Source organism: Olivibacter sp. XZL3, assembly GCF_004368405.1.
Taxonomy (GTDB): Bacteria; Bacteroidota; Bacteroidia; order Sphingobacteriales; family Sphingobacteriaceae; genus Olivibacter.
Genome location: NZ_SBJH01000056.1, coordinates 1 through 55,972, shown reverse-complemented (window position 1 = coordinate 55,972; position 55,972 = coordinate 1). Strand labels below are relative to the sequence as shown.

Genomic DNA, 55,972 nt, shown 5'->3' with positions numbered 1-55,972 from the left:
GCTATTTATGCCAAAGTAACACTTCTTAACATGATGCTTTTCCTTGTATTCATTTTTAAAGTTTCAAACTAACGATCTGTACATAATTTGTTTTTAAATGGTAATAAAGCCCTGCCTACCGTAGGCAGGTATCAGATTTATTCATCCCTCTGTGTGGTTTGAATAAACGATGATGGTTTCATTTCTTGATTTTCTTATTGTAAACCAATATTTTCCTTTTTTTCTGATCTAAAACTGTACATTAACTCCGGCCGTAAATGTTCGCGTCAGCGGGTAGGAATTATAATCCACTCGTAAAATATCATCACCAATGGCGTTTACGGCGGGGTCAACACCGCTATATTTTGTAAAGGTGTGCAAGTTCTGCCCGTTAACGAATACGGTGATATTCTGAAGAAATAGGCTTTCCGGTAAAGAAAACTGGTAGGATAAACGTACCGACTGTAGTCGCAGGTAAGAAGCATCCTCAACCGTTTTGCTGGTTACCGGCCTAGTCCCCTGTACATCACCGGGAATAAAAGAAGGGTACTCCGTGCTGGGGTTTGCCGCTGTCCAGCGATTGAGGTAAAGGTCGGCGAGCTTATTCCGACGGAAATCAACCGCATAATACGAATCGGCCAAACTGCTATTAAGCATTTTTGCACCTTTTGAACCTTCAAAGAAAATGGATAGTGCTAAACTTTTATAGTGGAAGTTAGTGTTAAAGCCATAGTAAAAGTCGGGTAACGATTTACCCAAGACGACCCGGTCGTCGGCATTGATAACGCGGTTATTATCGAAGTCACGATACTTCAAATCGCCGGGTCTTACGCCAGCTTGAGCCAGGGAAAAGTCGTCCCCTTCCTGCCAGATGCCGTCTACGAGATAGCCGTAAAACGAACCCATGGATTCTCCCGGCTTCAATATGCTATATTGACCGATGTTGCCGGGGCCGGAGCCGATAAATTGTTCCACCTGTCCTAAACTCAGCACCCTGTTTTTCAACGTGGTGATATTGAAATTAGCATCCAACTTAAAATCCTGGCCATCAACGATCGTTCCGTTCAGCGCCAATTCTATACCGGTATTACGCATGCTGCCCACATTTTCGGTTCGGCCACCGAAGCCTGAACTGAGAGGCTGTGGTATATTATAGAGAAGATTAGAGGTTCTCCGATTGTAATAATCTACACTTCCTGAAAGTCTGGAACCCAGCAAAGCAAAATCAAGTCCGACATCGAACTGATGAGCCGATTCCCATTGTAAAAAAGGATTGGCACTCCTTGTAGGTGCAATGGTACTGACTCTCTCACCGTCAAAAACGGCTGTTCTACCGATCGCATAGGTAGAAAAATAGAGGTAATTGATATTGGGCTGATTACCGGTAACACCGTAGCTTACCCTGAATTTTAAATCATCCAAAGATCCAACATTTTTCAGGAACTCTTCCTGCTTGATTTTCCAGGCCAAAGCGGCGGAGGGGAAATAGCCGAAACGTTGTTCCGAACCAAAGCGTGCGGAACCGTCTGCTCGTATAGATCCCGTAAACAAGTATTTACCTGCATAGGAGTAGTTTACCCGACCCAAATACGACAACAATCGATTTTCCTCTGCACCGTTATTCACGCCATTTAACAGGGCGTTACCCGTACCTATGCTGTAATAGGTAAGGTCGGGCAAGGCGAAATCACGGGAATTAGCAATCAGCGAGCTGGAGGTATAGCGCTCGTAGGTGGATCCAATTACCGCAGAAAGACTATGTTCACCAAAAGTTTTATTATAGTTCAAGGTACCTTCTAACAAGTAGTAGGTGCGCTTTCCGTCACGGGCATCGGCATAGCCATTATAGGAAGCGCCGGTAAGGGTTGAAGGGTCTATCCAAAAATTCCGTTGCGAAATGTTGATATCGGCGCCTACCCGGGCCTTTGCCGATAGAGAAGGAAGAATAAAATATTCGGCATAGAGATTTCCGAAAGTCCGATAGGTATCGCCGATCGAATATTGGCCGTTAATCACCGCCAAAGGATTATCCATGGGCGCCATTAAAGGTGAACGGTAATAGGAACCATCCGCATCATAAGCAGGAGCGGTAGGATCATAGTTCTGCGCCATATACAAGGCACTGGCATTATCATTAATTCCAACGCCGTTGGCATTATAATGATCTTTAATGTAAGCCGTAGCCAGGTTAATACCAACGTTATATTTAGACGCCTCCCCGGTTTCCAGATTGACCCGGGCGTTATAACGTTTAGTGGATGAATTTAACATAACGCCCTCCTGATCAAAATATCCGGCAGAAATATGGTATTTGGTCTGGGTATTGCCGCCGCTGAGGGAAATATCATGACTTTGGATCGACGCGTCCCGCAGGAGCAGGCCTTGCCAATCGGTGTTGTGATTCGTTCCTTCCACCGGTTGGTATACGCTGGTATTTAGCTGGCCTTCCTCGATGATACCATTAATGGCCGATGTATATTCGTCGCCGGTCATATAACGCTGTGTTTTGGCCACTTGCTGTTGTCCGTAACTGGCATCGTAGGTCACTGTTAATTTACCCTCCTTTCCCTTCTTCGTAGTAATCAACACCACGCCATTGGCGCCACGCGAGCCATAGATGGCGGTTGCCGAGGCATCTTTTAAAATCTCGATGGATGCGATGTCTGACGGGTTGAGCGCATTGAGTGGTGTACGGTTATTGGGATTGTTCGTTGCTCCGCCCACGCCGGGCGAGCCAATGGCGGCCGCGTCATTTACGGGCATTCCATCAATTACATACAAAGGCGCATTGTTTCCGGTAATGGAGGTAATACCCCGTATCTGTACGCTCATCGCCGCGCCGGGTTCCCCGCTTTTCTGGTAAATCTGCACGCCGGGCGTTCTGCCCTGTAAAGCTTGTTGCACATTGACGTTCGCCCCCTTGGTTAAGTCCTCTGCTTTAACCGACGAAACGGAACCCGTCAGATCGCTCTTGGCCACTTGTCCATAACCGATGACTACAATTTCATCTAAGGCAGTGCTTTCTGAAACGAGCGTGATCTCCACGTTGCTTCTGCCGTTTAAGGGCTGCTCTTGCGGCTGATAACCGACGTAGGTGAAGCGCAGGGTGGCATTCGCTTGATTGGTAACTAATAAAAAAAGTCCTTTTGCATCGGTCATAGTGGCGATGGAGGTTCCTTTTACCAAAACACTTACCCCGGAAAGCGGATTTCCTTCTTGGTCTGACACCTTTCCGTTAACACGCATCTCCTGTGCTAATAATTGACTCGGCGCGGTAAATAGCATGAAATAAAGCAACCATTTTGGCAGGCTGCGTATCAGGCGTTTTCTTGTTGTTGATTGATTCATATTACGTAATTTTTTGATGGATTAAAGTTCTTCATAGTTTTAATATAAAGTCTATAGTTTTCATCGACAATTTTAGAGAATTTACAAGGAATAAGCTAGCGCCCTGCATATTTTTTAGATTACTATCTCATTTACAACTTTTTTCGTGCATTAGCCAAAGAGCGCTCGCCTAAGCATGATCCAAAAAAGGTACTTTAGCCTTTTGGTAAGCCTGTTGAATTTTAACTGGTTCATATGGTTTATATTTATGGTTAGATATTAATAGCATGGATTATATCTTCGGCTGTTATCCCAATAGGATAATAGCACCGTTTCACCTCCTCATCTTTACTACTCAGTTATAACGTCGGACTCTTCTATGGCTTCGGAAAAACCGCATACTTATTTGAAACAATAAACATAAGATTGTCGCATATCGAAAAAAGCCATAAAGGTTACAATTGGTTTATAGGACAATTTTAGACGAAAAAAATGATTCCCATTAGCACATAGGTTACATTTTAAAGGATTTTCGTTTAAAAAAATGTTTTAAATACGATTTAGAACCTCTTTTTAACTTTTATTTCGGAACTTCGCTTAACCTACTATAAACTAACCATGCTTAAACAGTCTGGCATTTTTATTTTGCTGATAATTCTTTTTCACAATGCATTTGGCGACAATATCCGCTTTCGGAAAATTACATCCACACAAGGATTGTCACATCATACGATATATGCGATTACCCAAGATGAGCAAGGGTTTATGTGGTTCGGCACCCGAGAAGGCCTCAATAGATTTGATTCCCGCAACGTGAAAAGCTACTATTTGGACACTGTATCTTTAGGGAAATCGGCGAACCAGGTGAACGTCTTGCTGAATCATCAAAAGTCTGTATATGTAGGCACAAATCATGGGCTCTATCGGTATAATGCACTTCAAGACCGTCTTGTGCCTTATCCGTTGGAATCGCATATGCCTACTATCCATTCCTTGTCGGAAACAGGCGACATACTGTATGTAGGTACAGCAATAGGCCTGTTTCAAATCAGGAATGGCAAAGCTCGCATACTTATCCGCGGATTCGCTCGGGCTTTATGCGCCTTATCGAAAGACCGCATCCTACTGGCGGTTAATGAGCGCCTCCTTATTTTAGACAGAACAGGCCATATCGAAAGAACGTTTATGCCTCCCCCTTTTCCCGTCGTAAAAACAACCAATTTCACCGTTTTTCAGATTCACCGGGACCCCAAAGGCCGCATTTGGTTAGCTACTTCCCAGGGATTATATCGTTACGATGACCAAAGCCAACGATTTACGCAGTTGCACTTTGCGGCCAAAGAAAATACGGAAAGCAATACCGTTCGATCGATCGCTGGAAGCAGAGAAGACTTTTTATATATCGGTACCGAAAACGGCCTGTATATATATGATTTAAAGACCGGGCAGACAGCTAACTATTCACAATCGTTTACCAACAATCCAAAAACGTTGAATGATCAGGCTGTCTATTCCACTTTTATTGGCAAAGACGGCTCGGTTTGGATCGGGACATACTTTGGAGGGGTCAACTACATTCCTGTAGGCAAGGAAGGTTTCCAAAACATGGTTCCCAGCGACGGCAATAACGGTTTAAGAGGAAAAGCCATCAGCCAATTAATGGAAGATAGTCTACATCATATCTGGGTGGCAACGGAAGATGGTGGCATTTCGATCTATCATCCGAAAACCGACTCCTTTGAATATATTAACAAAAACTCGCATCCTTTTTACCTCAATAGCAACAACGTACACGCGATTCATAATGATGGCTACGGAAATATTTGGGCAGGTACTTTTTTTGGTGGTCTACATCGCTTTAATACGCTGGATAAAACGACAACGATTTACACCACGAACTCATCAGACGCCCATTCCTTGTCCAATAACCACGTATATGTGGTATATCGAGATAGCCGTGGCACACTATTAGTAGGCACCCAACAAGGTCTAAACCAATTTGACTACAAAACGGGTAAGTTCAGTTTGTTGGCCCCAGAAATTTTGGGAGATAAGTTTATTTATGATTTGATAGAAGATAAAAATGGTGATTTATGGATCTGCACGAGGCAGGATGGGATTTACCGCTATAAGCCAGCGTCCAAAACCATGAAACACTATACCAACGCGGGGAAGGATGCGTCCTTACTGAGTAACCAAATTATCAGCGTATACAAAGACCGCGATCAACGGTTATGGTTTGGCACCCTGGACGGCGGCGTATGCGTCTACAATTTTGCAACAGATTCCTTTCAACATTATACCACGGCAGACGGGCTCGCGAACAACAACGTCTATGGCATCCTAGAAGATGATGCGGGCTACATTTGGCTAAGCACAAACCTCGGGATTTCCAAGTGGAATCCACATACAAGAAAATTCATCAATTACGACACCAAATACGGGTTAAGTACCAATCAATTTAATTTTAAATCTTCCCTAAAAGACAGTGACGGCATTTTTTATTTCGGCAGTATCAATGGACTATGTTATTTTAATCCCTTAAAAGCACTGCCCGATAAGCAGGAATATCCTCTGGTGTTAACCGGATTTCAATTGTTTAATAAGGACGTACACCCTGCTTCGGATTCTTCGATCTTGAAACAGCAAATAGCGTATACCCGTAACATCAATCTCTCTTATAACCAAAATGTATTCACATTAAGCTACATGGCGATCAATTACGTTAATCCCGGAAGTACCAAATACGCTTATTATCTGGAAGGCTTCGAAAAACAGTGGAATTATGTGGGGAATAAAATGAGTGCCACTTATACCAATTTATCGCCGGGCAATTATACCTTCCATGTGCGAACATTGGATGATGCCGGTAATTTTACCGGTAGGAAACGATCCCTCAATCTACATATTACGCCCCCATTTTATCGAAGCAATTTAGCCTATGCTTTCTATACATTCCTCCTTGGCTTAATTATCTATCTGTATACCCGCTTTGTACGTTTTATCCATCAAAAGCGTATGGAGATCCAATTGGCCCATATCGAAAGAGAAAAAACGGAGGCCCTTACTCAACACCGGATCAACTTCTTCACCTTTGTATCGCATGAGTTTAAAACGCCGCTGACACTGATCCTCGCTTCCATTGATAAATTTGTCAACGACAAAGGCATAGACCCTAAGCAACACAGGGAATTATCACATATCAGAAAGAACGCATCTAAGTTATTCCGCCTCATCCATCAGTTAGCTGAATTCAGGAAAATTGATGGAGATAATTTGTCCGTACGTTTCAGCCGATCCGATCTGGTTGCATTTGTGCGGCAAATTGTAGCTTCTTTTGAAACATTGGCGCAAGGCAAAAGCCTCGGTATTTCTTTCGATTCAGAAATTGACAAACTAGTCGTATTTTTTGATGGAGATAAATTCGAAAAAATACTGTCAAATATCCTATCCAATGCCGTAAAACACACGAATGAAGGCTGTATTTCAGTACGACTGCAATTAACGGTTCAAAACAATCAAAAAATGGTCAATTTCGTCGTTCGCGATACGGGCTCAGGTATGTCGGCAACCGACCTAAAGCATATTTTCGACCCTTTCTATCGATCACCTGAACATAAAGCCATTACCGGTACAGGAATCGGCATGGCTTTGGTGAACAGTTTGGTTAAAAGCCTTCATGGAAGTATTGATGCTTCAAGCATCCCGGGGGACGGGACCACGATTTCATTCAGTTTAACGATATACAACCAGTTAACAGCACAACAACAAGAGCAGCAACATCAATCAGTTATTCACACGACCACCCCAACAACAACGAACTTACCAACAACTGCACACCCAAAAGAGCAAGCTAGGTGCGAACAACACACCTTACTCCTTGTTGAAGACAACAAAGAATTATTACATTTCCTATCTCAGCACTTTCAAGAAAGCTATCACGTAATGGCGGCCACAAACGGTGCTACGGCGTGGAAGAAGATCAACAAAACGCCTCCCGATATCGTCATTAGTGATGTAAAAATGCCCAAGATCGATGGTCTGGAATTGTGTCTTAAATTAAAACAAAACAAACAGCTAGACCATATTCCGATCATTCTTTTATCAGACGGTCAGGATGAGCAGCTCAAAGTTGAGGGCCTGGATATCGGCGCAGACGCCTACATTGGAAAGCCCTTCAATCTAAAAGAATTGGAACTCTTGGTTGCCAACATGGTGAAATCGCGAATTAAATTAAGAGAACACGTGGTCAATCTTGGCGCTTTTGCGAGCGACAGCGTCGTCAATAATAACCGAAATCAGGATTTTTTGGCTAAACTGAGTACTACGTTAGAAAGACTTTATGCCAATCCTGCAATTTCCATTGAGGATATTGCTGCGGCGATGCATATATCCCGTACATCCCTACACCTTCATCTGAAACGTATTTTAAATAAAAATGCCACCGAATTACTGAATGAATATCGGCTAAAAAAAGCGTTGATGATGCTGGAAAACGATATACCGATCAATGAAATTGCTTACCTTTCCGGTTATCGGGACGCTAATTATTTCAGTAGAGTTTTCAAAAAGTATTATCAGCTTTCACCACAAAAGTATAAGGAGCTGCACTTTAGAAAACACGGCCAATTTAAAAGCTGTTAAAAAGCGGCATTAACGGCTAGGCAAAAGGTCAAACTAACACCCGTATTTCGAAATTTACACCCATCTGGCTATGACTTTCTTCGGGAATCCTTCGGGTCGGCTTCGGGTCGGCTTCGACTGCGCTTCGGGAACGAGTCGAAGCCGACCCGAAGCGCAGTCGAAGCAGTGTCGAACAATTCCCGAAGCGATCTCGGACGACTGTAGAGCCTTACCTCCCATTCCCGCTACCGGCCCTAAATCTCAATAATCAGGAAGCCAGAAAATCAGGGAACAGAAAAGATGGTTAGGTAAATAAGAAACGACGGCCTTCAGTTTTTCCAATTTTTATGCGACACATTCGCAGATTTTATATATTTTAGTGGGAATCCGAGAACTAAAACGAATTTATTGATGCTAATTGCTGTACTTGCGGGCCTGTTTGTTTCCGTATTGCTGATCCCTTTGGGCAGGCTGTTCAAAGGTCGACTGGCCGTACTGATTTCTTTGTTGCCCACTAGCCTATTTGCGTATTTTGCCAGTTTTATTCCAACGATCGCTAATGGCGAGGCGATTTCCTTCCACTATCCATGGGTTCCGTCCCTCGGCGTCGATTTCCATTTTCGTTTGGACGGACTTTCACTGCTGTTCTCATTACTTATCACTGGCATCGGTTCACTTGTTTTTCTCTATGCATCTTCCTATCTTAAGGGGCATCGCTATTTGGATCGGTTTTATGCTTACCTGAGCTTGTTTATGGCCTCCATGCTAGGGCTTGTCTTGGCAGACAATGTATTACTACTCTTCATTTTCTGGGAACTGACGAGCATCAGTTCGTTTTTCCTGATCGGTTTCAATAACGAAGATGCCAATTCGCGTAAAAGTTCACTAACGGCTTTGGCCGTCACAGGGGGCGGAGGCTTCCTGCTTATGGCAGGTTTGATTTTGATGGGACATTTGTCGGGGACTTATGCCATACAGGAAATGCTCAATGCAAGCTCGTTTTTAAAGGCTCATCCGTGGTATCCAGCCATCCTCGCGCTTATTTTTGCCGGGGCTTTTACTAAATCAGCACAGTTCCCCTTTCATTTTTGGTTGCCTGGGGCAATGAAGGCACCTACGCCCATATCGGCCTACCTGCACTCGGCCACCATGGTCAAAGCGGGGGTATACCTCTTGGCCCGACTGTATCCAATATTAGGCGGCACCGAATATTGGACCTATCCGCTTATTGTCGTTGGCGGCATAACGATGTTTTATGGTGCGTTTCACTCAATATTCCGTACCGACCTGAAAAGCATATTGGCTTATTCTACCATTTCCGCCCTCGGCATTTTAGTGTTCCTTATTGGCATTGGCACCGAGCAGGCTCTGCTGGCCGCTGCTGTATTTATACTCGTCCACGCATTATACAAAGCGTCCTTATTTTTGACGACCGGTGTCCTTGATCATGAAACAGGTACGCGCGAAATCACGCAACTTGGAGGGCTACGCAAGGTATTATTACCGCTGGCCATTGCCGGTCTGCTGGCCGCTCTGTCGAGCGCAGGATTGCCTTTTACCTTTGGTTTCATTGGTAAAGACCAGATTTATGAAGCAACCTTGCACACCGAGGGGATTATGCCCATCGTTCTGACCTCACTGGCGGTTATTACCAATATACTACTGCTTTATGCCGGCTTGTTGGTAGGCCTTAAGCCATTCGCTGGTAAGCTGCCCGAACGCTATCAAGCGGTACACCTTCCTCATTGGCTGATGTGGACGCCGCCCTTACTGTTAGCCTTAATGGGAATCGCCTTTGGCGCTTTTCCGGCTTTGATAGACGCCAGTCTGCTTAACCCGGCAGCGACGGCCATGATTAACGAAACGTTTGACTCGCCTTTAAAACTTTGGCACGGGTTCAATTTAGTGTTGCTATTGAGTGGAATTACACTTGCCTTAGGCGCCCTTTTGTACTTAATGCGTAAGCCGTCTAGCAAAAGTATGGCCAGCATCGAACGATTCAATTACCTCGCCCCTCAATATATTTTCGGCAAGCTGGCCAGGGCCGTACGCCGCTTTGCGGCACGATATACCCGCACATTACATAACGGATTTTTACGCGTATACTTGTTTCGGATTATCATGTTCGCCGTGTTATTATTGGGTTTCCGCTTATTCACAGGCGGCCCCATCCAATGGATACCCGCCCATCTTTCTCCGATCAGCGTTTATGAAGTGGCCGTTCTGGGCATTCTGATTGCAGCGATCTTCCTGACGGTTAACACTTCATCGCGCTTAACAGCCGTGGTGGCAACCAGCGTAATAGGCTATTGCATATGCCTCCTGTTTGTGTTTTATAGTGCGCCCGACTTGGCAATGACCCAATTTACCATTGATACGCTCACCGTTGTATTATTCGTATTGGTATTATTCAGGCTTCCACCATTTCTCAATTTAGCCAATCGCCGCGACAGGATACGTGATTGGCTGTTGGCTTCCTCATTCGGCGCCATCATTGCACTGATCACTATACAAGCGATGAACCAGCCTTTCGACGATGCAGTAAGCAAATTTTATGGCGAGAATGCTTACGTCTTAGCTAAAGGAAAAAACGTGGTCAATGTGATTCTTGTCGATTTCAGGGGAATCGATACCATGTTTGAGGTAGTGGTACTCAGCATTGCGGCCATTGGCGTGGTTAGTTTATTGAAATTAAAACTGAAAGCATCCGAAAAAGAATAATTATGAAGAGTACTATATTAAAAACAGCGTCGATCTACCTATTGCCGATTTTGCTGCTTTTCTCGATATTCATCTTATTGAGAGGACATTATTTTCCAGGCGGCGGGTTTGTAGGTGGCTTGATTGCGGCCATCGCTTTTGTACTGCATAGTTTCACCCATGGCACCGAAGCAACACTGAAATTACTCCGCATTCATCCCAGTGCGCTCATTCCAGTCGGTCTCGCCTTGGCGGCAATTAGCATGTTTGCACCAATGCTGAACGGCCAACCGGTTATGACCGGTTTGTGGTTTGACCAGCCAGTGCCGGTCATCGGGCTAATTGGCTCTGCCTTATTTTTTGATATCGGCGTATATGTAGTAGTGATTGGTGTGGTGCTGACCATTTTATTTACGATAGCTCAATATAGCGGATAAATCATGGAATTATTACTCGTTATACTCATCGGTGTCTTGTATGCTACGGGCATCTTTATGTTACTCAGAAGAAGTATGGTAAAACTGCTAATCGGACTGATACTATTGGGTAATGGAGCTAACCTTCTTATTTTCCTGTTGGGAAGAATTACAAAGGGCGCCCCTCCTGTCATCGACAGTGCCGCCAAGTTTTTTACTGATGTTTATGCGGATCCCATACCTCAGGCGCTGATTCTGACCGCGATTGTCATCAGTTTTGGCCTACAAGCATTTGCCATTGTATTATTGAAACGCGTTTACGTACTGATCAATTCGGACGACTTAGACGACTTAAATACTCCGGAAGAAGAAGATATATGACAGACAATACCCTTATTTTATCCGTTATTATCCATTTGTTTACAGCCATCGTGCTACTTGCTCTGTGGCGTAAGACGGTCGCGCAGCGCATTATCAGCGTCGTGGGTAGCGTGGTTGCTATGGTGATAGCCATTCGCTTATTCACGGCAGTATGGGACAACGGTATTCTTACCATGCAAGCGGCAGGCTGGGACGCGCCGTTCGGCATCACCTTCGTCGCCGACGTTTTCAGTAGCACCATGGTATTACTTACCTCATTTTCCGGGATTGCCGTTTCTATCTACTCGGCCACCGGAGTTGCCCGAGGGCGCATGTTGTACGGTTACTTCCCCATACTTCACCTGCTCCTAATGGGGCTTAACGGGGCTTTTCTCACCGGCGACATCTTCAATCTCTATGTATGGTTCGAGGTTATCATCATTGCGTCCTTTGTATTGATGACACTTGGCGGCCGCAGAGCTCAAATTGAAGGATCGGTTAAATACATGGCTATGAACGTTTTAGCCTCCACCTTTTTCCTGACAGGTATTGGCATTTTATACGGTATTACCGGCACATTGAATATGGCCGACCTATCACTTAAAATTGCTGCCCTCGAAAACCGCAAGCTGGTCGATATCGTTTCCATCTTTTTTATCGTCGGATTCGGCATTAAATCGGCCGTTTTTCCTTTGTATTTTTGGCTTCCATCTTCCTACCATACGCCACCATCTGCTGTAGCGGCAATATTTGGGGGCTTACTCACCAAAGTGGGCATATATGCCTTGTTCCGGGTTTTTACCTTAATCTTTATTCCCGATGAGTTTCTGCGTACATTATTGGTTGTATTGGCGATATTCACCATCCTGACAGGCAGCTTTGGTGCGGTCATAAAAAACAATATCCGGCGGGTTTTTTCTTATCTCATTGTGTGCCATATTGGCTTTATGGTAGGTGGATTAGGGATGTATTCCGAGATAGCCATCACCGGCGCTTTGTTCTATCTAATTCATGATATGATGGTCAAAACCAACATTTTCCTCATCGCCGGACTTATCAGGAAGCTTCGTGGCACCATGAATATGGATAAATTAGGTGGACTGTATGCCGAATACCCGCTGTTATCCTTGGTCGTAGCGCTCGTTCTCTTTTCGTTAGTGGGCATTCCTCCGTTATCTGGATTCTGGCCCAAAATCTACCTATTTGAAGCCGGCTTCATGGATGCGCAATACCCGTTGCTGGTCGCTATCATCATTGGGAGTTTTGTCACCTTGTATGTCATCGCCAAATTGTGGGCGAAGGTGTTCTGGAAAAACCAACCAACTTTGCCGGCAGAGGAAAACTACACGGACGAGTTTAAACCCATGAGTGCCTTTAGGAAATCGCTACTGGTCGTTCCCATTGTTTTTTTAATGGCGATTGCGTTATATATCGGCTTAGCTGCCGAGAACGTCGCATTGGTTGCGAAGCATATTGCCCGCGACATGAAAGACATGACTCCTTATATTGAAGCCGTTTTAGGAACAAATGTATCACCGTAATATTACAACACCATGGTAAAACAATTTTTAATGAACCTTTTGCTGGCCTTTATATGGATAGCGTTAACCGGCGTGCTGGCATACGCAAATTTCATGTTCGGCTTTGCCATTGGCTTTTTTCTGCTGTGGGTAATGAACCTTAATGAAAGCGATCGTCGGTATTTCACACGGGTGCCCAAGATCATTAGTTTTTTCTTATATTTTCTTTACGAAATGATCAGAGCAAACGTACAAGTTGCTTATGACATGATTACACCTCGGTTTTTCATGCAACCGGGTATCGTGAGATATCCGATGAACGCCCGGAGCGATTTTGAAATCAATCTGCTTTCAACCGTGATCTCGCTTACTCCAGGCACCTTAATTTTGGACGTTAGTGAAGACCGTAGCGTATTATACATCCATGTTATGTACCTGAAAGACAAAGACCGCTTTATACAGCAAATAAAGGAAGGATTTGAACGCAGATTATTGGAGATTATACGATGACATTAAGCACTTATATCGATTATGTGATTCTGCCCATACTGGCCATAGCCTTAGTATTGGTATTCATCCGACTGATCAAGGGACCGAATATCGTGGATCGTGTCATTGCCTTGGATCTGTTGATTACTATTGGAGTTAGTGTCATCACCGTGTACAGCATCAGCACGAGCGAATCGACTTTCATTGATGTAGCCATGATTCTTGCCTTGATTGCTTTTTTAGGCACGATCGCGTTTTCGTTTTATTTAGAAAAAAGGGGGAGAAAATGACAACTATTCTTATAGGTTCACTATGCACCATCGGCGCAATCGCCATTCTGATTGCAGCAATAGGCATCTTACGGATGCCTGACTTCTACTTGCGGCTATCTGTCACAGTGAAGGCGGCCACTTTGGGCGGCGGATTGCTCCTTTTAAGTGCAGCGTTCTTCTTTACAGGAGAAGTGGCGGTCACCACTAAAGCCTTGGCTATTATTTTCTTTCTTACACTCACTGCACCCGTTGCCGCCCACCTGATAGGCCGTGCGGCCTACTTTATTGGCACCGAGCAGTGGAAAGGCACTATTCGCGACGACCTTGCTGGCAAATACGATAAAGAAACGCACGAGCTCAGCAGTGGAAACGAGGAAAACAGGAAAAACCAAGATTAAACGATTGCGTACGGTGGGTTCAAAAATCTGACATGAAACAACTTCTTGCATTCAATAAAACGACCCGGCAATGGCATTTACCCGTGGTGGCGGGTCTGTGTGTAGGTATTCCTGTATTGATTGGTTGGTGGTTCGACCATAGAAGCTGGTAAACTTGCTTCGTTAGCTGGCTTAGGCATATTATACATCCAATCCGATAAGCTAGCAGAACGGATGATTTTATTAATGGCTTGTTGCTTCTGCATCATGGTTTCTTATAGCCTGGGGCTCTTTTTTTCTTTTAGCTTTTTTGTCGCCTCCTGTTTCCTTGCGATTCTTGCCTTTGCAATACACTATACCCTATACCGTTTAGGACTCACCCGACCTCCGGGAAATTTCTTTTTCATTATGTCTGCTTCCATTGCCATCTGTACACCTTTTCATCCCGAAAAAATACCCGAGAAAATCGGCTTTATGGCGATGGGTACCATTTTGACCTGCGGAATTGGACTTATCTATAGTCTGCTCACATTAAAAGAGAAAGGGGGTTCCGAGACACTCCTACCCACCAAAAATCCATATACGAACACCGTAGAGTCTATCATCTTCGGTGTATTTGTTGGTTTATCACTTGGTAAAGCCTTCCTCTTAAAATTGGAAAATCCATATTGGGTACCCGTTTCCTGTGCAGCCGTCATGCAAGGTGCAAGCTCCAAACATGTTTGGCTGAGAGGCGTTCAACGGATAGCGGGTACATTGGCGGGATTAGGACTAACATGGTTGATCGCAACATTCAATCCATCTTCTCTATTCATTGCTATAAGTATTATCTTATTGCAAATGATTGTAGAATTTCTTGTCGTTCGCAATTACACCGTTGCCGTCGTTTTTATCACCATACTCGCTGTTTTTCTAGCTGAATCGGGCAGCCAGATGACCAGGCACACCGATCTACTTTTTACCGCGCGTCTCGTCGATATCATTTTAGGCAGTTTTATCGGAGTCATTGGCGGTTGGGTGTTATTCAATGAACACGTTCATTACCATACCACCTTACGAATCCGAAAAGCGAAATTCATGATAAAGAAAAAGTCGAAATAACCTTTCATTGCCCGATTTCTTATCTGGTTGCATAGCATTTAGTCGACTATTTGATAAAAGTTGCTATTTGCTTTCGTTTTTGTAAAAAATATCATTTCTTTACGGTACTTAAGCACATGTCAAATTATCCGTATATATATAATTAAATGGTTCCCAGTCAAGACAACATTCAGCTTGCACATGCAGTAGCGGCGGCTATCGGTATTGATCCCCAGGTTTATGCCTATCACGATGACAGCAAGGAGAACAGTCTCCACATCTTAAACTGCATCGATCCGTTGGATCCGAAAAACAAAATATTTTGTACAATTGGGCTATCAGATTATCCCAATGAGATAGAAATAAGCAAGGGAAAGGTGAAAAATATTCCTATAGAACTGATCATAGCGGGTAACGGCAGCAGTAGTAAATGGGCCAACATATTGTCTTCCGCAGGGTTCTTCGTTATTAAAAACAAGTGGACTTGTCAGCCAGGCGCTGTCTTTAAGAACATAATCGATGTATACCATAAAGGCATACATTTAAAACATCTACTTTTTGTGGAGCCACTGATGTGGCAAGAAAAACTGGAGCAAATGAAGCTTGCCAACAAAAAGGTTCATTTTTTATTGTTAATCCCGATTTCGGATGCAGAGCTAATATACCGGGAGAAACGAGGGTTTGATGCACTTGAAAGCCTCTTTATGGAAAAAGAAATCGATATTACCAATCTCCAGCGGCCTTCCGTGCTGTAGTCACCGCTATAAAACGGAGCTTGGGACGGCCCTATTCTCAGTCGATGTTATTTGATATTGTTCTTTTAAAACACGCAATAACGCTTGTTGATCGTATCCCTCTGGAGCCTGGAGCTTTAAGCTGATCCAGGTATCATTTAATACTTTCAATTCGTCGTCAAGGTATAAACTATCAATAAGCTGCTGTACGGAACTGTTGCTTACTTCAAGGAAATCGATCAAGCCATTTTCTAATCGTGAGATCTTAAACGATTGCGCTTTCTTGTCTAAATAACCTAATTCGTGAAGTGATAAATTGACGTCTTTTTCCGTAATCCGTACGACTTCCTTATTGTGAAAAAAGGTTAACGACAACAAAATGACTAAGGCATTCCAGAGCCCATGCTTGACAACGCTCCACCAGAAACCTAACTTTAACCGTGTATAACTCAAAATCAAACCGCCGAAAAGTTGTGATCCGACAATCACCGGGGCAATCAGGTAAAAAAAGAATTCGCTATTGCTGTAATTAACTAAATGGATGACACCAAACAGGAGTACGCAGGTGTATAGGATATATCGATAATTTTTTTTCCAAAACACACTCGGCTCTAAACCGAATAAGCGCTCTATTTTACGCCACAGCCAGTTCTGGTGATATCGCAAGGGTAAACGAAAGATGAGTTCTTCCAACAGCGGAGCAACAATGATTGCAAACAAAAGGTAAACCCATAAGCGCATGTTCAATAAAGGTTGCCGAAGTACCATTAGGTACTTGTCTACCATATACAATATGGCCAAGAAAAGGCACACTACTACAAGCTTATATAAAAAAGCGATGAAAAAGATGCGTACTTTTTCAATTCGTGATAAGGGTTCGGAGAAGAATTCGACGGGCTCCCTGATAAAAGCATTTATTTTCTTTATTTCATCGAGTACGAGGTTCATAGCTGAATTATATTTGGATAGCCAAGATAACAAAAAGAAGCGCGGTTTTCAAATACATTTAATTATTGCATTTTCAACTTCTAGGAAAATGTAAGCGAAGTTTCATTTATCAGCACATCGGTAAAAATTTCTTATTATTTGCTACAACATTTTCCTACCTTGTACGTCTATTGCTTTAAATATCAAACGAATGTTCAGTAGAATATTATTTATAATACCGATTTGGCTGATTTTAGATTTCTATTTTTTTCAATCGCTAAAAACCGCCACACAAACCTTATCAAGCACCGCTAGAAATGGAATTCACTGGGCCTACTGGCTTTTTGATTTGCTATTGATTCTGATCATTTTGTATTTAATGTTTGTAAATCCCAAACTGCTTCCTTCCAAATACATCTTCTTATTGGTGGGTTTCGTTCTGCTTACATTAATCCCAAAGTTATTAGTACTTCCCTTTCTCATTTTGGAAGACCTCTCGCGCTTGGCAGCTTATGCATGGAATTTAAAAAACAACGTTCCTTATCCCGAAAGGAGAAAATTTATCGGACAGCTTATCGTGGGTATTAGCTCCATTCCTTTCCTAGCAATCATTTACGGGATGTCGAGAGGAAAATATCAGTATAAGGTGCATCACCATACCTTGTACTTCGACGATTTACCGGACGCATTCAACAACTTTACCATTACGCAGCTGTCCGACGTACACTGCGGCAGCTTTACAGACCATGCCTCGGTTAGACGCGGGATAGAATTAGCAAACGAACAGCAAAGTGATTTACTTGTTTTGACGGGCGACTTAGTGAACAACGAGTCGATGGAGTTGGACGAATGGCAAAGTCTGTTTGCGCGATTAAGCGCACCCTTTGGCGTTTACTCTATTTTAGGAAATCACGACTACGGCGATTACACGGAATGGCCCTCAGCGGAGGCAAAGGCTGCCAATCTCCATCGCTTAAAAACCATGCAAAAGGAAATGGGCTTCCGACTACTACTTGACGAGCACGTAAGATTGGAGAAAGATGGCCAGTCTATTAACTTGGTAGGAGTGCAGAACTGGGGTAAAAATTTCGCACGATACGGTAACCTCGGAAAAGCGATGTCTACTGTCGAGAATGGCAGCTTCACGGTATTGTTGTCCCATGATCCGACACACTGGGAGGCCGAAATCCTACCGCATCCAAAGCCCGTACATTTAACCTTAGCCGGCCACACGCATGGTATGCAATTTGGGATTGAAATTCCCGGCTTCCGCTGGAGTGCTGTTAAGTACATCTACAATCAATGGGCCGGCCTATATAACAAAGGGAATCAATATATCAATGTAAACCGTGGTTTCGGCTTTATCGGATTTTCAGGCCGAGTGGGCATTTGGCCGGAGATCAGCGTGATAACCCTTAAAAAACGGACGGCTTAACTATTTCCTTACTTTCTTATCAATTGTGCTAAGTTTTGAACAGTTTAAATTAGATCGGCTGGGAAAGCTAAAACGATTTATTATCTTTGACTAGCTAACTAACAAAAGAACTAACCCGTCATGAAACTAAAAACAATTACATTCATCTTTTTGTGCTTTTCGTTTACATTATCTGCATCAGAAAAGCAGCTGGCCGATTATGTCAACACCTTGCAGGGCACCAATTCAAAGCATGAGCTAACTCGAGGAAACACCTATCCGACGACCGCCTTACCCTTCGGTATGCATACCTGGACACCGCAGACCGGAAAAAACGGAGATGGTTGGAAATATCAGTATTTCAAGAAAACGCTCAGAGGATTCCAACAGGCTCATCAATGTAGCTCTTGGAGTAACGACTACGCCGTATTTTCCTTTTTCCCCACGATCGACAGTTTACAGGTAGACGAGGAAAAAAGGGCAACCGGCTTTTTACACGAAAATGAAATCGCTAAGCCCTATTATTATCGTGTGGAAATGAACAACCGCATCCAAACGGAAATGGCGCCAACCGAAAGAGGCGCGCATTTACGCTTTTCTTTCCCTAAAGGGCATAAGGCTTTTTTAGTCCTTGATGGCTATACAGGCTACAGTGTCGTGAAAATTCTGCCTAAAGAACGGAAAATCATCGGTTATGTACATAATGGTCGCGGATTCAAAGAAGGCTTCAAAAGTTTCTTTGTGGCAGAGTTCGATCAGCCTTTCGTCGATTATGGCACTTGGGAAAACAGAAAAAACACAACAGAGCCTAAAAATCTACAAGCCGAGGGCGACGGTAAAGGGGCCTATCTGGCTTTCAAAGCCGGTTCCACGGTACAAGTCAAAGTCGCTTCTTCGTATATCAGCCAGGAACAGGCCGAACTAAACCTGAAACGGGAACTAGGCATCGATAAAAACCTCGAAGCCACCAAAGACCGTGCAGCTACCGTTTGGAATAAACATTTGGCAAGAATTAAAGTCGAGGGCGGTAGCGAAGAAGATAAAGCTACTTTTTATAGTTGCTTTTTCAGGGCTAGCCTTTTTGCCCGCCAATATCTCGAATACGATAAGGATGGCAAACCCTATTATTTCAGTCCATACGACGGAAAAGTATATCCAGGCCATATGTTTACGGATACTGGTTTTTGGGACACCTTTAGGGCACAGTTCCCTTTAAATGCACTGCTTTATCCCACCATGCATGGCCAGTACATGCAAGCCCTTATAGCCGCTTATGAACAATGCGGCTGGCTACCATCGTGGTCTTTCCCCAGTGAAGCGGGAAGTATGATTGGCAATCATGCTATTTCTTTACTGGCGGATGCTTGGGCAAAGGGGATCCGGACGTTTGATCCTAAAAAGGCGCTGGAGGCTTATTTACACGAGGCGACGAACAAAGGCCCATGGGGGCCGGCCAATGGTAGAGACGGCTGGAAGGAATATTATCAGCTAGGCTATGTGCCCTACCCGGAAGTGAGGGAAGCAACTGCAAAAACCTTGGAATATGCTTATGACGATTTTTGCGCTTATCAGCTTGCAAAAATGACCAATCAACCATTTTATGCGGATATCTTTAAACGCCAACTATTTAACTATAAAAATGTATATGACCCACAAACTCGTTTTATGCGGGGACGGGATAAGAATGGCAATTGGAACGCCAATTTCGACCCTGCCGAATGGGGTGGCCCCTTTACCGAGGGGAATGCCTGGCACTGGGTTTGGTCGGTCTTCCACGATACAAAAGGCTTAATTGACCTGATGGGTGGAGAAAATAATTTCGTCTCCAAGCTGGATTCGGTATTTACCGAACCCAACCGCGTCAACGTAGGCACCTATGGCGGTATGATCCACGAAATGACGGAAATGGTAATGGCTGATATGGGGCAATATGCACACGGCAATCAGCCAATTCAGCATATGGTGTATCTTTACAACTATGCCGGCCAACCTTGGAAAACACAATATCATGCCCGAGAGGTTATGCGTAAGCTTTACAACAGCACAGAGAACGGCTATCCCGGTGATGAAGACCAAGGACAGACTTCATCTTGGTATGTATTAAGTGCGTTGGGCTTCTACAGTGTATGTCCCGGAACTGATCAATACGTATTGGGCAGTCCGCTCTTTAATAAGATCACCATTAGCCTAGAAAATGGCAAAGAATTTATTATTCAGGCGACTAATAACAGTGTCGATAACGTATATATACGGAAGGCTTCCTTAAACGGACAGGATTATTCAAAAAACTATATTACTTATGCAGATTTAAATAAGGGCGGTATACTATCACTTGAAATGGATGCAACGCCAAATGAGGAAAAAGGGATCGACGAAGCAGACAGACCTTTTTCTGTTAGCAGCTTATCCACGGAAGAATAAGATGCTTTTCTAAATCTCGTGTATTTTACCTAAGTTTGCTCAACGGAAATGATGCCTTCCGACTGAACCGCCTTAAAAAGCTGATGGCGTCTACCAACAGGAATTTGCGTACTGTACTTTTATACATGGTCGCCTATTCACTTTTGTATGGTAGACATTAGCTTTTCACAATCATGATAAATAAAATTTTCTCACTTGAACAGGTCCGTATCTTCAGAAATTTACTACGTTGGACCTTACTTATCTTACCTGTTTCCATTGTTATAGGCAGCATGGTAGCGCTGTTTTTATGGATGCTTCATCTTTCCATCCAGTTCCGATTTGCTCATCCTTGGCTGCTTTATTTCCTCCCACTGGCTGGCTTGGCCATCCACTTCGTCTATAAGCTATACGGAAAGAACGCTGAGGGGGGCAATAACTTGATCATCGATGAAATCCATCAACCGGGAGGCGGGATTCCGAAACGCATGGGGCCCTTGGTACTGCTGGGCACGGTGGTCACCCATCTTTTCGGCGGTTCCGCTGGCCGGGAAGGTACGGCCGTACAGATAGGGGGAAGTATTGCACAGGCCTTTAGCAAATGGTTTCGCTTGGATGAAAAAGAAACCACTGTATTGCTGACAGCCGGCGTTGCGGCTGGTTTTGGTGCTGTATTTGGCACGCCCCTTACAGGTGCGATCTTCGCGCTCGAAGTACTCACTATTGGGCGTATTCAATATCAAGCAATCTTTCCCTGCTTGGTTGCCAGTCTTATCGGCGACCTTACCGTTTCGGCCTGGCAAGTACATCACACTACCTATCGCATCGATACGATTACTATGCCCAACTATTTTGAGACTTACTTTTCTTTGAATCCGATACTGCTGATTAAGGTCGTAATTGCTTCCATCGCTTTTGGCTTGGCGAGCCTACTATTTGCGCAGATGGCACATAAAATGAAGCGCTTTTTCTTGAATACATTTTCAAAAACGTGGATGATTCCGCTTGTAGGCGGACTGAGTGTGATCCTATTGACGCTCATTTTAGGCAAACCGGACTACCTTAGCTTAGGGGTTGACGCGGCGTATACCGGCGCAGTCACCATCCCGTCAGCCTTTCAGACGGGGGGAGCGGACACCTGGAGTTGGCTTTGGAAAACTGTTTACACCACCATTACCTTGAGTAGCGGTTTTAAGGGTGGCGAGGTGACCCCGTTGTTTTATATCGGCGCCACCTTAGGAAATACCCTATCGATACTGCTAGATGCGCCAGTCAGTCTCTTTGCCGCTTTGGGTTTTATTGCCGTGTTTGCGGGAGCTACGAATACACCGCTAGCCTGTACCATTATGGGCGTTGAATTGTTTGGCGGGGAATACCTGCTCTATTTCGCTATTGCGTGTTATACAGCCTATTTTTTTAGTGGACATACAGGCATTTATGCCGCACAGAAAATCGGCATTAAAAAGATTCAGGATTAAAAATAAGAAGAATGTGTTTCAGCAGAGCAGTCTTACCAGTGCAGCTTAAAGCGACTTTTAAGTATAATTAATTGTCTTGGTAAAGAAACCGCAAACCATAAAACAGCGCCGGCAGTACTACACTTCCATGGTTTTCTTCGTCAAAGCGCCTATAGTGCCAACGTAAGGTGGGCTGCTCTACAGTTCTTAACATATCCGGCAGCGACAACACCTTTTCATGTGTTGGATTCACATTTTTTTCCATGCCGGCACTGGCAATGAACAGTCGGATGTTATTAAGTTTGGTCTGTTGAAGCAGCTCGCTGGCTTCCTTTAATAATTTGGAGTCATCCCACCATAAACTTGGATCGATGGCCAAATAATCGGAAAAAAGCCGTGTATGTTTGAGAAAGATATTTATGGCAGTCAGTCCACCAAAGGAATGTCCAATCAATATGCGCCTGTCGGAAGTCCTGAACCGACTGTCTATCATTGGCAGCAGCTCCTTTTCCAAGAAAGCAGCAAAGCGTTCTCCCCCGCCGCTATTTTCCAAGGTCGCCTGCCCTTTTTCGCTGATGGCCGGTGTAGGCGTAAGGTCTCGTGTTCGATCTGTATTTTCAATACCTACGATAATTGCCTCAGGCATGTGGCTGCGTCGACCGCGGTTTAACGCGGTCTGCACCCCAACAGTCGACGTAAAGTTCAGCTCCGCATCAAATACATAGATTACAGGATAACGCTCGTTAGTGTCATGATAAGCTGCTGGCAAATGAATCCAAAGAACACGCTCCTCTTCTAAGATCTTAGAGAAGAGCCGGTTCTTTGCGCCAATGACCAGTAAACTATCGTTTTCTTCTGCCTGTAAATTCCCCATGATCAAAAGTACTAGCAGTGCGCTTAATATATACCTCAGCCTCAACAAATTTAAATGCATTGTGTTTGCTCGATAGTCTTGGTCGTTACAATAATGTGGCTTTTCATACTATGTCAGAACTTAATCCCGTACAATTTTTCCCCGATATCCGTGATCTTCTGATCCACCGAGATCAGACCGTTACCCGACAGGTACCATACCCAACCGGGCACGATAAATGCCTTTCCGTTTTTGTAGGCCTCGGTAGCTTTGACGTCAGCAGTAAATATATCAGTTTCCTTTGGCATAAGGCCCTGAATACCCGTATTACGGTCAAAGATAAACAGGTAATCCGGATTGATTTCCGCCAACTTCGGCGCCTGTGGGCGCTTTTGACCTTCTTCTGGCGCGCCTGCATCCGCCGGTCTTGGAATATAGGCGGGTTTCAAACCCAAAACATCGTGGGCAAAGCCGAAGCGGGAATTCGGACCGCTTGGGTTGAAGCGTCCGTTCATATGCATAGCCACTACGGCTTTTTTGGGATCAGCTTCTGCTTTTGTTTTCACCAATTCTGCCTTTTTATGTAAGGCTGCCAGTTTTTTTTCAGCAAGCTTTTCTTTGCCATGCAACGCAGCGATCGTACGTACGCTATAATCAAAAGATGTCCAGAAATCGTCGGCATCCGAACCGAAGATAATGGTGGGAGCAACCATTGCCAGCGAATCGTATTGTTTACCTTGACGGCCGCCTGTGATAATCAGATCAGGTTTCAGTTGCTCCAAAGCGTCGAAATCAGCTTTGACCACCGACCCTACCTTGATATATTTAGCGTCGTTATATTCACCCAGGTAAGCCGGAACGGTATTCGGTACGCCTGCTACCGGAATACCCAGCTCGTGGTAAGTTTCCAAGGCACTAAAGTCCATAATGACGACCCTTTGTGGGTCTTTCGGAACAGCGGTTTCGCCGCGACTATGCTTTATCAAGATGGTCTCTTGAGCGATTGAAGCTTGCTGCAAGGAAAAAAAAGCAACCAGCCATAGGCTCGCTGCTTTTAATATAGGTTTAACGATGTTCATTTCTTCTCATTTGCAGCTATTTCTTCTCTACGAAAGTCGCTGATTCGATTGATGTGACGCCATTGACCAATAATCCCTTTGTCGCTGCTGCGCTCTCAGGATCCACCACGTAGAAGCGCGGATCTTCGAGTGTAGTGGCTACGCCAATGTAAATTTTATCATTAAATACATAAGGCCATTTCACGCCTGATTCGGCAATGTTGCTTTTATCGGGTAACCCACTTATCCAAGAGAATTTCTTATCGGACATATCCAATAATGCATATTGGGTGGCACTACCGCTTGCCGAGGCACCTGCATCTACAATATCATTATAAAATTCCACCAAAAAGATATCGTCTTCCACGTGCCATACCTTACGGAAGCGATAGCCCCCTGAAGCTGTCTCCAAGTCCCAGAAGTAATCTTGGTCAAATCCAGATGCACCACTTTTTATGACGAGTGCCCCAGCTTTTTTTGTGCCGTAATTGTTGCCGGAGAATACGTATATATCGCCATTATCAGCCCCGCCGATCTGTGAATAGCGAGCGGAGCGATAAAAGCCCCCCGATACCGAAAGACGGGAATCCGAGTAGACTGCTTCAACCTGTAGGCTAGTGGCATTGATTTTGGCAACTGCCACATCATCGATATCCGTATCTTCCCAGAAATGCAGACTCGTATAGAAAGAGCTGCCATCTCCTGCATCGACTATGCCTAAAAGAGCAGCATTCTTGCCCTCATAGCCGACAAATGAATTTGTAGGGAGAAAGGCAAACTGCGGGGTGCCGTCAGACAATGGAACCCTATTCAGCGTAGCAAGTGTGGGATCGGAAGACCTATTGCCACTCATTAGGGTATAGGTCATGTCGCCCACCAGGCCAGCGGTTACAAAGCCGTTCTGCAACTCAAACTGGGCACCAACCAGCGCCGCTGCCCCAGTCGAATTGATTGTGAAGCGTTGCCCGATGTGTGCATTACCCTGTCCATATCTCAAGGCCACGAAACCATTATAGCCTGAGGGAATATACTGTGTAAACGTATTGTTGAACTCAAGGCCAACGCCAACGGGCGAAATGGATGCATTTGCATCATCCAGTGCTGCTGTGGGAAGCAGGTATGTAGCATCTCCTGAACCTGTGGCTACTAGGAATTGCCCTTCGAGGCTTGCTTCAGGGTTGGGTTCCACCTCCTCCGGGCTAGGGTTATCATTTTTGCTACAACCAACCGCTGCAAAGAGGGCAAGCGCGATAATCCACGATTTCTTGATAAATTGATTTTTCATATCTAAATTAATTTTTATAAACTATTGTTAAGTAAAAAGTAAAAATTCAAAAGCTTGCCTCCCGATTGGGATGGTTATACGTCAATGCATCATTAACTCAGTACTATATTGATATTATCTTTTAATAAAAAAGTATCTTAACATCACCGCAAAGCGCCTTCCAGGCTTTTGCAGACTAAAATTGTCATACAGCATGGCATTCTCAATGTTGCGCGCCTCAAAGCTGATGTTGTACTTGCCATTTTGCATGATATAAGTAGCAGTAAAGTCGCTGTAGCGCTGCTGGGGTATGGTGGCCCTACTATCGGCCGATCCTAAGGAATAGGAATTGAGATACATTTGCTCGACAAAGTTGAAGGCATAGTTGAGGTTCAGGGTATTTCCTTTTCTGAACAGGTCATGGAAGTAGTAGGATGCATCTATCGTATAGAAGAAGTAGGGCAAGTTGGGCATGCGGTAACCATAGTTGAGATTTGGTGAGTTGCCCGTGGCGTTGGCAAAAAGCGACTTATCCCGTATGTTCATATAAGTGAGCGTGCCACCCAGCGTAAGGAGGTTCTTGTAATACACGCGGGCCTCTACATCGGTACCCAATCGCGTCACCCGCCCGTGGTTCTGCCGGCGGTAGACGGCATTGCCGTTGAGCTGATCGCCCTGCATACCAAGCACGGTCTGTATGAAATCACGCGTATTGCGATAGTACCCCGACCAGTCTACGTAGAGCACATAGTCGCTGTTCAATTCCTTATTCAACGTAAATCCGATGTTGTAGTTGTCGGACTGTTCCGGGCGCAGGGCAGGATTGCCTTCCTCAAGCACCTCGTCGCCAAAGAGCTCGCGGTCGTTGGGCAGACGATAGGCTTTCTCAACAGAAGCCTTAAGCTGCAAATCCCGTAAGAAATAAGTAGAGGCTATCCCGTAGCCCAGCTGGCTGGCATTTTGGGTATGCCGATACGTAACGGTAGATCCATCTGAATCCGTCATTTCATTAGGGCCGACCACACTGTTGAGGTAATGCTTGGCAAATATATTGGTATTCCATTTCCTTTTGTAGGTGTATCTATATTCCAGCCCCATCACGTTGGAAACACTATGTCGCGCCATGCTGTCGGCCGCAGTAGGCTGATCGGGAAATCGGGCCGCAGCGATGGTGGCCAAGTCGGGATCTCGCCTGAAATCGGTAACTACATTGTTGAACGCAATGGAGTGGCTTTGGCTAATACGGTAGCCTATGTTGGCAGTAGCCGAAGCATTCTTGTTATTAAATTCGGTAAGCCCAAAGCTGGCCTCCCCGTACGAATTACTCTGGCCTCGGAGGTCTGTAAGGGCCATACGCTCACCTGTCCAACTATACCTATACATAGAAGTATCCACCGTTCCCGCCCTTTCATAGTTATAGTTACCGGTGACGCGCACGCTCAGGCCGTCCACAATCAGGTTACGCTTGTCGTAGACGAAAGAGGGCAAGACTGATTTTGACCAGGCCTTACGCTCTCCGTACACATAGCGCATCTGCGAGCCATGCTGTATATCTTGGTGTACCTGCCCCAGGGTCATACCCAGCATAAGCCTATCGGCCCAGCTCTTGCCTACGATACCCACTCGAGCCATGAGGGTCTCATTGCGGTAAGTATCATGGAAGCGACGGAACCAGCCGGAATCGGTAGACCAAGTAGACCCATTCTGCCAAGGGTCGTTTGGATCTGTCTGACCTGGGGTTAAGGTGCTGAACACCCTATAGGCCGTCTTTACCTTGTAGTCGTTATCTGAATAATTCTGGAAAGCGTTGACCTGTAACGATACGCCCGACTTGAAAGTATGATTTAGGCTTAGATTGGTCTTATGCGTATTGAATGAGCCGTATGAATAAGAAGCGTCCAAGGTCGTATTGGTCGTCCGGTTGGTAACGATATTAATCACTCCGCCCAAGGCATCTGCTCCAAATTCGATCGGTACCACGCCTTTATATACTTCAATGCGTTCAGCGATATTGACCGGGATATTATTGAGCTGGAAAGCAGACCCCATTCCCTGCATCGGCACGCCATCGATAAATATACGGATATTTCGGCCCGTGAAGCCATTGAGCGTGATGTTCATGTCCGATCCCACGCCCCCCGACTCGCGTATTTTCACACCCGAGGCCCTATCCAACAAATGCCCAAGGTCTAATGTCGAGTTGTACTGGGACTTCGCATCTAGTGCAACGACATTAAAAGGAGTCTCTCGGATCTCTTGTATGGCCGATTTCCCGACAACCTCCACCTCATTCAACGCCATGCGCTCATCCGGCTTCAATGTGAACGATAAATTTTGTCTCCCTCCTTTTCCGATATGTATTTTTATTGATTGTGCCTTGAATCCCAAGGCCGAGCAGGTAATTTCGTAATCTCCGGGATGTAGATGCAATTCGTAAGAACCATCTGCTGCGGAGACCGTATTAAATTTTGTACTTTTAATATAAATGGCCGCTTGGGCGATCGCTTCGCCGTTTTTATCAGTCACTTTACCTGCTAATAATGCCCCTGGCCTTTGTGCATGCGCTAATGGAAGAAAGAATAGAAAAAACGAGGTATAAAATAGAAATCTTTTCACGTAAATTTTTGACATTTGATCCGGTTGTGTTGTACAAGTCATCCTTTCCTAATCTTTTTTACCGATCAATTGGTATTTAGACTTGTTTTAAATAACTTCGCAAAGTTAGTAGTCGACCCACAGTGTCGATAACGGAAAAAGGATTAAAAATAGCGTAAAAGGAATTATGTATATTCAATCTAAATTAGTCGAAGCAGGTAAAACTGTTTGCGACCTGTTGCTCAAAGATCAGTATGTACAGAATGAGCCTGTCCTTACCGAAGAACAAGAAGATGCCATGGGCGAACATGTCGTGGTACAGTCCAGCATGCTCCATGCTTCCGGATTCCTACTCTTAAAGACCCATTTCCTAATAAAGGAAAAAGTAACGGACCGTTTCTTAGTAAAAGGGGATCATATACAGCTAAGTTTTTTCCTTAACGGTAAATCGCGCATGCATGAGTCGAGGCAAAAGCTGGCCTGCGATTTAGATATTGGCATTATGCGCAGAAATTATTTTCAACGTTACGAACGTAGTTTCGACATGCGGGGAGGAAATGAAGTTAACTACATCGCCTTATACCTTTCGGTTGATTTTTTTACACAGCTTGTAGCCCATGAAGCTTGGGCAAAGCACGACGCCTTCATACAGGACATTTTAAACGGAACCGCCCATACCGCACCGGATCAAACCTGCGCCATCAGTTTACCTATCCTACAAGTTTTACAGGAATTATTACGCAACAATTTCCAAGGCATCCATAGGCGCTATTTTACGGAATTAAAACTAAAGGAGCTTCTGTTTTTATCCCATGTTCAACATACGCGAATTGGTCACGACAAGGTTCGGGATGATGAATTATACGACACGCTGGAGAAAATAAAGGCTTATTTAGTAGCCCATTTTGACAATCCGCCAACGATTAAACAATTATCCAGGATGTTTTCGCGTAATGAACTGAAATTAAAGCAGGGCTTTAAGGCCCAATATGGGACTACGATCTACGCCTTCGTGATTCAACTGCGCATGCAAAAGGCGGAAAAAATGCTCCACGAAAACTATTCCGTCAGTGAAATGTCGACTCAGCTTGGTTACCTAAGCGTTTCCCATTTCATCAGCACCTACAAAAAACACTTTGGACACACGCCGAAACAAGCGATCAAGAAGGTCTCACAGTCGACATCACTTCTGTTCGTGTTCTGCTCGTCTTGGCTGGATTGCCTCTACTAAATTGACCTTAAAAATAGCGGTACCCTTATTTATCCAAGGCGCCGAACACCTTTTGCAGTAAAGCCGTACTTCGGAATGCCGCATTGTCGCGAACACCCTTCTCCTTCTCGGCCACCATTTTAAAAACGCCTCCCACCGTCTCCTCGGTAACGTATTGATTCAGGTCTGGCGTTATGTTCTGTCTGGTGATACTATTATATTTGGTAATAATTTGGTTCCATACCTTATCTGCACCCACCTTTCCCAGCGAGTTTTCGACTTTAGGTTCAAAGGCCTGATATAATTGAGCGGCAGTTTTATTTTTCAAATAGCTTGTCGCTGCCGTATCGGCTCCCAACAAGATGTTTTTGGCGTCATCAAAAGACATCGACGTAATGGCATTAGCAAATATCGGCACGCCTTCGGTCACCGCATCCTCGGCCGCCCGATTTAGTAGTTTAATGCCTTGATCTGCCAAACTTCCTAATCCCATCATACGCAATGTAGACTCGACTTTCTGCAATTTCTCCGGCAATAAAATTTTCACCAAGCTATTCTGATAGAACCCGTCTTCCGCCCCTAACTTCTTAATTCCTTCTTCTACCCCGATATGGAGAGCTTGCTTCAACGCTCCTGAAACATCGGTGGTACTTAAACTTTCAACAGCGCGGTTACTGTCCGTCTTGCCCGTTGTAGCACTGTCTGTACCCTTATGTTGGTCGACCGCCTTCTTTACTTTATCAAAGAGGCTCTGAGCCTGTAAAGTTGACGAGATAAATAAACAGCCTATAATAACTGATAAGATTTTGCCAATTTTCTTCATTATCAAAATGTATATGTATTTAAAAATAATGGTCTAATATAAGAAAGATCTCCTCTTATGAAAGCCTCTGACATCTATTTTTTGTTACAATAGGCTGACCTTAAGGCTATACCGCATCTCGTGTAGCACTAAAATTTTTAATATATTGCCTGTGTCTTTCCAAGCAAAACAGATCGAACGTCAAATGGGAAATACGATGGGAAATTTCCGGGGGAAGAACATCGTGCAAGGCTCGGGCGCATTAACGCTAAAAAGCGGGCAACGGGCAGGAAAATAGCTGATAACATGAACTAAAAAAGGACATCATTACATGAAAATTGCATTAATTGGCGCCACAGGATTTGTAGGCGGAGCTGTTTTACAAGAGTTATTATTACGCGGTGTCGAAGTAACCGCCTTGGTCAGAAATCCGACTAAATTAACCCTTCAAAACGAAAAGTTACATAAGGTAGAAGTAGACGTTTTAGATACTGAAACATTTGTAAAAGCCATTCAGGGCTTTGACCTAATCATCAGTGCCTATAACGCCGACTGGACGAATCCCAATTTATATACCGATTTCTTAGCCGGATCCAAAGCCATTCAGGAAGGCGTCAAAAAGGCTGGTGTAAAAAGACTCTTGGTAATAGGTGGTGCCGGTAGCTTATATGTTGCAGAAGGTTTACAGCTTGTCGACACGCCCGAATTCCCTGCCGACTGGAAACCAGGTGCTACTGCCGCTCGCGACTACCTGAACATTCTTAAAGAAGAAAAAGAGATCGATTGGGTCTTTTTAAGTCCTGCACCCGAAATGCACCAAGGACTGCCCAGAGAACGCAAAGGGCTGTATCGAGTCGGCACGGATCACCCGGTTGCCGATGAAAACGGAAGAAGCTGGATAACTGTGGACGATCTGGCAGTCGCTATTGTGGATGAGGCACTACATCCGAAACACAGTAAACAGCGCTTTACCGTAGCTTATTAGGTCATTACTAAAAAATGCTTTGCAATAGGGATCTGATCAAATTTGCTAAGGGGCTGGCTCGTAATCCAGCGGTATTGATTAAAATAATCCCTAAAATTCACGCATTGCACCAAAAACGAAAGGTCTCCAACCGGGGAGATTGAAGACCTTTACTAACCAATTATAAACCTAAATTATGATGACACAAAGATACATTCGAAAACGTTCTTTGCCAAACTTTTTTTGATGTTTTAACATATTTTAACATCTGCTAAAACAATTTAACAGTGGTTCTGAGGCTTTAATAGTCGACATGATAGTCCTTCCTAAACGGTTCACCTTTCCAAGCCTTCAACATCGTCCACGCTTCAAAGGGCGCAGACCAGAACGGATGCGTTTCGGGCAAACCTAAGGGTAAAAACGACAAAGATGTTAGATACATACTCCCCGTGTTGCTGTAGCTATCTGCCAAACCGGTTTGTTGATCACCGATAATTCCGAGCGTTAGCCAACCCTCTTTCGTAAAGCTTTGCGGAATAAAAACGCGTTTCTTTACGGCAGTTATAGCGCTTCTAACTTGTGCCGGCTTAATCCATTCAGGCAAACCATCTTCCAGGGCCAGCTGGGCTAAGGGCTGAAAAATAGCGGTACGATACGTGGCGGATCTACCGAAGATCGGATACGTCCCTTCCGGTGAAATCATGCGCTCCATAAATTCGGCGTAACGCTGCATCCGTTTATAAGCTCGACTCAATTCCATCGGCTCGCGGCGTCCATGAGCTACGTTTACCCGTAAAACATCAACCAGCATGGGCTGTATCACAAAACTATTGTAGTAGTCGAAACTGAAAACGGCTCCATCGCTATACCAGCCGTCTCCTTTATACCATTCCTCGATTTTCTCTAAAGCGTAGTCAATTCTTTCTTCAGCAACTTTTTCTCCGACACTCAACAAGAAAGTCTCTAACATAGCCGCAAAAAGCAACCAATTACTTTCAAACGGCTTTACGCGCCGAAGCTCTTTAAACTCATGGATTAATTGCTTCTTCGTGGTTGCACTTAAAGGATCCCACAAGACCTTGGGCGCTTTTATTAAGGCTTGCGCTAAGAATGCCGCATCTACCAGTGGCTGCGAACCGCTGCTCCAACTGAGATAGTCGGCGCTCCTTGGGTCGACCCCCTGAGCAATCGCCTCCTGCAGTTGCTTCTTTAATCGGGATTGAATTAGCCGCTCCTCGCCAGAGACCTCCACCAAGGCTAGCCACGGCGCCATCCCTACGGCCAAACGGCCTAAAGCCTCCAGATAGCCTACGCCTACATCACGATTATCCCATACGGGACTTACTTGCATGTCCATATTTTTACGCAAGAGGCCTTTACTCATATTGCTGAGTACCGGACTGGCAATCTTATCCAATAAAGATACCCAGTAGGTGCGGTCGGCAATAGCATCCCTTAAGACAGGTGCTTCTTGAACTTCGGCATTGGCAAGTAAGGCCGAGGGGCTGCAAACACCCGCTAATCCGAATAGGTACATTCCTTTTAAAAGGCTTCTTCTCTTCATGTTGGCTTTTATGTGGTTATCTCCCAAAAATATAGAATTACCACTTAATATCATCGCGAAATTAACAATAGCCCGTGAGACGAAAACTAAAACGAATGTAAGCAATCAAAGCGGGCTAAATCCAATCAAAGGCGACACTAGCCTTGTTTAGAAAAATCGATGACATTAATAATAGGAGTCGGTTCACTTCCATTCAGTTTACACAATAAATTCGCCGATTTTCGGGTTGTTGCACCCGCTTTAAAGATATGAATGTTCATATCTTCAAAGGGAACCACCAACAAAGAAGAGTCGAGCGTTAAAAAGTCAGGGGTGCTTATGATTACATACGCGAAATATTCCTTAAATGTTGCAAGCATTGCTTTCAACTCCGCTTTCGCGAAAAAATGTTGTAAAGTCCAGTAGTCGCTAAATTCAGCGGTCCGAGGGCCCGGCTCATCTCGAAAGGCTTTAACAAGCTTCACTATAATTTCACTATGCGGCTGCTTCTTTGCGGCGTGAAGAAGATCGCTTTTTATGCGTTCTGCGTTGTTGATAAATTCCACCAAATCGTATGCGTATGCGCCTCTTAAATTTGAGCAGTCCAATTGATCGCAGAAATCGATATGGAGCACATCATTGCCTAATTTAGCCAGCAATGATCCAAGCTGCAGGCTTATCGCAGATTGTTCGCTATCTGCTCCTGCCGAATAGCAGGTAAGCAAACTGTGCCCATCTGCCGCTAAATGGCCTACCGCTTTTATCAACTGTTCATAATTAAAGGCAATAAGCTCCCTGTTCACATTTTTATTGAGTTCTACCTGACTGTTTTTTGCCGGATCGAGCATTTCGAGATCTTCAAAACGTTCAATAAAAGGAGATTTATACTTTCTAAAGAAGATGACAAAAAATGGTATCATTCCTAAGAGCAGGATCAGCAGGAACGTGTTTAATAAGGGCTTATACACGTTTCCTTGAAGGAAAACACGGTTGAACGCGCTAAATTCAGCCCTTTGGACCTGGGGGGTAGCCAACGAATCCATCAAATCGTTTACTTGCGTTTGACTAAGTTTCTTTTGATAACGCTCCAGCTGACCAGAATAGGTTTCAACAATGGAATCGCGCTTATTGAGCATGGCAAGAAGCTTTTCTGACGGTTGCTCCACACGAGCCCGTTTAGGTTGCCGCTTTTTATTTGCTTTAAGAAGCCCCTTTTTTTCGCTCTCCAACTTAGCGATGAGGTCGTCGCGTAAACGCTCAAGTGGTTTAAAATAAGACACATCATAGGGCGATTTTTCCCTATAGGTTTTCTGAAGATTAGCCAGCTCATCGTTATACGACCGTATTTGTTGCTCCAATGCAGCATTATTGATAAAGTAGGCTGGCAATTGATTAAACTGATTGAGTGGTGTCTTTAGGTATCTTAAAATGGCCTCAATTTTTTTAATAATAAGCCGTTTATTCGTGTTAGAAATTAGATTTACCGGTGACTCCTGCGGAAGGCCTACCGTCTTTTTCTCTGTCTGCATTTGCCGATCAATTGTCCGGTTTAATTGCAAAAGCAGACTGTTTGTCGCCGAAAGGCTATCTTCCAACAGTAACAAAGCACTTTTACTTGTTGTGAATTGCGGTACTTCTCGACCATTCTTATAGAATGTATGGCTTGTAAGAAAGGTATAAATCACTCCGCCTCCAATAAACACACCTATCAATAATAAAATGAGTCGTTTCTTGTTTCGATAAACTTCAATACTTTCTCTTGCTATGGCTATTACTCTTTTCCTGCTAGTCTTCTGCATTACGCCCTTTTCGAACTACTACGAAAAAAAACAAGTTCTAGTTTACGGCGACTTGAATTGTATATCAAACAGTATACTGAATAGTGAAAAAATGACTATCTACCCAGATTGAAGCCGTGCAGTTTGAAATAAATTCGATCGGCATCGGGCTCCCGTCCCTTGACAGAAGGCCGATGCCGTTTGACAAAAAACGCATTAGCTCTGAGGGCTGTACGCAATTTTGTAGATCGTTCCTTGAAGATCATCGCTCACATATAAGGTACCATCTGGGCCCTGGGCCAATCCGCAGGGTTTATGCTGGCTCGGGCCACTTGGATTTTCCAGATCTATACCAGCAAAGCCATCTGCGAATATCTCCCAATCTCCGCTAGGTTTACCGTCTTTAAAAGGCACAAACGCTACGCAGAAACCTTTATGTAGTTCCGGAGATTGATTATGAAAAGCTACAAAAGCGCCATTCTTATATTTCTCGGGAAACATATCGCCCGTGTAAAAAAGCATTGCATTGGGGCCAAGGTGAGCTGGAAAGGCCAAAGCCGGTTCCAGGTATTTATTATCTCCCTCTTTTTTACCATCTCCGCCAAATTCCGGCGCTTGCAATTTTTTATGCTGGACATGATCATAGTAGATATAAGGCCAACCCGCATCAGCCCCTTTCGATAACTCGTATAATGTTTCTGCAGGATAGGTCGCTGAATAGCTTGCATCGAAATATAGAGGGAATTTTTCGTGAAAATTGCCTCTACCATGTTGTAGCGCGTATAACGAGTTGGACACATCATTCCATGCAAAGCCCATGACACCCTTTAATCCCGTTGCATACCGCTCTCCATCGCTATAGCCTTGCCCTAGCTTATCCGCTTTAAATTGCCATATCCCGGCGACAGAGTCCAATAGCGGACAAGATTTACCATCTTTAGTTTCGTCTGCGCAGGCATCTGAATAAGAGGCAACCGCAACGTATAAATTTCGTTCCTTATCGATCACCAATGGCTTCGCACCGTCAATGGCGCGCGCAACCAAACCGTCCACCACTACTTCCGGATGGTCCGCATCGATCACTTGCTGATGTTCGTCCAATTTGTATCGGTATACGGTGGTATTGGAAGACGCATACAAGTAGTTTTCATCCATCAAAATACCTGTACCGGTATAATTTCCAAAAGCTGTCGTTTTGTCGATGACGCCATCTCCATCGGTGTCAGACAAACAATAAATCCCCTTCCCGTCTTTTAATCCATTCAACTTGACATATACGTCCCCATGTTGACTGACTGTAAGGTGGCGCGCCGCCCCTAAAGAATCGGCAATAATCGTAGCGGAAAAGCCCGGTTCTAATTTAAGATCTGCCTGTTTGGGTTCATTCTTCACTGAAGACGAACAGGCAACACACATACCGGCGAATGCCAATGCACCCGCCATTTTTGCTAGGTTTTCAACCATTGTTTTAGCTGTTTATTTTAGTTTTAATCCGACACCTAACTATTTAGGTCTACGAATGTAAATCTAAAAATATCCAGCAATCGATGCTTAAGCACTTTGTATCTTTTGTGTTGCAAAATCTCGATTATTGTCTCCTCTGGTTATTTTTTCACAGGTTAGAGACCACTAATCAAAAAACGGCTCTTCGTCAATTTTGTCAGCCGATCTCTTCAGAGAAAAGAGTCATCAACGCGCTTTATCCTAAAAGTTCGGATCACAATCAAAAAAGCCAGATTGGATAAACTAACCTATCTCCACCCAACGCTGTAGATTGAGGAACTATGTTAAACTTTCATAAACCGCTCATTCGGTTTAAAATCGGTGGTTCCTCCTAAATTGCACATGACAAAAGTGCCTCATTGAGACATGCATGTATTTACCAAAATCTAGCGTAAATGACCGATAGCAATAAAATAATCGTAATACTTAAAATAACAGTAGACGGTTCCAACTTAAACATGGTTTTGTCTAGTTCAAACGCCTTCGGACTTATTCTTGGTCCGAGTAAACTTACACCTACCATGATGAGCACCGTCGTTAAAAACGACCAGCCTAAACATATAAAGAAGGGTATTTCATAAATGCCATCCGAATTTCTAAAGGCGGAATATAGCCAAGTTTCAGGTCCCAGCAATGACACCGCTAGTTGATTGAAGAAAATAGAAGCGGCAAAGCCTGTTAGTATGCCTACCACCGCCGCGGTCCCGCTGGTACGTTTCCAAAACATTCCCAGTAGAAACGTGGCCAGTACACCCGGACTTATAAAACTAGAGTACTTCTGCACAAAAGTATAGCCGCCCTCGCCGCTGATACCCAACAAGTCGTTCCAGGTGAAGGCGATACTTAAAAGCATGGCAATAACGACGGTAATGCGACCTGTTTTTACCATTTTCGCTTCATCTGCCTCTTTATCTAAATACTTTTTGTACACGTCCATTGTAAATATGGTAGATATGCTGTTTGCCTTCCCCGCCAAGGAGGCAACAATAGCAGCCGTCAATGCAGCAACGGCTAGACCTTTTAGTCCAGCAGGCAGAAATGTGAGGATAGAAGCATAGGCCGCATCCTTATGCTGACCTGTCATAGCGGGAAGCATGCCATTTTTATATAACACATAAGCAATGATTCCGGGCAGCATCACGATAACCGGCATTAAAATCTTCAATAAACTGGCGAATAAAATACCCGTTCTGGCCGTCTTCAAGTCCGCCCCCAAGGCCCGTTGTGTGATATATTGATTGCAACCCCAATAGTTCAGATTACTAATCCACTGACCTGCAGCATACATACCAAAAGCAGGAAGAATGAGGTATTTATCTACATATTCTTGTGGAGCCGCGGCTGTCGGTTTCTTAAACATTAAGTGAAAGTGATCAGGAGCCTCTTTCAACAGCACATTAAATCCGGCCAGCGCGTCTTTACCCAAACCGAAGTTTTGACTTACAATGGTTAAAGCCATGTAGGTTGTCGCTAAGCCTCCAATAATCAATACCGCTACCTGAATCGCGTCGGTATAGCCGATCACCTTCATTCCTCCCAACGTTATAAAAATGGCAAATAAGGCCAACACTAACATAATCTCATGAAAGTAAGCGCCTCCCAAAAGGCCGTTTATAGCCAAGGCGCCCAAATATAAAATGGACGTGAGGTTAACAAACACATAGAGGAAAAGCCAAAAAATGGACATGATCAAAGCTACCTGCTCGTTGTAGCGCATTGTCAAAAACTGAGGCATGGTGTAAATCCTGTTTTTGATATAAACAGGCATTAGAAAAATAGCCACAAGTATCAATACCGCCGCCCCTAGCCATTCATATATGGCCACCGCGATCCCGGCAAAAAAGCCATCGCCACTCATACCAATAAATTGCTCTGCCGAAATGTTGGAGGCAATAATGGAAGCGCCGATAGCCCACCAGGTGAGCGAACCTTCCGCTAAGAAAAAGTTTTTCGTGCTATTTACTTCTGTTCTTTCCTTTCTTTTATAAATCCAATATCCGTAGGAGACGATAATCACCAAGTAAAGAGCAAATACGAGATAGTCCCAAAAAATGAGTTGATTCGGCATGGACAGCGTTAAATATTTGGATACGTTAACTTTGTTGCGAGCAAACATAGAGAAATTGGATTGATATTACAAAGACGCCTTCATGATAAATGTTGCACGCCATAACGATAGCTTAATTCACCGAAGACTCGCTATCTCAACTAAAACACATTAAAAGCCACTATTATTTTTTTTTAAAATAAAGTATAGTATATTAGTAGACTTTTTATATATTTGCTTGTATTAAGATTGTCTTCTCTTCTCATATTAGGTTTTATAATTGGTTAGCTCAGCGTATCCGCCCATCGGATACGCTGTTTTTCCGTAAATAAATCAGTCCCGTCATCGCTAAGCAATAAACTGGGCACTTCCTTTATTTATTCCTTAGGTACACTAACTTTGCTGCCTATTTATTGACTGACCTGTTTAGTCGATGCTCACTACATAATGATTACACATGAAAACGATAGAGAACAATACTTTTTATTTTTACTGGATTACATCACAGATCATGTACGGCAAATCGAAGTAAGCCGCTAACATTTACAGGTCTTGCGTGTTAAATACGAAGGAATTGGACGCCGGACGCCGATATTCACAAAACGATTAGACATGAATGTATTAGTCTTTAATGGTGCCTTGGAAAAGCGAAATACCGGTACCTCTAAAATAATCAGCGGTTACTTCAAGGCGCAGCTCGCCAATGCTGGTGCCTCGGTCACTGAATTTAACCTGGCCGATGCAGACATTCCTTTTTTTGACCTCAGTCTTACCGATATCCCGCAGGCGGTAAAATCTATGGTAAGCATTTTTACGGAAGCCGATGCACATATCTGGTTAACACCTTTATATCACGGCGGTATGACGGGCATTATGAAAAACTGCCTGGACTGGCTTGAAGTCAATAGTAAAGGAAACCCTCCCTATTTGACGAACAAGACGGTTGGACTAGTGTGTTGGGCGGGTGGCGGACATGCCATGCAAGGAATTAATGCGATGGATGCGGTGGTAAAATCGCTACGGGCCTGGACCTTGCCTTATACGGTCCCTGTGGTGAGGGACGACCTTTTCACTACAGAGGGCGACTTACAGACGATCTACAAGGAGCGGTTCAATTTGATGAGCCGCCTCCTGCTCGAATCGCCTCACGTTGCTCGACCTTCATAGGTTGTGATGGTGGATGAAAGGAACTATTTATCATCCGCCAAGCTTTCCAAAAGGAGATAACGATCCCGGTGTTCTTCTTTTATGGCCTCGCTTAGCGTGTCAATATGCATGATTTCGGCCACTGCACCTTTTTGAAGCGGCGGCCACGGGGGCACTCCGAGTCCATTTGGATTGCCAACCTTGATGAAATTCGTAAAGTAGGTTTGTAATATTGCCGACACCTTATAGTCTTCTGGCTGCCAATCGTATACCCTGTTTGAAGGCAAATTACCAAGTGCATATTCAATTTCTGCCGAATGTACCGCTCCGGTGGCCTGCGGCGCCGACTGTTTCTTTGCCTCTTCGCCCTTAATTACGCCGCCCGCTAATCCGGCAACCGCATCGCCCATTTCAGCGCGCATTGTTGGTCTGGGCCGTGCATATAGATAACGATATACCGGGCTGCCACCCGTTTGGCTATGTAAGTCCGACCACCGCCAGGTGCCGTAGGCAATAAACTGGTCTCCTGCGAAATCGGTAGCCACCTGTTCTACATCCCTATCGGTAGTTACCTTATAAACATCAAGCAGTGCTTTGGCATCCTTGCCAAAACGTTCGCTAACCACTTTAGAAAAGTTTGCAACCGTAGGCTCCAAGTTGCCCAACAAAGCGCGGTAGTTCATCTCTTCAGAGTTCCAGCCTACTAATAGAGGTACTTTGGCTTGTTCTCCGTCCTTAAAAACTTCTACCGGATTCTTTTGGAATAAATAACCATCGATATTTACGCTAAAGCTTGCATCCGGACGAGCGGTAGCTTCTAATAGCTTTTCAGCAGAAAGCGCTCGCAAGGCTTTTAAAGACTGAGCACCGATGGACATAGCGAAGGCCTCGCCCTTGTTTTCCGATTCGGCTAAAGTAGGTAGCGGTCTGTTGCCCAACAAAGAACCACTTTCACCAATGGCGCCACGAAACAAGTCCTTCGATAAAGGGGAGGCCATTTGTGCGCTCACCGAAAACGATCCAGCTGACTCGCCGGCGATCGTAACCTTGGCTGGATCTCCACCAAAGGACGCTATATTTTCTTGCACCCACTTTAAAGCCGCATATTGATCTAACAGACCGTAATTTCCCGAAGCCTTAAACGGAGACTCCTGCGTCAATTCAGGATGCGAAAAGAATCCAAAAATATTCAAACGATAATTGACGGTGACGGCCACAATGCCTTGTCGCGCCATACTTTCGCCATCATAACGTGGCTCAGACCCATCGCCGGCAATTAGTCCACCTCCATAGAAATAGACCAACACCGGTAGTTTTTCTTTAAAGGTTTTCGCCGGTGTCCATACATTTAAGTAAAGGCAGTCTTCACTCATACCATTTGAACGAAAATTCATATCCCCGAACACCGGGCGTTGCATCGCTCTTGGGCCAAACTTATCTGCTTTTCGTACTCCTTCCCATTTGCTTACCGGCTGCGGTTCCCGCCACCGCAAATCGCCAATGGGAGGAGCCGCGAAAGGAATCCCTTTAAAGGTGTATATTCCCGACTCGTCAAGGCCTTCCAGCACACCGTGCTGAGTGTTGACTTGGGGATATCTGCGATTTGCCGCTTCCTGCCCGAATACAGCCGAAATACAGAAAAATATGAAAGCAAACATCAAGAATCTCATAGCGAATATAATCAGTTCTAAGAACGCAATTTAACCAATATAAGGAAAAGCACAAATGAAAAATTAAATACGATTTATTCAATCCCACTTCACCCAATTAGTGGCTGTCCAATCATCCGTTCCAATGGCGCCTCTAAAGGACACCTGATCAAAGAAATCATTAAGATTGCTTTCCGAAAATTTGGCGCCGGTAGAGGCGGGGGAATCCGGCTGCAGGCCCAATTGAGGAGCACCGCTTTGAGGAAACACCGACGACAGTTTCAAAGCCGATACGGTTTCTATAACCGTGTTTCGGTTATCCTGATTGGTAGCAAAGGAAGTCAGCGCAGGATCCGCAAGCACCTTGTCCAACGACACTTCTTGCCCATTGTGATCCCAGGTGAAGGAACGTGTATTATCTTCGCAATAGACCAAGTTAAATTTGAAGGTCGACTGATGAGATTCCATCAACAAGGGACGTGTTTTATTACAAACCATAAGTCCTCCTTGCGGATAATTTGCTACTATGGAATTGTAGATAGAGAAACGGGTATTCTTCCGTATATAAACGCCTTGATTTAAATTGGTGTTTGTTGCATTGCCAGACGGCCCAATAATGGTGGCATTCGATATTACCGGATGTGTATACGGCGTTTTACTGCTTGCATCCGCATCGTTTAAGCTTTCTATCCCATTTGCCCGAAGTGCCCGGTCGCCCGCGCTATTACGATAAGAAATGATAAACTGTAAGTTACCCTGATAGCCGTGATCGAAATCGTAATCATCATCGCCACTGTTATAGGCGATCAAATACTTGGCTCCCACATTTCCTCCAAAAAACTGGAAGGCGTCGTCGCGCGAATAACTTACCATAACATGACTCAGCGTTGTTTTTGAGCCTACTGCACCTAAACAGAGTCCGCTTACTTTATCTAATGCCCATTCATCCTCCCCTTTTGCATTTAAGCCGCCACAATAGGCGAGTCGTAGGAATTGGATGGAGCCAGAATCATCGTCTTTGTCACTCCCTCCACAGTTGGCCAATTTGTTATCAATTCCCGGAACTTGTAACGTCTTACTATTAATAGGCGCTTTACCTAGAATCACCAGCGCTCCCCAGTCGCCCGGCAATTTCTCAGTTGCTGCTGATGTAAATAAGACTGGCTCCTGGTCTGTCCCATTAACAAACAATTTGGCTCCGGGTAAAACAACAAGACTTCCTTTATTAGAAGCGCTATCTGCTTTTTCCACATAAATTGTAACGCCTTTCGGAATCGTTAAAGAGGCGTCTTGGACAAAAACTTGCCCTTTCAGCAAATAATTCGCATTTTCTTGGAGCACTATATCGCTGGAAATAATTCCTTCGAGCGTGTCAATATAATGGGGTGTGAGTGCATTTTGGTTCACACCGTCGTCCTTTTTACAGGAATAGATTATTACTGAGAATAAAAGAAACAAAAAGCTGATGCGTGTCATATAATTTTACAATATTTTACTTTTATAGGATTTAACCCAGAATACACATTAGCTCATGAACTGCAATGAAATGCTCCTTTACATCCATTTCAATAGCTCATTCGCCATACCCGGTATGTCTCATTCCCTATTTCATACCTATTTTTTCTGAGCGTGTTCGTTTTCAGAGGCCAGAAAGAACCTTTTGTACGAAACTCGTAATTCGTTTGCATACCTGCATGAAGGTTTTGGACATTCCCTTTCGTTTTAATTCCTAACGCGTAATCTGGGTTAAATAGGCGCTAAATATAGCGCTGAATTGTTTCTTATGACGTCCGCAAGCAAACTTCGTATAGTACATTGAGCAAAATTGGGAAATAAAGTAAAGGTCCTTCTACTAAAGATAGCTCAACACATACTCAACTTCATTTTTTAGGGTGTTTATCATCGGCTCAACTTCCCATAGAGGCATCAAGCTGGTCTCAATTTCATAAGCGACTTTGTGCATTGCCGAAAACCCCATCATAAGCGCGGTAGCACGAATTTTATGCACGGTGTGCTTAATAGCGGCCATATCCTTTTTCTCAGCAAACAGTTCGACTTCTATCAAAGCTTCCATTAGTGTCTGTTTTGCGACGTCTACAATTTCAACAGCATCTTCAATCTTCACGTTCAGCACTTTAGACAAACGCTCACTTAAATTAAAAAGAGTCACCGGTTTTTGTTCTTCTACACAGGTAACCAACTGCTTCTGTTCCTCTGTTAGCCACTTCTCTAACACGCCTCTCAGCGCATCCTGTAAAATAGGTTTACTCAGATAGTCATTCATACCGATGGTCAGGCACCGTTCCTTTTCACCGTTCATAATGCCCGCTGTAAGCGCAATAATAGGAACTTCTTTTCCCTCATTCAAGGATCGGATTGCAGTGGTGAGTTCAAATCCGTCCATTCCGGGCATTTGTAAATCGGTTATCAGAAGATGAGGCCTATACGTTTTAAACAAGTTGAGTGCTACCTGTCCATCGCCTGCTTCCAAGAGTCTGGCGTTGGGCATGATATTATTGAAATAAGATTTGAGTAAGAGCATGTTGGTTTGATTATCCTCTGCCAATAGGATGGATACGTCGCGTGTCAAATGACCATTAGCGGTCGCCGGTAATGGAGGCCGCGTTTTCGGGCGGTCGCCTTTCGCTATAGCACAAAGTTTCAAATCAAAGTAAAACGTACTGCCACGGCCTATTTCACTTTTCAGTTCTAACTTACTCCCCATTAATGCGAGCAGTTTGTTCGATACGGTGAGTCCTAAACCTGTACCGCCGAACCTTTTTATGATAGAAGAATTCTCTTGTACAAAGGCTTCGAAAATCTTCTGGCGATTTTCTTCAGCTATTCCCGGACCAGTATCCGAAACGGAAAACCGCAAAATCATTTCCTTGTCGGAGACCTGATGTTCCAATTGAATACTTAGTTCAACGTTGCCTTTTTCGGTAAACTTCAAGGCATTGCCGAGCAGGTTAAAGAGTATCTGGCGGAGTCGTTGTCCGTCTAAGGCAACCAGTTGCGGAACCTTTGTCGACAGAGCAAGTCTGAAATCAAGCCCCTTTTTATCGGCCTGATACTGCAATGTCTCGACCACCTGCTTAGCTAATTTTTTTAAATCAACCGACTCTATTGTCAAATCAAGCTTACCGGCTTCGATTTTAGAAAGATCTAACAGGTCGTTTATTAGTTCAAGCAAAGATTGTCCGGACTGAAACACGGTATTCACGTATTGTGTTTGCGTTTCATTTAGCGGACTGTTTAATAAAAGATCAGTAAAACCGATAATTGCATTCAAAGGAGTCCGCATTTCGTGACTGATATTAGCCAGAAACTCGGACTTTGCGCTATTGGCTATTTCTGCCTGCTCTTTAGCCGCTTTATACGCACGCTCTTGCTCTTTCTGTAAGGAGATATCTTTAATAATACATAATATGCTCTTTTCGCCGCCCAAATCAGTAAAAGCAACGCCTGTAATGAAAACCCATATTCGCTCGCCATCCTTCCGGATATATTCCTTTTCGTAATTATCAAATCTTCCGAAATCATACAGTTGCTTCATCTGCAATAAATCGGATTCCCGGTATGCTTCGGGCGTGAGATCCGTAAAAGACAATTGAAGCAACTCTTTTTCACTATATCCCATGAATAAAGAAATAGCTGGATTCACTTCGAGGTATTTTCCGGAAAAATAGTCAATAAGGGCAATCCCTACAGGACTATTGTGTAGAATACTTTTGAACTTAGTATTAAGCGTCCGTAGCTCCTTTTCTGCCATGAAATTTTCGGTATTGTCTCTGCACAACACCATCACTTTATTGTCTTCAAAGGGCACTACGCGAGCCTGATAGTATTTCCTTTCTCCATGAAGTTCCAAATCATACGCAAACTCAACTAACGAGTGAGTATGAATTGACTGTATTATTTTCTCTTCCATAAGCATGCCCAGCTCGTCGGGAAAGATCTCCTTCACCTTTTTTCCAAGAAATAAGGTAGGCTTCGTATATAGCTCCTGTTCATGCGATTTGTAATCCAGGAATTCACCATCCTCGCTTAAAACAAATAACAAATCTGGTATACTGGCAATAAGTGAACGCGCATAGTTTTCGCTCGACCGTAAATTTTCCTGTAGGCGCTTCTCATTGGTGTTCTCTAAATGCGTCCCATACATCCATAAAGGAGCGCCGGCTTCATTCCAAGTCAAAATCTTTCCTTTAATGAGCATCCAAACCAAATCGCCCGATTTATGTTTCATGCGGAGCTCGCACTGAAAAGTATCGATTTTCCCCTCGTCATAGTCGCGCCAAGCGGCCGTTGCTCTATCTAAATCTTCCGGATAGATGAATTCTTTAAATGCCGTGGCGGTAATCGGCTGTACTTCATTTAACTGATATCCTAAAAAAGAGGCCCATTGCTCATTTAAGATGATTTCTTCTGTTTGTACATTCAATTCCCAGGTACCGAGATTTGCTCCTTGCAACACATACTTAAGCCTTTGCCGCTCTTTTATTAAGTTGTATTCCGCGTTCTTCTGATCGTGGATGTCTTGTATCAAACCATAAGCTCCAATACAGTGTTCTCCCTTATATTGTGGAATGCCTATAAACCGAACCCACCGCAGCACCTTATCAAACGTAAAAAGCGGAAACTCTTCATCTATGCGCTGTTCATTGTTCGGATTAGAGTCCCTTAGTCCATTAAGAAGCTTTTCGAAGTGATTCTTATCTTTGGCCATTGCAATAAACCCATCCAACGCTAGCCGCGTATCGTTTAGACCAATAATCTCTTTCGCGAACTTACTTAGATTAATCGTACCATCTTTAAAATTCATATCCCATTGACCGATTCGAGCGGCTTCATTTGACTTTTCCAACATCCGTTTTGTACGGTCAAGGGAAGCAAGAACGTTGCTTTTCCAATGTTCGGCAACGATTGTCAGGAAAAAAATACAGGTCATTAGCCCAGCCATGGACACAAAAAGGTGTATGTCTGCCAGTTCTGCTGTTATCAAATTTGGAAACGTGTAATGATTGGAAGCCAGCACAGTAAACACCGACAGAATGAACAGCATGGTGCAAAACCACCCTTTTGTGGGCTTCGCATTACCAAACAACAAAATTGATATTAAAGGGGGTAATGAGAGCCATGATGTAATGGGCGAGTACAACCCGCCTGTAAAATACATTAACGGCACAAACAGGCAAAACGTGATGATGAAAATCAGAAAGTGTACTGCATAGACTATCCGTATTTTTTGCCTTTGTATAAGCCCTCTGAAAACGACGATAAAAACCAAAAAAATCGCGAGAAAAACTGCCAAAAAGGCGCTTCGCAAAAGACTGAAAATAATGAAATAACCGGTTGTTAATAACACACTTAGATCGACCAGCCCTACCAACATCTGCTTTTTGGAAAGAAAGATTTCCTTCAACCCCAAGTTTCTTTTCAGTTGTTCTAAAAAATCTTTCATAGATGGCTTCCGTATAAAGATAAATAATCCATTTATTTAGCGCCAAGATAAGACAATTGCTTACATTTTTCTATTACAATAGGCGTATTTGCGCCTTTTTGCTTCGCTTCACACAAAAGCAGCTCACTACTATAAAGAAACTATATTAAAATGGAATTAAAGTTGCGTTCCGCTTGCGTTAAACGTGTTGCACAATAAAAAATGTGCACCTTTTGGAAGCCGACAGCGCTTGGCTACTACTTTTTTTTCATCAACCGCTGTTTTAATACCAAAACATTACAAATTGTCTTATTTTTTTTCTATCATTACGGCTTTCATAAATTAATTTAACCTTTACTCGAAAAAATGGAAGAAATTGCCAATTACATCAATGATATTATCTGGAGCAACGCATTAATTGTACTGTGTTTAGGTGCTGGGATTTATTTTTCTATCAGTACAAGGCTGGTGCAACTCAGGTGTGTCAAAGAAATGTTGAGGCTTTTATTTGGGAGCAAGTCGTCCGATAAAGGCGTCAGTTCTTTTCAAGCCTTTGCCATTGCTCTATCAGGCAGAGTTGGTACAGGCAACATTGCCGGGGTGGCAACTGCCATTGCCATGGGGGGACCAGGGGCAATTTTCTGGATGTGGATTATTGCGTTTCTCGGTTCCGCCTCCGCTTATATAGAAGCGACGCTTGGCCAGCTCTATAAGAGCGAAATTGACGGACAATACCGAGGCGGCCCCGCCTATTATATCGAAAAAGGCTTGGGAGTAAAATGGTACGCCGTGGTCTTTGCGCTTGCTACCATCCTGAGTACAGCGGTATTTCTTCCAGGCGTTCAAAGCAATAGCATTGTGGTAAGTTCGGAGCATGCATTTGGCATTCCAAATTATATAACAGGGATCGTGGTTGTGTCACTATTAGGGCTTATCATTTTTGGCGGTGTAAAACGAATCGGTAAGGTGGCTGAATTGGTCGTCCCCTTTATGGCTGGCGCTTATATCTTGATGGCGCTGATTATCATCTTTCTCCACATAAAAGAAGTACCCCAGATGTTCGGACTCATTTTCCGTTCAGCCTTAGGAATGGAACAGGCCTTCAGTGGTATATTCGGAATGGCTGTTGCCTGGGGCGTTAAACGTGGAATTTACTCTAACGAAGCCGGACAGGGCACCGCACCGCATGCAGCTGCCGCTGCTGAAACGAAACATCCTGTTACCCAAGGTTTGGTACAGGCCTTCTCTGTATATGTTGACACGTTATTTGTGTGTACAGCTACGGCCTTCATGATTTTATTTACCGGCAAATACAACATAAAGAACCCTTCGGGAGGCTTCTTAGTCGAAAACCTACCGCGGGTCGAAGAAGGACCTGCTTTCACGCAATACGCTATCAACACACATTTTCCATCGGTAGGCTCGGGGTTCATTGCCATCTCACTCCTATTCTTTGCCTTCACAACCATCATGGCCTATTATTATATAGCCGAAACCAATTTAAGTTATCTGTTAAAGAAAACGGAAAAAAAATGGATGCTTACCCTATTGCGTGTCCTCTTTTTGGCGGCCACTTATTACGGCTCCATTAAAACGGCGAAGTTGGCGTGGACTTTTGGAGATATCGGGGTGGGCTTAATGGCTTGGTTAAATATAATAGCCATTTTTTTACTGCGTAAGCCTGCTCTTAAGTTGTTGAGAGATTACGAAGAGCAGCGAAAGCAAACGATGGAACCTGTATTCAATCCCGAAAAATTGAATATGGAACAGGCAGATTTTTGGGTGTCGCGAAATCGCGAACACAAGCAGACTAGTATCTACCTTGATTCCATTGCTGATAAATCTTCATAAGCTGCGGAATATGTAGTATCTTTGCGCCCTCTTTTACAAAGATAGACCGCATATTATGGAGCAAAAGCTGTATACAGTTAATTTTTGGCTGCTTTGCGCCAGTTCTCTCTTATTTTCGGCTAGCTTCAACATGCTGATACCGGAGCTACCTGCCTATCTTAGCAGTATGGGAGGAGCGGAATACAAAGGCTTAATCATTGCCCTATTTACGTTAACTGCCGGCATTTCAAGGCCCTTTAGCGGAAAGTTGACAGACACTATTGGTCGTGTGCCCGTAATGGCTGTCGGTTCAACGGTATGCTTACTTTGCGGATTCCTTTATCCTGTGCTTAGCAGCGTGTCCGGCTTCTTATTTTTGCGCCTGCTTCACGGCTTTTCCACCGGTTTTAAGCCCACTGCAACAGCGGCCTATGTTGCGGATATTGCGCCTTCTTCCCGGTGGGGAGAAGCACTGGGAATTCATGGGCTATTCTTCAGCACGGGAATGGCAATAGGGCCGGCTATTGGCAGTGCCATCACGGCGAGCTATTCAATTCATATCCTTTTTTATTGTTCTTCGCTTTTAGCGTTTCTCTCTATCGGCATTCTACTTAATCTGAGAGAGACCCTTACCAGGAAACAACCCTTTTCTTTGCAGGCGGTTAAGCTAACTAAAAATGACATCATTGATGTTAGCGTACTACCCGCTGCTGTTGTAACGCTGCTCGCCTATTTCGCTTACGGCTCGATATTAACGTTAATTCCCGATTGGAGCGAACATATTGGACTACAAAACAAGGGCCTGTTCTTTATGGTTTTTACTATATCGTCTTTATTGATACGTTTTGTTGCCGGAAAGACCTCCGACAGATACGGGCGGGTATCCGTTATCAAGGTGGGACTGCTGATCCTCATTCTTTCGTTATTAATAATCGGCTTGTTTCAAACCGTGAGCGGCCTGTTATTAGGCTCGTTGGTTTACGGATTTGCGACTGGTTTATTATCCCCTGCTACCAACGCATGGACGGTTGATTTAAGTGATCCCGCCTACCGCGGAAAAGCAATGGCGACCATGTATATAGCGCTTGAAGCCGGCATTGGCTTGGGCGCTCTTCTTTCTGGTTGGTTTTACCAAGATGATTTATCAATGATTCCTTCCTTGCTATTTTTAGCAGCAGCAATAGCCGGTATCGCCTTATTGTATATCTTTATACCGAGAAAAAAAAGGGCAAGCAATCAGTAAATTTTAAGGAGAGCAACAGCTGCATTCCCATAAACATTTGGGCGCTATATTAGTTTATATAGTAATTCGGCTTAAGTCGTCTTATATAGTAATTCGGCTTAAGTCGTCTCGGCAAGGCCATCAGGCATCGTTCTATATATAATTCCAACGAACAGATGCCCAAAAAGACCTACACGCAGCGATGCGGTTCCCTTGAACCAGATTACGCGTTAGGAATTAAAACGAAAGGGAATGATCCAAACCAGGCATGAAATAGGAATGAAGCATACCGAGGTATGGCGAATGAGCTATTGAAATGGATGTAAAGGAGCATTTCATTGCAGTTCATGAGCTAATGCGTATTCTGGGTTGAAAAGGAGTACAAAGCATTTAATAGGTTTTCTTATGAAAATATTTCAACAGCAAGTACAGATCTCAAGAAAAAAACGCGGTTTCCATCTCATTACTTCAGCTATTTTGGAGGCCTGCCCCTTTATTAAAGAACTTAAATCGGGCATGTGCCAGGTATTTATCCAACACACATCCGCAGCATTAACTATAAATGAAAACGCAGACCCTACTGTACGGGAAGACTTCGAAACTTATTTCAGTAAGGCTGTGCCGGACAACGATCCAGACTACCTCCATGATTACGAAGGACCTGATGACATGCCGGCCCACCTCAAAGCATCTTTACTTGGCAGCTCGGTGTTAATCCCGATTCAGCAAGGAGCCTTTGCGCTCGGTACTTGGCAAGGTATTTACCTTTGCGAACATCGCGATAAAGCAAGCGCCAGAAATCTAATTGTTACGGCTTGGGGCGAATGATTTATGCGACTCCCCTTCTATAAACACCGTACCTTCTCCTTCAAATCCAATCGGATTCTCGGCTTCCTTCTCCCCTAAGAAGTAGGTATTATTGCGCAGGGTTAAGTTCCTCGGATTAGTGGATATCAGCGCCAACGTCGAACGGTTTGCAGTATCGGAAGCCAACGTGTTCTTGATAATTTTTAACTGCTGCGATCCTGCATCTTTAATGCACACCGCGGTAGATTGTATTTTATTCGCCTCAATAACAACGTTCATCGCTTCATTATGTACATATAAGGCGTCACTTTTATTGGTAGAAATCTGGTTTCCAGACAAAACGGCTCCGTTTACCTTCCATAAAGTGATGCCACCCCGAGGCGAACTGCTCGACAGGACATTGTCTTTGAAAATAAGCTGACCATTCATTCTAACATTGATATTGCCTTTTAAATCATTGGCCATAAATACTAAACTGTCTACCATGATTCCGTTTGGTATGGCTAAATAGCGAATATTATTGGAATCGAGCATTAATTTTTTTGCCTTCAAATCCGACAGCAAGCGCAGGCCTGCGAAGGTGTTTTTATATAAATGAATTTGCCCTTGACTACCCACTATTTCCGCAAAATTATCGGCGTTGTTGTTGAATACTTGCACCGAATCGCAGTCTCGAAGATAAACTGCAGGTCTGTTGCTGCGACTTGATTTATTATTCCTTACAATTACGTTCTTGAGCCCAACCAAGGTGGCAATACCCGAACCATCACGGGTTTTTTCACCTTTTACCCATCCATTGTCGTAACTTGTATTTCTTTCTATCACTGCAGCCAAATCGATCTGCCTGGACATGTCGGGGTTGTTAATATCTATTGCGTCTGCCGCGTTCGCAAAAATTAAATTATCGGTAATGCGGTATTTGTTTTCGAGGCCTATGCTTCCAAAAGCCACCTGAATACCGCTCATGCCGTTATGACTGATCTTATTTCGGTTTAGCACCACATTAGCACAGCTATGTAAGAAAATACCATTTTCGCCATTATGATGAATGCGACTTTCGCTGATGGCGACATCGTTACAGGTTTGAAGTCGAATGCCGGTACCTCGTTGATAGTAATTCGGACTTTTCCTTCCCATTCCGTAGTAGGCCAGCTCTACGTTCTCTATCTTCACATTTTTACTTCGAAACAAATAGATGCCCGAGAAGGAATAAAGTTTAGTAGAATCACCAAAGGACGTGACATCCTGAATGATTATATCTTCCGCATTATCCAAACGGATCGCCTCACCATAAGTAGACGCAATGAACCGAAGAGAAAGGCCCTTCACTTTTTCACCATAAAAAAGCGGGTATTGGGAATATTGCTTTCCCATCGTAAAATTTTCCGCAGTGTCCGGTCGGATTTGCTTCAGGGTGCCTGCAGTATGAATACTGACGCCATTTCGTAATTGCAAAGACCGCACATTATAGACACGCTTAGCCAGCTTGACCGTATCGCCGGGCTGTGCCTTATCTAGTAAAGCTTGTATATATTTGGTATCATCTTCTTCTATTTTAGTCCTTTTTGCGGGTGCTCCCGTCGTTTCTTCTTTTTCTTGACCTAAACCTGTATGAATATTCAGCACTATCAACAAAGAAAACAGGGTTACGGCTAATAATCTATTCATGGAACTTCGCTTTTTATGTAAGTATCTTATCGTAAACGCAATATATGTTAATTATTAACAATAAACCATGATTATTATTTTAATTCGGGACAAAAGAACTCAAACTATGACATTAACACTACAATTCTAGTAAATAGCAATTCGGTGTGTCCGTTGTATATAAGGAAGCTTTTCCTTGCTGGCACTTCTTTGAAAACCGATGTCTTTAGAGGCTCTAACGGGCATGTGACAGTCAATACAGTTTTCTTTGGCAATTGATAAAGCTTGTTTGTCTAAAGATGCATGCTGCACCTCTTGGTGACATCCGACACAGCTTTGTGAATAGGTGGCCAGCGTAGGCGCTAGCTCGCCGTGTGTCTTGTGGCAAGTGCCGCAATCTAAACTGCTCAATTGATAGCATTTGCTTGCGATTAATAGCTGTTTCTGTTTACCGTGCACATCCGGATCCTCTCCGGTATAACTGGTATATTCAGGCAAGTTACTAATGGTGTCGCCCGGTTTGAAAAAGAAAGCCGAGTTCGACATCTTCAGATTGATCCCCGAGTGACAAACAGCACACATATCCACTTTTTGGCTACGCGACAACTCGCGATATTTAGCCATATATCTCGCTTCTTTCTCCTTTGGATGCGCCTGATGGAATTGCACATGCTCGGCGGCGGGCCCGTGGCAACGCTGGCAGTCTATACCGGCAATCAGCGAATTCTTCACAAATTCTTCCTCCAATTGGAAGTTAGCAGATGAAATGATTCTCGACTGCACGAAAGAACTATGACATTCCAGGCAGCGAGTGATAATGGCCCTGCCAAAATAGATCTGTTCACTTGGAAATCCCGGACTGTTCACCCATTCATGTGATGGCACTAAATAATTTAAGGGCATCTGCATCAGTTTGTTCCCATACCAGAAAGCGAAGGTATAGGCGCTTTTACCGGCTCCAAACACAATATCAGCCCGTTCTTCTTTTAAGTTTTTTTCATTCACGTAAGCCACTTGATACAAACCGTTCGAGCGGCTTTCGATACCAACTTTCGTTTTCTCGTTGAACACAAAAGTTCCGCTGTCTATGCCCATACTGTCGGTGCTATGCGGCGTGTACAACTCTTTGCTCGTATTAAAATGTGCGTTATGCAGGTAGCTCTTTGCAATATCTTGATGACATTGTACGCAAGTTTCACGATGGGCATATTGCTTGCCTCGCATGTCAGCAATTTGCTGTTCCGTACATTGCATAATGGCTATCGATAATGAAATACCGAAAAAAAGAAAAGTGATCAACGGCTTACGCTTCCCTTGCTTTTTAAGCATAATTGTTTAGTTTTCTATCATAATTGAGTAACGGCCTGCATTTGCGTGAAATGCCCGGGAAGATACGGATTTCGTGGAAAATACCAGGACTTCTTATGCGATATTCTTTATCGGCAAAACACTTGCCTTTTTTGGCTTATTATCTGAGGTAAGAAGCCGCCGTATGCAGTAAGCACACCGGACTAAAAAGATTTTTATTAACCGCGCGAGAAACTGTATTTTCGCTATCAACAATTGAGGAAGCACTAATTCTTGATATTTTGTATTCTAAAGAGGAAGTATCGAAAATAAAACAAACGTTCTGGACAACCTTCGGGCAGTATATGACCTCGATTCCTTCATCCGATGGAATGCGGATCAACTGGATCAACTATAAAACAGGCTTTAAACATCTGTTTTTTAAAATGGACGTAGGTAAAAAGGACGCCTCGATTTTCATTGACATCAGCCATCCCGATCTCGGTATACAAGAATTGTTTTTCGAACAGTTTAAGGAGTTTAAGAAGATCTTGGAGGGAACCTTAAATGAGGAGTGGATATGGGAGCTCCATACGACTGATGAACATGGCAAGGTGATTAGCCGAATCTATAAGCAGCTGCAACCGGTAAGCATATTCGAACAAACGGATTGGCCTGCAATTATCTCCTTTTTAAAACCGAGAATTATGGGGCTTGACGAATTTTGGAGTATGGTCAAAGACAGTTTTGAGGCCTTGAAGTGATTCCCTTACGGTCGTTTTATCCTTTAGCGCTGCACGGGGTCGCGAATACCTGAACCAAGATAACACAAAGGTTACATTGCCCATTTCGCATTTATCACTTAAAAGCTTAACTTTCCAGTCGAAACCACTGATAAGTAAGTCCATTACGCAGTGACAATAACTTATTAATAAACTAAGACAAGCATATAGTACTGAACCCGTTTAAGACGCATGCTTCTCGATAAGTGTGTGAGGGTTCCAACCGATTAAAACATGAATTCAAAAGAAGTTTCCAGAAGATTATTTTTGAGAAAAGCCATGATGCTTTCTGCTGCTGCGGCTGTTGCTCCAAACATCCTGAATGCAAATGCTCGTTCGCTAACGCCTACAAAGATGGCTAAGGCAAGCGAAAAAGTGAATTTGGCCTGCTGCGGAATTGGGAATAGAGGCGGTGAGATTATCCAGGAACTGTATAACACTGGCTTGGCAAATATCGCTGCATTCTGCGATGTAGATATGGGGGCTCCGCATACCGTCAAGACCCTGCAGCAATTCCCCGATGTTCCGCGATTTAAAGATTTCCGGGAAATGTTTGATAAAATGGGAAATCAAATCGAGGCCGTATCCGTCGGCGTTCCAGACTTTTCGCACTTCCCTATTTGCATGGAGGCGATGGCAAGAGGGATTCATGTATACGTAGAAAAACCAATGGCGCGGACCTTCAATGAATGCGAGTTGCTAATGAAAGCGGCGAATAAATATGGAAACGTGGTCACCCAGATGGGGAATCAGGGCCATTCCGAAGCCAATTATTTCCAGTTTAAAGCATGGGTCGAGGCAGGGATTATTAAAGACGTAACCGCTATTACTGCTCATATGAACTCTCCGCGTCGCTGGCATGGTTGGGACACAAACATTACGCAGCTTCCGCCCGCTGAGCCTATTCCCGAAACTCTCGACTGGGATAAGTGGCTCACCACAAGACCTTTTCACGATTACAACCACGACTATGTAAATGGGCAATGGCGCTGCTGGTATGACTTCGGCTTGGGTGCATTGGGCGATTGGGGCGCGCATATTTTGGATACAGCGCATGAATTTCTAGACTTAGGTTTGCCCGAAGAGGTGAACGCTGTCAAATTGGAAGGCCATAACGACTTCTTTTTCCCACAAGCCTCTACCTTGTCTTTCAAGTTTCCGAAGCGAAGAAAAATGCCCCCGGTAGAGGTTACCTGGTATGATGGCGTAGACAACCTTCCTCCTATCCCGGAGGGTTACGGCGTTTCCGGCTTGGATCCGAACATTCCGCCACCAAGCACCGGAAAAATAGAGCCTGCCAAACTTAACCCGGGCAAAATTATCTATAGCAAGGAATTAACTTTCAAAGGCGGGTCTCACGGTAGCACATTATCGATTATTCCGGAAGAAAAAGCAAAGGAAATGGCTTCGAAATTGCCGGAAGTACCGCCCACGCCATCGAATCATTTTAAGAATTTCCTGTTGGCGTGTAAAGGAGAAGAGAAAACACGGTCGCCTTTCCATATTGCTGGTCCTTTGAGCCAAGTGCTATCTTTAGGCGTGCTTGCTCAGCAATTAAACACTAAATTGCTACTCGATCGGGATAAAAAAATTATCACCAACAACAAGACAGCAAATGAGTTGTTAATAGGCCCTCCTCCTAGGAAAGGCTGGGAAGATTACTATAAGGTTTAAGTACCGCAGCTGTCTAAAATGTCGTCATCTTTGATCAGAAGGAAATAGCGCAGGGAAACCGGACGGTGACTGGCTTTTTAGACAGCTCTTATAATCATAAATTAAGAAGGCATAAGCTAATTCTTCGGAAAGCTGTTTGCCGCTTTCACCTCTTCTATCTGCTCCGTATGCCTTAAGCAATGCCCCACAATATACAAAAGCATTCTATATGCATCCGCATATTCCTTCGCCGGCGTAACTGTTAAGTGACTTCGCAAATCCTCCATGGGCGTATTGCGAATAAAATCCAGCGTACCAGCCCGTTGCTTTTTAAAATCATTTACCACTTCGCTTAAGTGATAGCTTTTTTCATCGGGCTGCAAAGGCGCCGGGGCTTTAAATTTATGCGTTCGATCCTGTATCATAACAATTACATCGCTGTCTTTTCCTTTTAACGCGCCTCGCTTTTCCGGATTGGCAGGCTGTTTCATCAAGTCCTGCGCCGTACCAAGCAACATACTTTCCGTCTTTACAATATGTTCCACACATTGGCCGATAGACCAGCTACTTGTATCTGTCTTGAAATTGAGTTGCTGATCGCTTAAACCAGTTACATCGCTCAGCAAACGTGCCTCCGTTTGCTGAAAAACCCGCAGCAATGAATCTTTATCACTAGCGGCCGCCTTTAATGCTATCGACGAGCATAGCAAAAAAGCGATTAAAACCATCGATCTTTTCATATACTCTAATTAATTACAAGTTTTTGGGCTACTTTTTTTCGGAGCCGGTTAAATTTCTTTCTCTTGGATCAAGA

40 protein-coding genes and 1 riboswitch are annotated in these 55,972 nt (G+C 44.0%); of the genes, 23 read left to right on the top strand and 17 right to left on the bottom strand.

Translation table 11 applies throughout. The features are described from left to right. Positions 1–228 precede the first annotated feature (228 nt). The gene (locus EPX21_RS12060) at positions 229–3,327 is read right to left on the bottom strand and encodes a TonB-dependent receptor (RefSeq protein WP_240768668.1); all 3,099 of its coding nucleotides are present in this window, start codon (positions 3,325–3,327) and stop codon (positions 229–231) included. A gap of 597 nt (positions 3,328–3,924) precedes the next feature. Here EPX21_RS12060 and EPX21_RS12055 point away from each other — a divergent pair. The 11 genes from EPX21_RS12055 (at position 3,925) to EPX21_RS12010 (ending at position 15,898) form a co-directional block, all read left to right on the top strand. Continuing rightward, positions 3,925–7,950 (top strand): two-component regulator propeller domain-containing protein, encoded by a 4,026-nt coding sequence (locus EPX21_RS12055; protein WP_134089947.1) that lies wholly within the window; start codon positions 3,925–3,927, stop codon positions 7,948–7,950. Between the two features lie 70 nt (positions 7,951–8,020). Then, positions 8,021–8,197, top strand: a complete 177-nt coding sequence (locus EPX21_RS22690; protein ID WP_166670744.1) for a hypothetical protein — start codon at positions 8,021–8,023, stop codon at positions 8,195–8,197. Positions 8,198–8,340: 143 nt separating this feature from the next. Then, complete coding sequence (locus EPX21_RS12050; RefSeq protein ID WP_134089946.1) at positions 8,341–10,650, top strand: putative monovalent cation/H+ antiporter subunit A; 2,310 nt, start codon at positions 8,341–8,343, stop codon at positions 10,648–10,650. A 2-nt stretch (positions 10,651–10,652) separates the two neighbouring features. After that, a complete protein-coding gene (locus EPX21_RS12045; RefSeq protein WP_134089945.1) occupies positions 10,653–11,066 on the top strand; it encodes a Na+/H+ antiporter subunit B in 414 nt (137 codons plus the stop codon). A 3-nt stretch (positions 11,067–11,069) separates the two neighbouring features. Next, a complete protein-coding gene (locus EPX21_RS12040; RefSeq protein WP_134089944.1) occupies positions 11,070–11,426 on the top strand; it encodes a Na+/H+ antiporter subunit C in 357 nt (118 codons plus the stop codon). After that, on the top strand, positions 11,423–12,946 hold the full coding sequence (locus EPX21_RS12035; RefSeq protein WP_134089943.1) for a proton-conducting transporter membrane subunit: 1,524 nt from the start codon (positions 11,423–11,425) through the stop codon (positions 12,944–12,946). Before EPX21_RS12040 ends, EPX21_RS12035 begins: the two co-directional genes overlap by 4 nt. Positions 12,947–12,976: 30 nt before the next feature. Next, positions 12,977–13,435, top strand: coding sequence for a Na+/H+ antiporter subunit E (locus EPX21_RS12030; RefSeq protein WP_240768667.1), 459 nt, complete (start codon positions 12,977–12,979; stop codon positions 13,433–13,435). Beyond that, the gene (locus tag EPX21_RS12025) at positions 13,432–13,704 is read left to right on the top strand and encodes a cation:proton antiporter (RefSeq protein ID WP_134089941.1); all 273 of its coding nucleotides are present in this window, start codon (positions 13,432–13,434) and stop codon (positions 13,702–13,704) included. Before EPX21_RS12030 ends, EPX21_RS12025 begins: the two co-directional genes overlap by 4 nt. Further along, a complete protein-coding gene (gene mnhG / locus EPX21_RS12020) occupies positions 13,701–14,084 on the top strand; it encodes a monovalent cation/H(+) antiporter subunit G (RefSeq protein ID WP_134089940.1) in 384 nt (127 codons plus the stop codon). Before EPX21_RS12025 ends, mnhG begins: the two co-directional genes overlap by 4 nt. A gap of 213 nt (positions 14,085–14,297) precedes the next feature. Continuing rightward, positions 14,298–15,164 (top strand): FUSC family protein, encoded by an 867-nt coding sequence (locus tag EPX21_RS12015; RefSeq protein WP_206106058.1) that lies wholly within the window; start codon positions 14,298–14,300, stop codon positions 15,162–15,164. 146 nt (positions 15,165–15,310) lie between these two features. Further along, positions 15,311–15,898, top strand: a complete 588-nt coding sequence (locus EPX21_RS12010) for a suppressor of fused domain protein (RefSeq protein WP_134089939.1) — start codon at positions 15,311–15,313, stop codon at positions 15,896–15,898. A gap of 6 nt (positions 15,899–15,904) precedes the next feature. Here the strand turns inward: EPX21_RS12010 and EPX21_RS12005 are convergent, their stop codons facing one another. Further along, on the bottom strand, positions 15,905–16,825 hold the full coding sequence (locus tag EPX21_RS12005; protein ID WP_134089938.1) for a CPBP family intramembrane glutamic endopeptidase: 921 nt from the start codon (positions 16,823–16,825) through the stop codon (positions 15,905–15,907). 190 nt (positions 16,826–17,015) lie between these two features. On the opposite strand from EPX21_RS12005, the gene EPX21_RS12000 reads away from it, so the two are divergent. From EPX21_RS12000 to EPX21_RS11990, 3 genes are all read left to right on the top strand, one after another. Then, complete coding sequence (locus tag EPX21_RS12000) at positions 17,016–18,239, top strand: metallophosphoesterase (RefSeq protein WP_134089937.1); 1,224 nt, start codon at positions 17,016–17,018, stop codon at positions 18,237–18,239. Positions 18,240–18,359: 120 nt separating this feature from the next. Then, a complete protein-coding gene (locus EPX21_RS11995) occupies positions 18,360–20,639 on the top strand; it encodes a GH92 family glycosyl hydrolase (protein WP_134089936.1) in 2,280 nt (759 codons plus the stop codon). Positions 20,640–20,674: 35 nt separating this feature from the next. After that, a riboswitch (Fluoride riboswitch) is annotated at positions 20,675–20,739 on the top strand. Positions 20,740–20,812: 73 nt separating this feature from the next. Beyond that, positions 20,813–22,096, top strand: a complete 1,284-nt coding sequence (locus EPX21_RS11990) for a voltage-gated chloride channel family protein (RefSeq protein ID WP_134089935.1) — start codon at positions 20,813–20,815, stop codon at positions 22,094–22,096. 67 nt (positions 22,097–22,163) lie between these two features. Here the strand turns inward: EPX21_RS11990 and EPX21_RS11985 are convergent, their stop codons facing one another. The 4 genes from EPX21_RS11985 to EPX21_RS11970 form a co-directional block, all read right to left on the bottom strand. Then, positions 22,164–22,949: an alpha/beta hydrolase gene (locus EPX21_RS11985; RefSeq protein ID WP_166670743.1), complete on the bottom strand. Its 786-nt coding sequence runs from the start codon at positions 22,947–22,949 to the stop codon at positions 22,164–22,166. Between the two features lie 113 nt (positions 22,950–23,062). Beyond that, positions 23,063–24,007, bottom strand: coding sequence for a siderophore ABC transporter substrate-binding protein (locus EPX21_RS11980; protein ID WP_134089933.1), 945 nt, complete (start codon positions 24,005–24,007; stop codon positions 23,063–23,065). 16 nt (positions 24,008–24,023) lie between these two features. Beyond that, positions 24,024–25,271, bottom strand: a complete 1,248-nt coding sequence (locus EPX21_RS11975) for a DUF4374 domain-containing protein (protein ID WP_134089932.1) — start codon at positions 25,269–25,271, stop codon at positions 24,024–24,026. Positions 25,272–25,385: 114 nt separating this feature from the next. After that, a complete protein-coding gene (locus EPX21_RS11970; protein WP_166670742.1) occupies positions 25,386–27,881 on the bottom strand; it encodes a TonB-dependent receptor in 2,496 nt (831 codons plus the stop codon). A 151-nt stretch (positions 27,882–28,032) separates the two neighbouring features. Here EPX21_RS11970 and EPX21_RS11965 point away from each other — a divergent pair, with 151 nt between their 5' ends. After that, a complete protein-coding gene (locus EPX21_RS11965; RefSeq protein WP_134089930.1) occupies positions 28,033–29,076 on the top strand; it encodes an AraC family transcriptional regulator in 1,044 nt (347 codons plus the stop codon). 25 nt (positions 29,077–29,101) lie between these two features. Here EPX21_RS11965 and EPX21_RS11960 read toward each other — a convergent pair whose 3' ends face one another. Then, a complete protein-coding gene (locus EPX21_RS11960) occupies positions 29,102–29,878 on the bottom strand; it encodes a DUF4197 domain-containing protein (protein WP_134089929.1) in 777 nt (258 codons plus the stop codon). A 151-nt stretch (positions 29,879–30,029) separates the two neighbouring features. Between EPX21_RS11960 and EPX21_RS23280 the strand changes: the two genes are divergently transcribed. Both EPX21_RS23280 and EPX21_RS11955 read left to right on the top strand, forming a co-directional pair. Then, positions 30,030–30,155: a hypothetical protein gene (locus EPX21_RS23280; RefSeq protein ID WP_255502137.1), complete on the top strand. Its 126-nt coding sequence runs from the start codon at positions 30,030–30,032 to the stop codon at positions 30,153–30,155. 33 nt (positions 30,156–30,188) lie between these two features. Beyond that, positions 30,189–30,842 carry an NAD(P)-dependent oxidoreductase gene (locus EPX21_RS11955; RefSeq protein ID WP_134089928.1) on the top strand — a complete coding sequence of 218 codons (654 nt, stop codon included), beginning with the start codon at positions 30,189–30,191 and terminating at the stop codon, positions 30,840–30,842. Positions 30,843–31,122: 280 nt separating this feature from the next. Here the strand turns inward: EPX21_RS11955 and EPX21_RS11950 are convergent, their stop codons facing one another. The 4 genes from EPX21_RS11950 to EPX21_RS11935 all read right to left on the bottom strand — a co-directional run bounded on the left by EPX21_RS11950 (position 31,123) and on the right by EPX21_RS11935 (position 37,713). Continuing rightward, positions 31,123–32,385 carry a DUF2264 domain-containing protein gene (locus EPX21_RS11950; protein WP_134089927.1) on the bottom strand — a complete coding sequence of 421 codons (1,263 nt, stop codon included), beginning with the start codon at positions 32,383–32,385 and terminating at the stop codon, positions 31,123–31,125. Positions 32,386–32,522: 137 nt separating this feature from the next. Beyond that, positions 32,523–34,163 (bottom strand): hypothetical protein, encoded by a 1,641-nt coding sequence (locus EPX21_RS11945; protein ID WP_134089926.1) that lies wholly within the window; start codon positions 34,161–34,163, stop codon positions 32,523–32,525. A 195-nt stretch (positions 34,164–34,358) separates the two neighbouring features. Then, positions 34,359–35,606: a sorbosone dehydrogenase family protein gene (locus EPX21_RS11940; RefSeq protein ID WP_134089925.1), complete on the bottom strand. Its 1,248-nt coding sequence runs from the start codon at positions 35,604–35,606 to the stop codon at positions 34,359–34,361. A gap of 415 nt (positions 35,607–36,021) precedes the next feature. Beyond that, positions 36,022–37,713 carry a sodium/solute symporter gene (locus EPX21_RS11935; protein WP_134089924.1) on the bottom strand — a complete coding sequence of 564 codons (1,692 nt, stop codon included), beginning with the start codon at positions 37,711–37,713 and terminating at the stop codon, positions 36,022–36,024. A 591-nt stretch (positions 37,714–38,304) separates the two neighbouring features. On the opposite strand from EPX21_RS11935, the gene EPX21_RS11930 reads away from it, so the two are divergent. Then, positions 38,305–38,859 carry an NADPH-dependent FMN reductase gene (locus tag EPX21_RS11930; RefSeq protein WP_134089923.1) on the top strand — a complete coding sequence of 185 codons (555 nt, stop codon included), beginning with the start codon at positions 38,305–38,307 and terminating at the stop codon, positions 38,857–38,859. 23 nt (positions 38,860–38,882) lie between these two features. On the opposite strand, the gene EPX21_RS11925 is transcribed toward EPX21_RS11930, so the two are convergent. The 3 genes from EPX21_RS11925 to EPX21_RS11915 all read right to left on the bottom strand — a co-directional run bounded on the left by EPX21_RS11925 (position 38,883) and on the right by EPX21_RS11915 (position 45,951). Further along, entirely contained in the window at positions 38,883–40,496 is a 1,614-nt protein-coding gene (locus EPX21_RS11925) for a carboxylesterase/lipase family protein (RefSeq protein WP_240768666.1), read from the bottom strand. Positions 40,497–40,586: 90 nt separating this feature from the next. After that, positions 40,587–41,963, bottom strand: coding sequence for a hypothetical protein (locus tag EPX21_RS11920; protein WP_134089921.1), 1,377 nt, complete (start codon positions 41,961–41,963; stop codon positions 40,587–40,589). Between the two features lie 376 nt (positions 41,964–42,339). Continuing rightward, the gene (locus EPX21_RS11915; protein WP_134089920.1) at positions 42,340–45,951 is read right to left on the bottom strand and encodes a PAS domain S-box protein; all 3,612 of its coding nucleotides are present in this window, start codon (positions 45,949–45,951) and stop codon (positions 42,340–42,342) included. Positions 45,952–46,296: 345 nt separating this feature from the next. Between EPX21_RS11915 and EPX21_RS11910 the strand changes: the two genes are divergently transcribed. The 3 genes from EPX21_RS11910 to EPX21_RS11900 all read left to right on the top strand — a co-directional run bounded on the left by EPX21_RS11910 (position 46,297) and on the right by EPX21_RS11900 (position 49,810). Next, positions 46,297–47,781 (top strand): sodium:alanine symporter family protein, encoded by a 1,485-nt coding sequence (locus EPX21_RS11910; protein ID WP_134089919.1) that lies wholly within the window; start codon positions 46,297–46,299, stop codon positions 47,779–47,781. Between the two features lie 55 nt (positions 47,782–47,836). After that, positions 47,837–49,003 carry an MFS transporter gene (locus EPX21_RS11905; RefSeq protein ID WP_134089918.1) on the top strand — a complete coding sequence of 389 codons (1,167 nt, stop codon included), beginning with the start codon at positions 47,837–47,839 and terminating at the stop codon, positions 49,001–49,003. A 384-nt stretch (positions 49,004–49,387) separates the two neighbouring features. Next, positions 49,388–49,810 carry a secondary thiamine-phosphate synthase enzyme YjbQ gene (locus EPX21_RS11900; protein ID WP_134089917.1) on the top strand — a complete coding sequence of 141 codons (423 nt, stop codon included), beginning with the start codon at positions 49,388–49,390 and terminating at the stop codon, positions 49,808–49,810. Here EPX21_RS11900 and EPX21_RS11895 read toward each other — a convergent pair. Together EPX21_RS11895 and EPX21_RS11890 are read right to left on the bottom strand one after the other, a co-directional pair. Beyond that, complete coding sequence (locus EPX21_RS11895; RefSeq protein WP_134089916.1) at positions 49,784–51,457, bottom strand: right-handed parallel beta-helix repeat-containing protein; 1,674 nt, start codon at positions 51,455–51,457, stop codon at positions 49,784–49,786. The two genes, EPX21_RS11900 and EPX21_RS11895, sit on opposite strands and share 27 nt — an antisense overlap. Before the next feature lie 126 nt (positions 51,458–51,583). After that, a complete protein-coding gene (locus EPX21_RS11890) occupies positions 51,584–52,765 on the bottom strand; it encodes a cytochrome c3 family protein (protein WP_134089915.1) in 1,182 nt (393 codons plus the stop codon). Positions 52,766–53,025: 260 nt separating this feature from the next. On the opposite strand from EPX21_RS11890, the gene EPX21_RS11885 reads away from it, so the two are divergent. After that, positions 53,026–53,487, top strand: a complete 462-nt coding sequence (locus tag EPX21_RS11885) for a DUF4268 domain-containing protein (protein WP_134089914.1) — start codon at positions 53,026–53,028, stop codon at positions 53,485–53,487. A gap of 252 nt (positions 53,488–53,739) precedes the next feature. Next, positions 53,740–55,179 (top strand): Gfo/Idh/MocA family oxidoreductase, encoded by a 1,440-nt coding sequence (locus EPX21_RS11880; protein WP_134089913.1) that lies wholly within the window; start codon positions 53,740–53,742, stop codon positions 55,177–55,179. Between the two features lie 116 nt (positions 55,180–55,295). On the opposite strand, the gene EPX21_RS11875 is transcribed toward EPX21_RS11880, so the two are convergent. Further along, positions 55,296–55,898: a DinB family protein gene (locus tag EPX21_RS11875; RefSeq protein WP_134089912.1), complete on the bottom strand. Its 603-nt coding sequence runs from the start codon at positions 55,896–55,898 to the stop codon at positions 55,296–55,298. Between the last annotated feature and the right edge of the window lie 74 nt (positions 55,899–55,972).

What these genes read in the sequence shown, in the direction of transcription:
- EPX21_RS11895 (WP_134089916.1), bottom strand. Translation starts at nt 51,457, where the DNA reads ATGAATAGATTATTAGCCGTAACCCTGTTTTCTTTGTTGATAGTGCTG.
- EPX21_RS11960 (WP_134089929.1), bottom strand. Translation starts at nt 29,878, where the DNA reads ATGAAGAAAATTGGCAAAATCTTATCAGTTATTATAGGCTGTTTATTT.
- EPX21_RS12015 (WP_206106058.1), top strand. Translation starts at nt 14,298, where the DNA reads ATGATTTTATTAATGGCTTGTTGCTTCTGCATCATGGTTTCTTATAGC.
- mnhG (WP_134089940.1), top strand. Translation starts at nt 13,701, where the DNA reads ATGACAACTATTCTTATAGGTTCACTATGCACCATCGGCGCAATCGCC.
- EPX21_RS12005 (WP_134089938.1), bottom strand. Translation starts at nt 16,825, where the DNA reads ATGAACCTCGTACTCGATGAAATAAAGAAAATAAATGCTTTTATCAGG.
- EPX21_RS11890 (WP_134089915.1), bottom strand. Translation starts at nt 52,765, where the DNA reads ATGCTTAAAAAGCAAGGGAAGCGTAAGCCGTTGATCACTTTTCTTTTT.
- EPX21_RS11910 (WP_134089919.1), top strand. Translation starts at nt 46,297, where the DNA reads ATGGAAGAAATTGCCAATTACATCAATGATATTATCTGGAGCAACGCA.
- EPX21_RS12060 (WP_240768668.1), bottom strand. Translation starts at nt 3,327, where the DNA reads ATGAATCAATCAACAACAAGAAAACGCCTGATACGCAGCCTGCCAAAA.
- EPX21_RS12040 (WP_134089944.1), top strand. Translation starts at nt 11,070, where the DNA reads ATGGAATTATTACTCGTTATACTCATCGGTGTCTTGTATGCTACGGGC.
- EPX21_RS12055 (WP_134089947.1), top strand. Translation starts at nt 3,925, where the DNA reads ATGCTTAAACAGTCTGGCATTTTTATTTTGCTGATAATTCTTTTTCAC.
- EPX21_RS12025 (WP_134089941.1), top strand. Translation starts at nt 13,432, where the DNA reads ATGACATTAAGCACTTATATCGATTATGTGATTCTGCCCATACTGGCC.
- EPX21_RS11900 (WP_134089917.1), top strand. Translation starts at nt 49,388, where the DNA reads ATGAAAATATTTCAACAGCAAGTACAGATCTCAAGAAAAAAACGCGGT.
- EPX21_RS11915 (WP_134089920.1), bottom strand. Translation starts at nt 45,951, where the DNA reads ATGAAAGATTTTTTAGAACAACTGAAAAGAAACTTGGGGTTGAAGGAA.
- EPX21_RS11920 (WP_134089921.1), bottom strand. Translation starts at nt 41,963, where the DNA reads ATGACACGCATCAGCTTTTTGTTTCTTTTATTCTCAGTAATAATCTAT.
- EPX21_RS11905 (WP_134089918.1), top strand. Translation starts at nt 47,837, where the DNA reads ATGGAGCAAAAGCTGTATACAGTTAATTTTTGGCTGCTTTGCGCCAGT.
- EPX21_RS12000 (WP_134089937.1), top strand. Translation starts at nt 17,016, where the DNA reads ATGTTCAGTAGAATATTATTTATAATACCGATTTGGCTGATTTTAGAT.
- EPX21_RS12045 (WP_134089945.1), top strand. Translation starts at nt 10,653, where the DNA reads ATGAAGAGTACTATATTAAAAACAGCGTCGATCTACCTATTGCCGATT.
- EPX21_RS11935 (WP_134089924.1), bottom strand. Translation starts at nt 37,713, where the DNA reads ATGCCGAATCAACTCATTTTTTGGGACTATCTCGTATTTGCTCTTTAC.
- EPX21_RS11970 (WP_166670742.1), bottom strand. Translation starts at nt 27,881, where the DNA reads ATGTCAAAAATTTACGTGAAAAGATTTCTATTTTATACCTCGTTTTTT.
- EPX21_RS11965 (WP_134089930.1), top strand. Translation starts at nt 28,033, where the DNA reads ATGTATATTCAATCTAAATTAGTCGAAGCAGGTAAAACTGTTTGCGAC.
- EPX21_RS12035 (WP_134089943.1), top strand. Translation starts at nt 11,423, where the DNA reads ATGACAGACAATACCCTTATTTTATCCGTTATTATCCATTTGTTTACA.
- EPX21_RS11945 (WP_134089926.1), bottom strand. Translation starts at nt 34,163, where the DNA reads ATGCAGAAGACTAGCAGGAAAAGAGTAATAGCCATAGCAAGAGAAAGT.
- EPX21_RS12030 (WP_240768667.1), top strand. Translation starts at nt 12,977, where the DNA reads ATGAACCTTTTGCTGGCCTTTATATGGATAGCGTTAACCGGCGTGCTG.
- EPX21_RS11875 (WP_134089912.1), bottom strand. Translation starts at nt 55,898, where the DNA reads ATGAAAAGATCGATGGTTTTAATCGCTTTTTTGCTATGCTCGTCGATA.
- EPX21_RS11930 (WP_134089923.1), top strand. Translation starts at nt 38,305, where the DNA reads ATGAATGTATTAGTCTTTAATGGTGCCTTGGAAAAGCGAAATACCGGT.
- EPX21_RS12010 (WP_134089939.1), top strand. Translation starts at nt 15,311, where the DNA reads ATGGTTCCCAGTCAAGACAACATTCAGCTTGCACATGCAGTAGCGGCG.
- EPX21_RS11955 (WP_134089928.1), top strand. Translation starts at nt 30,189, where the DNA reads ATGAAAATTGCATTAATTGGCGCCACAGGATTTGTAGGCGGAGCTGTT.
- EPX21_RS11925 (WP_240768666.1), bottom strand. Translation starts at nt 40,496, where the DNA reads ATGTTTGCTTTCATATTTTTCTGTATTTCGGCTGTATTCGGGCAGGAA.
- EPX21_RS11940 (WP_134089925.1), bottom strand. Translation starts at nt 35,606, where the DNA reads ATGGTTGAAAACCTAGCAAAAATGGCGGGTGCATTGGCATTCGCCGGT.
- EPX21_RS11985 (WP_166670743.1), bottom strand. Translation starts at nt 22,949, where the DNA reads ATGGGGAATTTACAGGCAGAAGAAAACGATAGTTTACTGGTCATTGGC.
- EPX21_RS12050 (WP_134089946.1), top strand. Translation starts at nt 8,341, where the DNA reads ATGCTAATTGCTGTACTTGCGGGCCTGTTTGTTTCCGTATTGCTGATC.
- EPX21_RS11995 (WP_134089936.1), top strand. Translation starts at nt 18,360, where the DNA reads ATGAAACTAAAAACAATTACATTCATCTTTTTGTGCTTTTCGTTTACA.
- EPX21_RS11980 (WP_134089933.1), bottom strand. Translation starts at nt 24,007, where the DNA reads ATGAACATCGTTAAACCTATATTAAAAGCAGCGAGCCTATGGCTGGTT.
- EPX21_RS11880 (WP_134089913.1), top strand. Translation starts at nt 53,740, where the DNA reads ATGAATTCAAAAGAAGTTTCCAGAAGATTATTTTTGAGAAAAGCCATG.
- EPX21_RS22690 (WP_166670744.1), top strand. Translation starts at nt 8,021, where the DNA reads ATGACTTTCTTCGGGAATCCTTCGGGTCGGCTTCGGGTCGGCTTCGAC.
- EPX21_RS11975 (WP_134089932.1), bottom strand. Translation starts at nt 25,271, where the DNA reads ATGAAAAATCAATTTATCAAGAAATCGTGGATTATCGCGCTTGCCCTC.
- EPX21_RS11950 (WP_134089927.1), bottom strand. Translation starts at nt 32,385, where the DNA reads ATGAAGAGAAGAAGCCTTTTAAAAGGAATGTACCTATTCGGATTAGCG.
- EPX21_RS11990 (WP_134089935.1), top strand. Translation starts at nt 20,813, where the DNA reads ATGATAAATAAAATTTTCTCACTTGAACAGGTCCGTATCTTCAGAAAT.